This window comes from Kitasatospora sp. NPDC002965, from assembly GCF_040611255.1.
GTDB lineage: Bacteria > Actinomycetota > Actinomycetes > Streptomycetales > Streptomycetaceae > Kitasatospora.
In genome coordinates this window covers 1-56032 of record NZ_JBEXNT010000001.1, presented here as the reverse complement: position 1 = coordinate 56032, position 56032 = coordinate 1, and the positions used below count along the sequence as shown (strand labels likewise).

The window sequence follows — 56032 nt, the reverse complement described above, 5'->3', positions numbered from 1 at the left end:
AAGCCGACGACCGGGAGCTGAAGCCGGACGGCGAGGCGGTGAAGGCCGATGGCGGGACGTCGAAGCCGGACAAGGAGGCCGTGAAAGCCGACGGCCCGGAACTGAAGCCGGACGGCGAGGCGCCGAAGCCCGATGAGGCGTCGTTGACGTCGGACGACCCGTCGTTGAAGGTCGACGACCCGTCGTTGAAGGTCGAGCTGACGAAGGACCCGAAAGACGAGGACACCGCCGAAGGGCCCGCAGCCGAAGGCCCCGGACCCGACGCGGAACCCGGACCCGGACCCGGACCCGGGCATGACGGAGCAGCAGGCACCGGTGAAGAGGTCCCGCCCCCGGGTGAAACCACCGGCAACCCCTGGATCACGTTCTTGAAGGAGGTGCACGACAAGGCGCCGCCCGGCGGGGGAGCGCGGCAGTCCGACCCGGAACCGGAGACGGTCACCGCGGGCAGGGCCGAGCAGAGTCCCGCCGACGCGGCGGGCGCAGGCCTCGACGAGGACGGCATCCCCGACGCGGTGATCGTGGAAGAGACCGAGCCGGCCGTCGCGCCGGTGCCCGCGCCGGGCCCCGTGCCCGTCGCGGGCGTGACCAATCCGGCGTCCGGCGGTGCAGGCCTCAACGAGGCCGGCATCACCGACGCGGTGATCGTGGAAGAGAGGGTGAGCGTGGAGAGCACCGAATCGGCCGTCGCGCCGGTGCCCGCGGCTCAGCCAGGACCGGACACCGAGCAGTCGCTGGTGGTCCGGCCGGACCGCACGCGACGGGCCCGCAAGCGCAAGCGCCAGCAAATGGCGCGCCAGCACCGCACCGACATCACCCTCGACGAGTACCTGCTCCTGATGACCAACATCGCGGTCAACTCGGACCAGGACTACCAGATGGTGCTCAAGGCGGTGCAGGACCTGCAGGACCTCGCGGTAATGCTCCGGGAGATGAGCGGCGACCTGACCGGCAGCCACAACATCGACCGCAAGGTGACCAACCTGCTGGCGGACCTGGCCGACCTCTCGGACATCACCGCGCACGAGGCCAAGGTCCTGTCAAAGGAAGCCGAGACCGCCGCGACGGTGTCCGCCGAGGCAGCCCACGCGGTCGCGAAGATCTACGGCGCGGACCGCGAAGCCATGGACGAGACGGGCCTGGACATGGCCTCCGCCGCCGTGCACCACGACTAGGAGAAGAGAGGAGCCGCACACCCGTGAGCGACCAGACGAGCGACCAGGCGGACAGCCTGCCGGCCGTCCCCGACCCCGGCGGCGCCATCGCCCCCGCCGACAGCGGCGGATTCCAGGACGCCGAGACATCTCTCGCGCCCCGCAAGAAGCCCAGGGCCCGTCGCCGCCGCAACCGCCGGCAGGTCCTGGGCGGCCTCGCCGACGGCGACCACAGCTTCGACGGCGTCCAGCACAAACTGACGGTCGTGATCCAGGCGATGACCGCCGCCGTCGACAACCTGGAGGGCCTGGACCGCCGGGCCCGCGCCACGGCCAAGGAGGCCTCCAACGCGGCCGGTGCCATCGCCAACGCCGAACTCGACGAGACATTCGTCGGGATGACCGAAGAGGTTGCGACCGCCCAGATGGAGGCCGCCAAGGCCGTACGCAAGATGCTCCGCGCCGCGCAGCGGGCCGAGAAGGACGCCTACGCGGTCCGGCGGGCCCACGCCAAGCTCTACGGCGCCCTGCACCGCGTCCGCAGGGGCCGCCGGCACCGCACCCCGAAGCCGGGCTTCTTCCATCGGTAGCCCACCGCACCCACTCCCCCCGAGGGTGGGCACGCCGACGACGGCGTGCCCACCCTGCTCTGTGAAAGGACGTCCCCCCGGTGGCCTTCGCCGTCAAGCTGGAACGCTCCCTGTACGTGGCGGTCGCTCCGTTTCTCGGCGCGGCCGCGAACCTGCCCGACCACCCCGCCGTCGGGGCCGCCGTCGCCTCCGCCGGCGGCATCGGCGTCGTCGCCTCCCTCATCGTGGTGTGCACGGAGAAGGACAGCGCCGGCCGCTGGCTGGTGCGGCTGTCGCCGCTGACCCTGGCTGCCGCCGTCGACTACGCCGCCTACCGCATCCCCGGCTGGGGATGGGACGCGGTGCTGGCCCTCGGCTGGGGGGCGCTGTGCTGCGCGGTCGTACCGATCGCCCGGACCACCGGCCGCTACCGGCGCCGCCGCAAGGTCCTGGCCCCCGCCCCGCAGACGCCGGAGCTCACCGTCGCCCCGGAGGTCGTGCCGGAGCCGGTCGTCGACGATGGCGCGGACCCCTTCACCCAGGGCGTGAGGCTGCTGTGGAAGCGGGCCGGCGATCCGGCCCGGACCCACGTCGTGGTGGCCAAGCCGCACCCGGACAAGCCCCACGACTTCACCATGCTGCTGCGGGCCAACGAGCCGGGACGGCCGATCAGCGGCCTCAACGAGGCCGACGTCGCCGCTGCCTTCGGCGTCCACAAGGACGACGTCCGGTTCATCGAGACCACCCAGATGGCCGGCCGTCAGGCCGGGCCCGGCTGGCAGGAGGTCGAGCTGATCCCCGACGAGCGCCGGCGGCGCCGCACCAAGCCGACCATCGCCGAGTGGTGGGAGGACGGGATCGGCGAGGACGCGATCCCCGGCTCCAAGTACACCAACCGGCGCCGCAACGACGAGCGGGGCGTCACCTACTGGATGGCGCAGCTGCCCGACTCCGCCCGCGAGCCGCGCGTCGATTCTGAGGTGCTGGCCCGAGCGCTGAACGTCCGGCACGAGGACGGCCGGGTGTTCGTCACGTTCGACGGCCGCCACGTCCTGGTGTCGGTGTGGGACGAGTCCCCGCTCGCCAAGTTCTACCCGGCCACCCGCGAACTGCTGACCCCGGACAAGAACGGCTGGTACACCACCGGGGTCCTGGCCAACGGTCAGCCGGCCCGAGGCCGCGTGCACACCGACCGCGGTGCGGCCCACGGCCTGTACGTCGCTCCGTCCGGCGGTGGCAAGACCCAGCTGATGGCGCTGGCGGTGTGCGCGCACGCCAACTGGGGCGCCGTGACATGGCTGGTCACCGAGGCGCCGGACGAGAAGACCGCTGCGCTGGGCGTGCACTGCGACCGGTACGGCGTCGGCGCGCTGTACATGGTGCGCGCGCTGCGGGCCATCGACGCGCTCATGGAGATCCGCGGCACGATGCCGTGGGCCGACGGCAAGATTCACGACTGGGAGGCCGGGAAGCCCGGCTGCCCGTACCGGCCGCTGTCCGTGTTCTGGGACGAGTTCCTGTCTGCGGCCAGGAACGAGGACTACGGCGCGGAGATCATGGACCGGGCCGAGTCCGGCACGGTGAAGGGCCGCAAGTACGGGATCGGCGAGCACGTCGCCGGTCAGAGCATTTTCGTCCAGGACGGGTTCACGCAACTCCTGAAGGGCAACATCCGCGCGAACTCGCCCGCCCCGGTGGTTCTCAATGTCGCGCCGGAGAACGTCACGAGCACGTTCAAGGCGCTCGGGGTCGCCCCCGACGACATCCCGGAGCCGCTGCCGCGCTCGTTCTCCCCGCAGGCGGAGGGCCGGATCGACCGGATCCTCAACGGCGAGGCGGAGCCTCCGGCCGACGACAACACCGGCGGCGCCGGCTGGATCGTCCCGCGCTCCAAGCCGGAGGTGCTGCGCACCCTCTTCATGGACTTCGGCAAGCCCATCGCCCCGCTGTTCCCCGACGAGGTCTTCGGCCTCACTCCCCACGAGATCCGTGAACTCGAAAAGCGCGACCTCTGGTTCGACTGGACCCTGCCGCCCCGCCCGGGCGAGTTCGGCGACGACGACCCGGAGGAGGACGACGCCTGGATCGACGACGAGCCCAAGCCTGCTCGCAAGAGCGGAGCCAAGACGGGCGGCAAGGAGCGTCCGATCCCCGGGCGCAGCAACGTCCGCTCCCCCGACGAGGCCCTGGCCGCGCTCCACACGCTCGGCCGCTGACCCCCGCGGGGCGGGGCCGCGACACCGCGGTCCCGCCCCGGCCACCGCAATTTCCGCCCCGCTTCCGCTCCTGGAGTCCAGCCGTGATCGTCTCCGTCTCCCTCGTCGCCGTCTTCGGTGTCCTCGCCGGCTACCAGCTCTGGCGCCGCCAGATCCCGTACTGGAAGGGCTTGGTCTTCACCGTTTTCGGCTTCTGCCTGGCCCAGACCGCCATGGCGCCGTCGATCGCCGACGCCCTGCGCGCCGTCACCGGCTTCTTCACCAACCTGGCCGCCTGACCGGCATACCCCCGACCAGCCCCGGGGCGCGTCCCGAGATCGGCGCCCCAGGCACCGAAGGGCCCAGGCCAACCGGTCGGCGCCGACAACCGAACACCACGCGCAGGGCGCGCCGGCACCGGTCGGCGCGCCCTGCACCGTCCCCGGAAGGACAACCCCGTGCACACCTACCCGCTCACCACCGACCGGCTCGCCGCCTGGCGGTCCCCGTCGTCCCGGCCGAGCACCGAGACCCTGTTCGACGCCGCCGCGGGTACCGTCGCGATCGGCCGCCACCAGGACGGCGGCGACGCCGTCCTGGAGCTGTACAGCACCGAGGGCGCCACCCACGCCACCATCACCGGCCTTCCCGGCAGCGGGATCGGCACGCTCCTCGGCACGCTCTGGGACGCGGAGCAGGCCGCCGCCCTGGTCGAGCCGTGGGCGGTGGACCCGGGCGGCGCCCACACCGCGCACCGCCCGCTGCTGCGTTGCGCGGATACCGCGGAGCGCGCCGCCGAGCTGCTGGCCGAGGCCCGCGAGCTGGTCCTCTCCCGCGTCCACGGCGGCCTCCTCCAGCCCACCCTCAAGGGATACGAGCCGACGGACGGCCACCCGCTGGTCACCCTCACGGTGGTCGGCCTGGCCGACCTGGTCCAGCAGGACCGGCGGATCGAGCGGGAGCTGGAGGTCATCGCCCGCTGGGCCCGCCGCGGCGGCCTGAGCCTGCGCTCGGTGGACCGCCCCGGCACGGCCGTGCCCGGCCTGCTGGGCCAGATCCTGGCCGGCGGCAGCCGGATCGAGCTCCTCGCCGGAACCGGGAGCAGCGGCCAGGACCAGGTCCTGCCCGGTACCGGGCTGCTGGCCCTGCCGTTCGGCGAGCCGGTCCTGTTCCGGGCCTGGCCGCCGGTGCCCGGCGCGTGAACCCCGCCCCGCCGCACTCCACCCGACCCGCCCGCCACCCAGGACAGGAGCCGCTCATGCGACCCGACCCCACCACTCTGCAGGACAACGACACCGACGGCACGGCCACGGAGCTGACCGACGTCACCCTCACGCTCACCGACGACGTCTCCGACCACCAGGAGCGGCGCGAGCTCACCCAGAAGCAGCTGACCGCCCTGCTGCTCGCCTTCGACGACTGCGAGGACGACCCCGAGGACGCCTACGGACAGGTCGAGGTGTCACTGGAGTACAAGCCGGCCGAGTACGGCGGGCGCCGCTGGAACGAGACCCGCACCTTCGCCCCGCAGGCGGCGGCCGCGGTGCTGGCCGCCTTCGAGGCCGGCCCCCTGGTCTGACCGGACGTCCGGACCGGCCGAACCCCCGCCGCGGGCGGGGCCCGCCGACCGCTCCAACGCAGCGGCCAAGTGCCCCGCCCCACCGACCCCTCACCCCCCTTGACCTGCCCCTGAAGGAGCCCTCCGTGTCCACCAGCAGCAGCCCCGAGAACGGTCAGCTCCTCGACCCGGCCCGCGTCAACCTCCTGGAGCCCGGCTACACGGCCGCGCAGATCGACGGACGGATCGTCGCCATGCGGGTGGGCAGGGACCGCGACGACGACGTCGACTTCGTGCCCGCGATCGTCGACGGCCAGCCCGGGGCCGTACCCGTCCTCGACGTGACCGCCTTCCTCGACGCCGCCGAAGCACGCAACGCCGCCCACCGCGAGGCCATCGACGCGATGACCCCTGCGGCTCCGGTCGCCCCGGTCGCCGACCCCGGTCTCCCGCAGGCCGTACGCCAGTACGTCCTCTACGGCTCGATCGCCTCGCTGGCGGCCGGCGGGGCGATGTGGATGATCGGCGCCGCCGTCGCCGAGGCCGCCCCGCACGCCGACAAGCTCGGCGAGCTCCTGAAGTGGGCCGCGATCCTCGTCGGCGCGGTCGTGCTCGGCGTGGCCGGCCTGCTCGGCAAGCTCCGCTCCGTCACCACCCAGGCGGCCTCCGGCACCGCACCCGCCGCGACGGCCAGCGGCGAGGGAGCCACCGCCACCGGCACCGTGCTGGCCCTCGTGAACCGCACCCACACCACCACCATCGGCCGCCAGTCCGCCGGATGGCGCGGATCGATCACCAACAACAACGGCTGAAGGAGAACTCCGCCATGCGCTTCGTCTACCTGCTCGGCATCTTCGGGCCCGTCCTCCTCGCGACCTTCTTCCTCGCCCGGCACCTGCACTGACCGGCCGCCCGGCTTCGCCCCCGGCCCCGCGCCGCCCGCCCGCACACCAGCGCGGCGGGCGGCGCGCCCCTCGGGGGCGTTGCCGGCCGACCGGCCGACCGGATCCTTATGGAGGAACCCGTGACCACCACCGCTCTCTCCGCCCCCGCCGGGGCCACCCCGGCCGCACAGGGCCCCGACGTCGAGTCCATGACCACCTGCGGCGGCACGGACTGCGGCACCGAGATCGACCCCGGCCCCGCCACCCAGTGCGGCACCAGCACCCGCGACGGCGCCCTGGACGGCTGCGGCCGGCACTTCTGCAGCGACCACCTCTGGCTGGACGGCGTGTTGCCGCCGCAGCCCCAGAACTGCGTGTCCTGCCTGAACCGGCGCGCCCTGCGAACGGCGGCCTGACCATGGCCAGGCAGCACCTGTGGATGTCCCGCTCCGACCGGCGCGCCTGGAACTCCGCCGCCTCCCTGGCCGACCTCGGCCGGCTGACCGCCCTGTGGCTGGAGGGCACGCTCGCCTCCCAGCCCGGGTACGTGCCGAACTTCGGCCCGGACGAGGAGACCACCCAGACCCCCGGGTTGGTGCGGGCCCTGGCCCTGTGCAACCGGGCCGGGTACGTCACCGACTGCTCCCAGCCCGGCCTGTCCGAGCCCGACCTTGACCTGGACTGGTGGACCCAGCGCGAAGCCGTCTCCGGGATCACCGACGACCCGGCCGTCCTCGCCGCCCTGCGCGAGGCCGCCGCCCGGCACGGCCTCCTCTGCATCGAGCACGGCCCCGACACCCCGGTCGGCCCCCGGCCCGAGCACATCCCGGTGACCACGCGCAACGGCGAGGCCCACACCTGGTTCGGCGGCTGGAGTGCGCCGGAGGATGTCCGCTTCCGCTGGAAGGGTGCGGGCGAACAGGCCGTCGCCGCCGCCGAGCGGGCCTGGCAGGTCACCCTGGCCAACCCGGACTCCGGACCGAGCCGCCTCCTGCTCACCGCCCTCGTCGAGGCCTTCGCCGACCCGGCCGTGGCCCGGTGCGTGCGTTGCGGCTGCACCGAGGACGACCCGTGTCCGGGCGGCTGCGCGTGGGTGCCGGAGCTCCTGCTGCTGGAGGACCTGTGCAGCAACTGCGCCGTGGACCACCTCGCCGAGCAGGCCGCCGCCGACGGCCGGGACCACGCCGGCACCGCCGGGCCCGCCCCGGCGGCCGCGTAACCCCCGATCACCGCCGCCACCGGCAGGGGCGGGAGCCGCCCACGCGCCGACCGCCCCGCCGTAACCACCCCGCACTCCGAGGAGATGCCTCCGATGCAGTCCTGGAACACCGACCGCCACCGCATCGCCGACAGCGACCACGCCACCATCGCCTTCACCGGCGGCGACGAGCTCGTCCTCGCCGACTGGCAGACCACCGAGGCCGCCCCTGACCGGGACGGCCGCGTCTACGCCACCCTCCGCGGCTGGATCGCCAACACCGAGGGCAGCGGCACCCACACCGACCCCTACACCCGGCCCGTCCAGGCCGGCCGGGCGCAGCTGGTGCTCGCCGAACTGCGCGGCCGCGAGCCCCTGCGGGACCTGGCCGTCCACGTCGACATCCACCACGCCGGAAAGCCGCACCCGAACACCTGGGACCACCCCGGCTACCTGTGCACCCTCACCTGGCTGGCCCGCCGCGTCGACGCCAACGGGAACCCGGTGCTGGAGACGGAGATCGGTTCCACCCGGTGGACCGATCCCGACAGCGGCCGCGAGTGGGACCTGAGCGCCGCTTACCTGCCCGAGGGCGAGTCGTACAACCCGCTCGGCTTCGTGTGGCGCCACTACGACGGCTGGAGCGGGGGAGTGCCGCAGCTCCTCCCCTTCTACGGCGGCAACCACGGCCCGGCCTACGGCGCCGGCTCTGCCCGCCCGATCACCGACGGCCCGTGGGTCGAGGCCGCCGACGCGCCCGCCATCACGGCCCGGGCCCGCTGAACCGCCCGGCACCTTTGCCCCTGAGCGGGCCCGGCCCTCCCCGGCCGGGCCCGCTTCGCACACCGAACCCGCCACCGACCCGGACCCGGAGCCGACCATGACCACCACCAACCCGTCCTCCGACGAGACCGGCCCGGCCCTGGGGCCCGCCCGGCGCACCCTCAAGGCCGCCACCCGCGACGGCTGGGCCCGGGCGACCGCGCCCGGCACGTTCCTCGCACGCCGCGGCCAGGACGTGCGCTACGCACTCGACCACGGCTGGCGCTCCGGCGCCCGCTGGGTCCGCGTCGCGGCCGGCCTGCTGATCCTTCTTGCCGCGAGCGCCGGGGCCGTCCTCCTCTGCTCCGCACTGCGGCAGTTCCTCGCCGCCAGCGGCGCCGGCACCTGGCTGGCCGTGATCACCCGCACCGTCACCGGGCCCGTGCACCGCTACCTCGCCGAGCACACCGCCGGCCTTCCGCTCAGCGGCGCCGACGCCTACCGGCTGTGGGCGGCCACCGGCCTGACGGCCGCCGTGCTGTCCTTCGCCCTGCGCTCCACCGCGGCCCGGTTCGTCTGGGCCGGCTGGTCGGTCGGCACCCTGGCAGCCGTCTGGCAGGCCAGCCCGGACGGCGGCCGCCCCGTCGCCACCGCGCTCACCGCCGCCGTCCTGGCCGCCGTGTCCGCCCCGGCCCTGCGCGGCTTCGCCGTCTCCCTGCGCCCGCGGACCACCGTCCACGACACCCTCACCGTCGTGCTGACCGCCCAGGTCTGCGCCTGCCGGTGGAACGCCCCGGCCGTGCACCCGGTGGTGCCCGCGCCCCGCACCCGGTCCTGAAATCCCCTGCAGTCCGCGGGGCCCGGCGGACCCGCCCGCCGGGCCCGGCCCACCCTCACCCAGGAGTCACCCGTGAATGCCCTGCTCGCCCGCGCCGCCGACCTCGCCGCCGTGGACTCGCCCTCCGCCCGCACGATCGTGATCGACTTCGACGGGGTCATCCACTTCCCTGTCAAGTCAGCGTGTTGAGGGGGACTGTACGAGCCGGTGCCAGGTACGCCTGATCGCTTAGTGCAGGCAGGGGACGGGCGAGACTGTGCCCGGTTCATGGCCGAGTTGCTGAAGGCTCCAGGGAGTCCGGAGCGGCTCCGGGCCGGTGTCGTCATCAAACGAACGTCTGATGACGACACCGGTACCGAATCAGCTGGCGGCGACGGAGTGGTCGACCACCAACTCCAGCGTCCAGAGAAGGTCGTTGTCGTTCGAGCCGTACTCGGACGACCAGTTCATCGCCACCACGATCGTGAACGGGCGCTCCTTGATCCAGTCGGCGGCGGCGTGCAGCACGTCCGACTCCTCGCTGCCGGTGAAGGCCACCACCTCCAGGGGCGCGGTCCTGCTCAGCCGCTTCACCGGGCCATGGTTCGAGCGCACTCCGTTACGGTCGTTGTTCAACCTGACCACCCGCTCGCCGCCCGCGCCGCTCACGGGCGGGCCGCCGCTTCGGCCGGCGCCGTGCGGTCGTCCAAAACGATCGCCGGCGCCGCCGAGCGGTCACCCCCGGACGGCACCACGTGCCGCAGCGCCTGGGAGATCGCCGCCTCCACCCGCCGGCCGATCGCCTTGTCCAGGTCGGAGCCGACGGGCCCCTGCAACTCCCGGCACTTGTCGAGCACCGCGGCCAGCGTGCTGCCGGAGATCGGCACGGTGATCATCCCGGCGCCCTCGTCGGTGATGTCCTCGGCCGCCGGCGGCCGGAAGGTGCTGTCGTTACGCCCCCGGGGAGTGCTGGTGAACTTCTCCACGAAGTACGCCCAGGTGTCCTTGTGGCACCTCAAGGTGGCCACGCCGATGCCTGCGGCCTTCACCATGTTCAAGCGATGGTCGCCCCATCCCAGGGGATCGACCATCTGCTCGTCGTTCCTGCGGAACCAGTCCAAGATGCCCAAGATGTGCGTCCTCCCGGCACGGTGGTCTCCGGCGCTGAAGAACCGGGAAACCACGTTGTGTGATCCTTCGAGAGCCGATTGTGTCGTCTCAGGCTGGGTCGGTGCGGACGTTCGGGTGATGTCAGAGGGCCCCGCCCAGGAACGGTACCGGTGGCACCATGCGAGCGTGAACGCTTCCGCCGCTGAGATGGCCACCCCAGACGACTACCTATCCGCTTGGCCTCGCGGGCGGAGGTGATCGCGTCATATGCCCCGTGTCCTGTTTTCCGCAGCGTGTTCGCGTGTGGCGTCGGGGACGGTGCGCTTGGCGGACTTCGCGATCACCCCATCCGGACCGGCGTCAGGCCCCGAGGAACGTCCTCCCGGCGCAGCGCCGGGCCGGGCACCCCCTTTGGTGGCTCCTCCGGGCGACGTTCAACCCGTCACCAACGTTGGTGCGCGCCGGTGAAACCGCAGGTCAGATCATTGGTGGGCGCCGTGTCCGAACCGGTATCAGCGGCGGATCCTCCACCAAGGTTTCCACCAATGCTCACGGGCTCCACTGGGGTCACCGGCCGCCGACGTGGTGGCCCGCAGACCTCGGGAGCACCCTGCCCATGACCGTGAACCACGCGCCGGCCACCACCGAGCGCGCCCGGCTCGCCACCCTCGGCGCCGCCCAGAACCTCACCACCGCCGCCGGTGCGGCCGCCGCCGCTCTCGCCGTCCACCGGGCCCTGCGGGGCCGGCGTCCCGCCGACGAGCGGATCACGGCGACGGCACTGGCCGCGATCGGCGCCGCCGTCCTTGCCCAGGAGATCCTGGACACCGCGCTGGCCCCCCTGCGCCGCTCCGCCCCCGACCGGCACCCGCTCCTCGACGCACCGCACACCCCGCCGGCGGCCGGCGAGGAGGCGCAGGGCGGGGCGCGGCTGACGATGCGGGACATCGAGACCGCCGCCCGCGCTGGCGCCGCCTACGAGGCGCGGATCAACGCCGCCGGCATCCTGGGGGCCGACGGCCCGCTGCGCGAGCACGTCCAGTGGTCCGGGGACCCGGACGGGTCGGCCGTCCTCGGTCTGCCGTTCGGCGCGGTCCTGCGCTACCGGCCGGTCCGGTCGGAAGGCGGGGTGCGCACCGTCGTGCCGTGGGAGGAGCGGTTCACGGTCAGCGCCGACGGCGAGGACACCACCGTCCTGACCGGCGCCGACGTGCTCGCCGTGCTGGAGCCCCTGGCCGACGGGCGGCCCGAGGCGGCGGACACGGCCCTGGCTCGTGCCGTCGCCGAGTTGGAGCCCGCCGTGCCGCCGTACGTCAACGCCCGCCCGACCAACCGCCTGGCCTAGGCCCGCCGTCGGCCGCCCGGCGGGGCCCGCACGCCCCGCCGGGCCCGGCCCGATTCCCGCCCGCCCCACTGCCGGACACGGTGGCCTGACCGACCGCCGTGCCACGAGGAGAACCTGATGCACCCGCACATCGTCGCCGGGCTCCTGGAGCGCTCCCGGCACACCTCGCTCAACGCCGAGCTCACCCGCGCCGCCCACGGCAGCGCGCAGCTGCTGCGGGAGCTCACCCGCCAGAGCGTCGAAGCGCTGAACGACCACGGCGCCCGCATCCCGCACCGCCCCACCGGGGCCGAGCTGCGGGCCGTCGCCGCCGCCCACCGCCGGATCGCCCCCGCGCCCGTCACCGACCTCGACGCCCTGGCTGACGCCCTGGAGCGCGCCGCCGACCGGCTCGACACCCACCCGTACGGCCCGGACACCGGCCGGCCCGGCCACGGCATCCTCGCCGCCGTCGAGCACCACACCCCGGACCTGTGCCTGCGCTACGACGCACTGACCGTCATCACCCAGCACCTGCCCGAGCCCGGCATGACCATCACCGCCTGGGAACGCGAGGCCGACCCGGGCCGCGTCCTGGCCGCGGCCATGCTTCGCTCCCTCGCCGCCCGCCGCGTCGCCCCCCGCTACCCGCGGCCGCCCGTCGAGCCCGCCCCGGATGCCCCCGAACCGCTCGACCCGTTCAACGAGGCCGAGGCCTACACCGTCCACCCGGCGCCCGACCACACCCTGATCACGGACCGGCGCGCCCGCATGCGCGCCTACCAGGAGGCCGCCGCCGGCACCACCCACCCCCACCTGGCCCGGATCTACCAGGACCAGGCCGACAGGCTGCGCGCCCGGTAGGAACCGTCCCGGCCGGTACACCGCCGCGGCACTTCCCGCGTCCCACCTTCACCGGAGGCCCAGTGACCACCCACACGATTCCCGTCGAGGCCGTCATCGCCCGGCCCGTCACCGTCGAGACCCCGCCGGACCAGGTCCGGGAGACGCTCTTCCTCCTGGCCCAGGCCGGGTTCCGCCTGGACCTGGTCCTGCCCGACGGCACGGCAGCCAGCTACCACCCCGCCGTCACCGACGCCCGAGTCCGCCCGCTCGCCGCCGGCGGCGCCGCCGTGCTCACCGCCTACGGTGAGCTCCTCCAGCTCCCGCAGCTGCTGCGGCGTTCGCAGGAGGCCTTCCACCTGTGGCAGGCCACCGCGGCCGGGAGCGGCACGGCGCCCGCGGGCACCGGCGACGACCGGGCCACGGCGCGGACGGAGCACGCCTACCTGCTGGCTCACGCGGTGGCGCTGGACGTCGCGTCGCTGCGGGACGGCGCGGACCCCACGTCGGCCGACGCGGTGGAGGCGGCCAACCGGCTGCGCGCCCTGGCCGGCCTGGTACCCGCCGACGGGGGAGAGGCCCTGTCCTGGCTCCGCTACACCTACGCCAGCCGCCTGGCCGGGGCCGTCCGGTCCTGACGCCCCACCGGGCCGTCCGAAGGCCGGGGCAAGTGGCCGGCCCCGCCCCGGCCCGCACCCCGACGATGACAACACCAACAATGCCACCGAAACAGTGGCCAATGCTTGTGTGGCCACTATTTCAGTGGCATGATGAGGGGTGTCAGGCCGCGGACCACCCAGTCCGCGGCCCGCCCCTCGCTACCGGCGCCCACCGCGCCGCAACGCCGCCGCCTGCCCGCAGGCGCCGAGCCCCAGGCCTGCCGGGGCAGAACCGAGAGGTACCCATGACCACCGAGAACAAGCACACCGCCCAGACCCCCGGTCCGCTCCGCGTCGAGATCGAGGTCCTGACGGGCACCGTCACCGTCGCCACCAGCCCCGACGTCGACCGCGCCACCGTCACCGTGCACACCGCGGACGACCACGACGCCTTCGCCGACGCCGTGACCGGCACGAGCTTCCTGGAGCACGGCCGGACCCTGAAGGTGCGGATCCCGAACACCGGCGCCAGCGAGGCGCCCTTCGCGGCCCAGCACACCGGTACGGCCGTCCGCAACTACTTCCGGGGCCACCTCGGAGGCGACCTCTTCCAGGGCGCCACCTTCGTGCAGGCCGGCAGGACCACCGTGCGCAGGGCCACCGGAGCACGGGACATCGTCTTCACCCAGAACGGCACGGACAGCTTCCAAATGCTCGGCAGCGACCAGGGCGCGGTCTTCTCGCAGAGCGGCCTCGGGAACGTGCAGATGGACGACGGCACCCTCTCCATCAACGGCGTGGTCATCGTCCGGAACGGCGTGGTCGTCGTCCCGGAGGGCACCCGGGTCGACAGCACGCCCGGCACCGTCCACGTCGACATCCAGCTGCCGCCCGGCAGCGACGTCATCTTCAGCAGCAGCGGCGAGGCCTCCCTCACTCTCGACGGCGACCTGCGCCGGGTCGAGGCCGTCCTCGCGGACGGGGCGCTGTTCGCCGCCCGGGCGGACATCGGCATCGCGAAGATCAGCACCATCACCGGCGGCATCACCCTCGGGAACACCCGCGACAGCGCGGTCCTGAACACCGACACCGGCGACATCAAGGTCCGCCACTTCGGGGGCGGCGAGCTCAACGCGACCAGCACCAGCGGCGACATCAAGGTCCGTACCCCGGACGGGGTGAACCGCCCCGCGACCGTCACCCTGAACTCCGTCTCGGGCGACATCCACACCCGGGGACTCGCCCGGCACCCCCGGGTGCGGCTCACCGCGAACTCCCGCACCGGCGACGTCCACCACCGCATCTGAGCCACCCCGGGGCGGCCGACTGAGCTGGCCGGCCACGCGGCCGCCCCGAGGCACCGGACCCGATCCAGACGGCCGGGACCCACCACCATGGTCCCCGACTGATCCGGAGAAACCCAATGACCGCCCCCGACGACACCCCCGCCCGCCGCGAGCATCCCGATACCCCGAAGGGACGCCTGGACGCCGCGGCCGAACAACTGGAGCTGGAGATCGCCGCAGCCCAGCGGAAGTACTGGCTCGCGGTTCAGGCCGAGATCGACGCCAGCACCCAGGCCGAGGTCGCGAACACCATGAAGGTGAGCCGCGAGCACCTGCGCCGGAACCTGAAGCGCTGGGCTGGCCCGGCCGACGGCGACATCGCCGGCTGACCCGCCGCCGAACCCGGTGTGGTGCCCGCCCCGGCGGGCACCACACCGCCACCCCGACCAGGCCTCCGGCAGCGAACCCCCTCACAGCTCCCCGCGCAACGGCCGTCGACCGCACCGTCGGTCCAGCCACCGCCCCTTCCGTCCCGGCCGCGCCGACCAGCCGGCCCGCGGCCCGGCGAGCGAGCGGATCCCGCACCACCCGACACCCCTCGAACCGCACCGCGGCCGCGCCGACCGGCAGGCCGCCCCTGCCCACACCCCGCCGAAGGACGCCATGACCATCACCACCATCGTGCGGGCCGCCGAGCTGGCCCGGATCCTCGACCAGACCGCCACCCACCGCCGCACGCCCACCGATTGGAGGCCGGGCTCGGTCACGCTGCTCGACGCCGACCCGACCCGCCTGCACGCCGTCACCACCTCCCGCTACACCCTGGCTGTCGCCAGCGCCGCGCTCCGCGACCTGGACAGCGAGGAGAAGAGCGAGGGGGGCGAGCCCTGGAGCACCACCCTCCAGGGCGACGACGCGGACAGCCTCGCCGCCTGGGCCCGCAACCGCGGCTACGACGAGGACGTGCGCCTGATCGTCGCCCCCGACCGCCTGGACGCCTCCACCCTCACCAGCAGCCTGCGCGTGCCCGTCAGCGCGGCCACGTTCCCCCTGCGCGGCGGCTGGCGGGCGGTCATCGCCGCTCGCATGGAGCCCTCCACCGGCACCGCCCCGAAGCCGATCGCCCTCGACACCGCGACCCTGCGCCGCTGGAAGAACGTCGGCGACTACGTGTGGCTCGGCGTGTCCGAGCACGACGGCAGCCTCCTCGTGCTGGGGGAGGACTTCGTCGGCGTGCAGGCGCCGGTGGCCAAGGGCTGGCAGCAGCCCCTCGCCCACGCCTTGGCGGCGGCCGACGGCCGCTCCGTGGAGGTGCTGCCGCTGCCCGACGGCGACGACGAGTTCTCCACGATCCGCTGGGAGATGCTCCGGCGGACGGTGGTCGCCGACGCGGCGATCAAGGACGCCCGCTACGCCGGGGACGGTGCGCTGGCGGACGCGGTCCTCGCGGCGGCCGGCTCCTCCCACGTCGCCGTACGGGCCCTGCGGGCGCTGGAGAAGATCGACCCCCGACGCGCGCACGAGCTCGCCGCCGCCATCAGCGACGAGCTCGACAGCGGCGAGTTCACCGAGGCCGCCTTCGAGACCGCCGCAGCCCTCAGCCTCGACCCGAGCGCGTGGATCGCCCAGTACAACTCCTCCCGGACCGCCCCCCAGGAGGCCTGACCCCCAGCCGGCCGCGCCCCGGGGCACCGCGCCCCGGGGCTCCCTGAGGAACCACACGACCAGGAGGAATCCTTCATGGACCCCTACACGCCCACCGACGTCACTCCGCCGGAGCTGCTGCCGCAGGCCCTGGAGACGAAGGTCCCCGACTGGGCCGAAGCCGCGCCGACCCCGGACGCCGTGACCGACTGGCCCGCGCGCCAGGCCGCCGCGATGGTGCGGTTCGAGCTGGACGCCCGCGGCTGGCCGCTCAACCCCGCCGGCCGCACCGGCAAGACCGGCCGACGCCTCGGCAAGTGGGGCGAGAACGCGGCGGCCGACGCGATCGCGGTCGCGGGCCACGGTCCGCACCGGCAGGTCCTGCTGATCACCCGGGACGACATCGGCGTCGCCGCGACGCCCGGCGGCATGGTCGAGGACGCGGACAGGACTGCCGAGGACGACCCGGACAAGACCGTTGAGAACGCCCTGCTTCGCGAGCTGCTGGAGGAGACCGGCGAGGACCTGAGGGGCCACCAGCCGGTCATCCTGGCCCGCCAGGTCGTGGACGACTGGCGCAACACCGACCAGGCCTGGGTCGTGTCCGCCTACGGGCTCCTCCAGCTGACCGCCACGGTGCCAGCCGTCGGGGCCGACGACGCGCGCGACGCGGGCTGGTGGCCGTTCGCCTCCCTCGACCAGCTCGAAGCCGCGCTCGCCGCCGACGGACGCACCCTCTACGCCGCGCACCGGCCCCTGCTGCAGGCCGCCCTGGACCACCTCGCCCAGTAGCGGGACACCGCCCGCTCGGGGACCGGCCACCGCGGCCGGTCCCCGATCGGACAGCACAGCCCCGACTCCGGACCCGCAGCCTCCGGCCGGCGATCCGGAGCTCCGACACCCCACACACCGAGAGGACCCTCGCGATGGCGATCCACGAACCCGAGCCCGCTGCCGCACCCATCGCACCCTCCGAGGCCCGGTCCGGGCAGAGCCCGGGCACGTCCCTCGCCGACGCGGCCCTCGCCCTGGCCGACCAGCTGGACGGGCCCACCGGGAACCAGGCCGCCGACCCGCTGCCGTACGTGCCCTTCGGCGCGTCCCCGGGCCCCCGGGACGTCCTGGCCGCCGCGAACCGCGCCGGCCTCTTGACCGTCGCCGCCCAGTTCGGCGCCGCACCCGCCGTCGGCCCCGACGGCCAGACCCGTGTCCGCCGCGCGGCCGTCACCGTCCTCGTCACCGACGCCGACCTGCGCCGGCGCCTGACCGCTGCGGCCCGCGCCGCCGGGCTGACCGTCACCGACTACGGCTTCCCCGCCTTCTCGCCCCGCTACGGCTTCGGCGGCAGCACCGTCTCGCTCTGCGACGGGAAACCCGAGTCCGAGTTCGGCCCCCGTCGGGACCGGTCCGGCCTGCACTACCTCCTGCCCGGCCGCCACCCCGACGCTCTGCGCGAGGCCGCCCGTGCCCGGCAGATCACCCTCGTAGACCCCGAATGGGGCCGCAACGACCGGCTGTGGCCGCTGCTGGCCCGCCTCGCCCCTCACACCGAAAAGGCCCCACGGATGCACCACCAGCACCGCCACGACCCCCGCACCACCCTCGTCACCTACGGCGCGAGCGCCCACCTGGACGACACCCTCCTGGAGGAGCTCACCGACGACGTCGAGGACGCCGTACTCGACAACGTCGAGCAGACGCTGCGCCTGATGGTCCAGCCCGGCGGCACCCTCGATTTCGATCAGGTCCTCCAGGCCCTGCGGTCCCTGCGCCGCCAGCCGCAGGAGACCCCGGAGCCGTCCGCGGCGCCCGCCGACCGGCTGGACGCCTACAACCGGACCGCCCGCGAGGCCATGGCCCTGACGGCCGCTCTGGGCGACTTCCAGGCCGGACTGATCCGCGGCATCGAGCCGGGCATCTCCCGCACCCTCTTCCTCCAGGGCCTCGCCGTGGCGGCCGCCGCCGCCCCGCTCGAAGGCACCGGCTTCCCGCTGCGGGGCACGACGGAGGCCGACCGGTGAGCGCCGACAAGACCCGCCGCACCCTCGCCGCCCTCGGGCTGCCGCAGGACTGCCTCCTTGTCCTGCTCGGCATCTCCGGCGCTGGGAAAACCACCCTGGCCGACAGCCTCTTCCGCCAGGCCGACGTCCTCAGCGCCGATCACCTGCGAGACGTACTCACCGGCGACGCGGGCAACCAGGGCGTCTCCAACACCGCTTGGCGGCAGCTCCACAGCCAGCTCGACAGTCGACTGCGACACAAGGTGCCCACGATCCTCGACGCGGTGAACAGCCAGCAGTGGGTAAGGCTCAACCTCCTCGCCCTCGCCCGGCACCGTCGTACACCGGCTGTCGCCCTGGTCGTCGAGACCGACCTCGAAACCGCCCTCGCCCGCAACGCCGCGCGCGAGCGCCGCGTGCGGCCGGACATCATCACCGCCCAGCACGAGGAGCTCACCCAGTCCCTGCCCGGGCTCGTGGCCGAGGGCTTCGCCGCCGTGCACCACGCCCGCGATCTGCCGATCCTGGATGTCGTCCTGGAGCGCAGCGCCGCACGGGAGGACGCGGACCCGGAGCGCCACATCGAGCGGGTCTTCGGCCGCGACCTGGCCCTGCTGTTCACCTGTCACGACGGTGAGGACGAGGGCGGCTACCGCACCGGCGCCTTCGCCGTCGGCGGCCACGAACTGCCGATCCGGTGGGCCGACGAGGACGACCCCGACGAGGTCGTCCACCAGGTGCGGGTCGCCTGCCCGAACTGCGGGGAACCGGCGTGGATGTTCGCCTACTCGGCGAAGGACCTGCGCGACGCCGCGCGCGGCTCCCTGCCCTACGCGTCCCACTGCCCGAACGGCTGCTTCTGAAGCCCCCTTCGCCGGTGCGGCCCGCCCCCGGGCCGCACCGGCCCCCATGCCCGACCCGACCACCCGGGAGACCCGTTGAGCATCCTCACGACCGGCCCGGCCGCCCCCGACACCGGCCACTCCCACACCCTCCCGGCCGCGCCCGCAGCCGTCCCGGCCCGCATCCAGCGCCTGCGCACCAAGGGCTGGCGCGCCCCTCAGGGCACCGTCTACGTCGGCAGGGGCAGCGTCTGGGGTAACCCGTGGCGCGTCGGCGAGAGCCGCGGCTGGACCGTCCTGCCCGGAGGCTGGATCGACCGCCGCCCGCACGGGCCCCTCACCGCCGAACAGGCCGTCGCCAGCTTCCGAAACTCCCGCACCCACGACATCGAGTTTCTGCGGACCATCCGCGAACGGCTGGCCGGCCGGACCCTGATGTGCTGGTGCCGGATCGGCGCGGCGTGCCACGGGGACTGGCTGCTGGACATCGCGAACAGCACGACGCCCCTGGAGAACCTCGTGGACCGCAGCGCCAAGCCCGACTTCCCGGAGACCTGAACCATGGAAGCCGCCCTCCACCCCGTCCGTGAGGCCCCCGAAGGCCCGGGCGCCCCCGGCTCCGTGGACCCCGGCCGGCCGACCCGGCTCACCGACGCGCAGATCACCGTGCTCCGCGAGCGCGCACGCCGCGAGGCCGGCCCGTTCGTCAACCCGGCGATCATCCACACCACGCGCCACTTCCACAACCGCGACTGGGCCGCGGCCATCACCGGCAGCGGGGAGTTCTCCATCGGCCACTGGCCGACCCTCTACCTGCTCCACATCGCCATGCAGACCGAACCCGAGCCGCCGGTCACCCGCAGCCAGCTCGCCGAACGCGCCGCCGCCGAGGAGCGGACCCGGACGGCGGAGGCGATGCGCGTCCTGCGGGAGCAGCACACCGCCGAGCGGCACCGGACCGAAGCCGAAGCGTGGGCCGCGGCGGTGCGCGGCTGCCTGGTGAAGGTCACCGTGCGGGAGAACCTGCACGCCCGGGTGCGCGGCGGCGCCCGCGAGCGCCTTCGGCACGTCGTGCCGGTCAGCGAGGCCGCCTCGGGGCGGCACCGGCGCCACCTCGCCGGCCGCGCCCTGTGCGAGACCGCCGGCCGCGCCAGGCCTCTCCAGCTGGCCGACGAACCGGCTGCTGAACCGGCGACGTGCAGGCGCTGCCTGGCCTACACCGCCCAGATCCGACCGGCCCGGGCCGCCTGACGGCCCGGCCGGACCGACCCCGAGCACACCCTGCTGCCCGGGGCCGGCTCCGCTCCCTACGCCCCAACCCGTCCGGAAGGACCGTGATGATGTCATCACCCGACCCGCTGACCAGCGCGAACGCGCTGTGGCGGAACCTGGTCGAGCACCGGCCCGCCGTCGCCGCCGCCCTCGCCCTGCAGCTGCGCGAGCTGCCCGACACCTGGGCCCAGCGCGAACTCGGCGTCGTCCGCCCGCACGCCGCGCTGGACCTGCAGCCCGTCAGCCGCGTGCCGATCGAGGTCGCGCCGCACTCCCAGGACTGGGAGGAGTGCGCGGCCTGCGACGAGGCCGCAGGGCTGTGCCGCTACCACACGGGCCTCGCCACCGGCTACGAGGCTCTGCACCGCCCGCTCCGGGAGATCTCCGCGGCCGACCCGGCGGTGACCCTCGTGGATGTCCTGCAGCGCCTGGAGGAGGCGGACGAAGCCGCCGAGAACGGCGTGCTGGCCGCCGCCGTCGCGCGGCTGATCGAGGAGCAGCAGGGTTGACTTCCTCTCCCCTCCTCCAGCGAGGGGGATTCCCCTCAGCCTCGCGGCTGAGCCGCTGCGCGTGTGCGCTGCGGTGGGACTACTTCCTGCTTCACCGACGACTGCCCGCCCGGAGTGCTCCGTTGAGGTCCTACACCGTCTCCACAGGCTGCTGCCGCCAGCCCGGCGGCCAGGATGTTGCGTGCCGCGTTCACGTCCCGGTCGTGGACCGCTCCGCATTCGCACGCCCATTCGCGGACGTTCAGCGGCATCTTGTCGCGGATCACTCCGCAGTCCGAGCACAGCTTAGAGCTGGGGAACCACCGGTCGATGGTCACCAGGTCGCGGCCGTACCACTGGGCCTTGTACTCCAGCATGGTGCGCAGCTCGGTCCACGAGGCATCCGAGATGGCTCGGGACAACCGGCGGTTCTTGAGCATGTTGCGGACCGTCAGATCCTCGATCACGACCACTTGGTTCTCATGGACGAGTCGGGTGGTGAGCTTGTGCAGGAAGTCCCTGCGCCGGTCGGCGATCCGTGCGTGGACGCGGGCGACCTTCCTACGGGCCTTCTCCCTGTTCGCACCACCCTCGACCTTGCGGGACAGCACCCGCTGCGCCTTGGCGAGGCGTTGCCGGTCCTTGCTTCCGTGCTTCGGGTTGGTGATCTTCTCTCCGGTGGAGAGCGTCACCAGGCTGGTGATGCCGGCGTCGATACCCACGGCCGTGTCCAGCTCGGGCAGCGGCTCGATGCCGGGATCGACGCACAGCATCGAGACGTACCAACGGCCGGCCGCGTCCCGGCTGACCGTCACGGTGGAAGGCGACTGTCCGTCGGGCAGCGGACGGGACCACACGATGTCCAGCGGCTCGACCATCTTGGCCAGCGTGATACGACCGTCCCGGTACCGGAACGCGCTGGTGGTGTACTCGGCGCAGTCGCGGGACTTCTTCCTCGACTTGAACCGGGGGTACTTCGCCCGCTTCAGCCAGAAGTTGGAGAACGCCCCCTGCAGGTGCCGCAACGTCTGCTGCAACGGCACGGAGGAGACCTCGCAGAGGAACGCCAGCTCTTCGGTCTTCTTCCATGCCGTCAGCATCGCGGAGGTTGCGTTGTAGTTCACCCGCTCCCGACGCAACGTCCACGCCTCGGACCGAGCCTGCAACGCCATGTTGTAGACCTTCCTCACGCACCCGAACGTGCGAGACAGCTCAGCTGCCTGCGCATCCGTCGGATGGAAGCGGAACTTGAAAGCCCGCTTCACGTGACTGGCCGTCATGGCTCACACACTATCGCCCGTCTTTGTGACCATCTGCGGGTAACTGGCGGACAGCGGTCCGCCGTGACGGCGAACCGCCTCCTCCTCGCCTGCTCCGCAGGAGTTCCATTTCCTCCCCCGGCCAAAGCCGGGGGATATCCACGGAGGTATCCGATGATGACTTCCAATACTCCGGACCCCGCCGCGCCCGCGGTCGGCGATCTACCCCCGCCCGCGTGCCCGGACTGCTCGGCAACCACCCTCCCGCTGTCTGTCGAGGGGGAGCAGCTGTGGGTGTGCCCGTCGTGCGGCCGTCGTACGTACGGCACCGGTGACGAGGACGACGACGCCGACCTGCCGTCGTACACCGAGACCGGCCCCGACGGCGCCGTGTTCGTCCACCACGGCACCGGTGAGGTCGACATCGAGGCGACCGCCGAATGGGCCACGCAGGACCGCGCGGACGAGGACGGCGACGAGGACGAGGACATGGACGGGGAGGGGGGCCCGCACGCCGGGTGCTTCGAGCCGCACCGCACGGCCGACGGCTACGTCGGCTGCGACAGGAGGGAGCTGTGACCGAGTCCTCCGCGCCGACGGGCCGCAGCGCGCCCGAAGGTCCCGTACCCGCACCACGGCCCGGTGGCGACCCGCCGGGTGCAAGCCCGGGCGTGAGCGCGGCGGACGAACTTCCGCGCCTGGACGGGGCGCAGAAGTACGCCGGGGTCGCCCACCGTATCTACCGCGACCGTCGGGCCGCCCCACCTGCGAAGGAACTGCTGCTCGCCGTGGCCTACGCCCTGTTCGTCGCCCCCGGCGTCGAGGAGGGCCGGGTGCTGGGCCGGGCCGCCCAGGTGCTGGGCCGTGACGCGGTCGGACAGCCCCGCTACGACCGCCTGGTCGCCGACGACGCGCCCCGCTACGAGCCGCCCTGCGAGGCCGGCGACTGGGGCCCGAGCCAGGCCCCGGGCTGCGAGGCCCCGCGCATCCGTCCGTACGAGTACCGGCCCCGAAACGCCGCCCCGGCGGCCGACGAGGCGGTCGTGCCGCTGCGGCGCCCGCCCGCACCGGTCCTGCACGTCCCTGCGGGCTACGTGCCGCCGATCGACTTCCGCAACGAGCGCGGGATCTGCGGCGCCGATTCGCACCACCGGGTGCTGGAGCTGGACCCGCGCACCGGCTGGACGATCGCGCACTGGTACTGCAGACGTCACGCCGACCACGCCGAGCGCGTCACCGAGCAACTGCGCGACCAGAACGCCGCCGCACCCCCGCCGATCCCCAACACCGGCGGCCTGCTCCCCGTCTACTTCCGGGCCCCGTGGGAGGGCGTCTACCGGCGCCACGCCCCGGCCACCTGGAAGCCCCCGGCCTACGGTCTGTCGGCCGACGACTGGCCCGACCCGGGCAACCCGCCGCTGGCACGCCCCCGCCGCCTACGGGCCCTGTGAACTCCAGCACCACCCTCGGGCCGGCCACCCCCGGCCCGAGGAGCCGACCGCCCGCTCCCCGCGACGCGGCCGCACGCCTTCCCCAACCGATCCGACCGCCCAGGAGTCCCCGTGACCGTCTTCGCCACCAACCCGCTCACCCCCGACACCGGCGACCGCCAGACCGCCTACTCGGTGCGTGCCCTCGCCGCCGCCCGCCGGCCCATCGGCTTCGTCGTCACCGGTGCCCCGGGCGCAGCGCCCGACGTGGTCCGCTACCACCCGGAGAGCGACCCGGTCACTGAGGCGCTCGCCTGCGCCGCCGTCCGCGACGCCTACCCCGACCTGCCGTCGGTGGGCCGGCTCATGGTCCAGGCCGCCACCGAGTACCACCTGTGGCAGGACGCCCGCCGCGCCCCCGGCGCCGACCCGGCCCTGACCCGCCAGCACCACTGGACCCACCTGCTCCATCACGCGGTGGCCCTGGACCTCGTCGCCCTCCAGTCCCAGGGCGACATCCACAGCGCCGCCCAGTGCGCCCGGGCCGTCAACGAACTGCGCCACCTGAACGGCATCGGTGCGGCCGAGCGGGAGACCGCCCGTGCCTGGCTGCGGACCACCTACCGCACGTGGCAGACCGAAGGCCCCCACCCCTGGAACTGCGAGGGGGGCTGCGCCGGGCAGGGCTTCGTGATGGCCTACATCCACGAGGACGGCGTCGCGGTCCACCAGGAGCCGGACACCTGCGACCGCGGCAACCCGGCCCCGCCCCACCCGCAGGACTGTCCCGCCTGCGGGGGCACCGGATTCACCGACGACGACAACGGCTGGTCCCAGCCCTGCCTCGGCTATCTGGAGACCGAGGACGACACGGTCGCCGCCGCCGACGACCCGTGGAACCGGCCCTGAACGGCGCCCGCCGGGTGCGCGCGGCCAACCGTTGCGGGCACCCGGCGGCGTGCCGGTCCGACCGCCGTCCGCGACCGGATTGCTCTACCGTGACGGGCGAGCGCTCACCAGACGTCGAGGAGAACCCGTGACCGACCCCGGCACTCCCGGGCTGGACCCCGTACTGGAGGCCCTGTTCACCGCGAAGGGCTCCCTCGTACGCTTCACCGCCGGCGAGACGCTCATCCACCAGGGCGGCCTCACCGACAGCGTGCTGGCCCTGCGCACCGGAGCCGTCAAGGTGCTGCGGCACGGCGACAGCGACGACACGGAGATCGTCGTCGCCCTGCGGGAGCCGCCCGAGACCGTCGGCGACCACGAGGCCATCGCCGGCGGCCCCCGGACCGGTTCAGTGGTCGCACTGACCGAGGGAGCCGCCCTGGCCGTCCCCGGCGCCGACTTCCGCGCCCTGGTCGACGCCGACCCGGCGGCGGCCCTGGCCCTCTGCCGGATCGTCTCGAAGCAGCGGCGGGACGCGGACCGGGCCTACGTCGAGCAGCTCTCGTACACCGTCACCCAGCGGGCAGCGGCCCGTCTGCTGGCCCTGATACCCCGTCTGGGCGACACCGACGAGGCGACGGGCGCCGTGAGCCTCCAGCTCAGCCAGCTAAAACTGGCCCAGTGGGTGGGGGCCTCCCGCGAGGCGATCCTCCGAACGCTGCGCCAGCAGGATGCCCTGACCGCCAGCTACGGCGTGATCGTCATCCACGACCTGGAGGCGCTGCGCGCCGCAGCGCCCGCCTGACAGACCCGTAGCGGGTTCCACCGCGTCAGCCCGTCGACCGCCGGCCGTGCCCGGACGGTCGGCGGGCTTTCGTACATCCCGAACCGGCTGCACGGCCGTCGGTCAGTCGGTCTCCAGGAACCGGAGCGTGCGCGCCTCCTTCTCCGTGTCCAGGCCCGCGACGATCTGCGGGGGGTGCCCCTACGTTTCCGGTCGAGCCGGGTGTCCTGCTGCAGGGCTACGTCGGCGGGTGGATCGCGGACGGAGTGATCACGCTGGACGCCTGAGGCATCTCGTGGCCGGTCGCACCGCCCGCCGCAGCGCGCAGGCGGACCTCCAGGGGTCCGATCCTGGCCAGTTCCGGGCACTGGGCGCGGGCCCGGTCCAGGGCAGCGCGGGCCCCGTCGTGGTCTCCGAGTGCCCAGCGTGCCGCAGCCAGCGTGCAGGCTGCGTCGGCACGCCAGTACCGCGAGCCGGCGCGGGTGCTCCAGTGCGCGGCCAACCGCCCCGCTTCCTCCGGCCTGCCGTTGAGGAGTGCGGCGTCCGCGGCCAGCTGGACATGCCGTTCCAGGTACGGCATGTCCGGATCGGTGCCGCCGCTGAACGCGACCAGCGCGAGGGTGACCCGTCGACGGACCTCCTCCGATTCCCTCGTACCCGCTTCACCCGCAGCGACCGCCGAACAGGCCAGCAGCTGGTAGGCGATCAGGTGGCAGCACCGGTCGTCGCTCTCGATCAGCTGCACGGCCACCGAATCCGCCTCCTCGAAGCGCCCCTCCGCGAGCAGGACGCCCACCTCCGTGGCACTCACAGGACGCGGCGAGGGCAGCAGGTCGAGCTGCCGGCGTGCCGCACCGACCCGACCGAGGGCCAGCATCCGGTCGGCCCGCAGTACCTCGGGCCGGCGGGTGTGGGGGAGCAGCCCCGGCCGCAGCGACAGCCCGAGAGCCGCCCACAGCGGCGCCATCGGGCCGAACTGGTAACCCAGATTGCGGACGACCGTCGTGGTCAGCAGCGCGATGCCCAGGCTCCGTGTGAACCAGTTCGGTCCGGCCGCGAGCAGGCCCCCCAGCCCGAGCTGCACGGCGAGCAGTGCCGCCGAGTTCAGCCACAGCCGCCAGCGCAGCCCTGGGACGGGAACCAGGCTGAACGAGATCTGCAGATCGCCGGTGGGCACGAGTCCCACCTCGATTGGCACGCCGCCGACGGCGCCGCTGAACAGCGACCGGCCGCGGCCGTACTGCACGCCCGTCAGCCGCGCGCCGGCGGCTCGTGCGAACAGGAGGGTCCAGGCGTCGGGGAACCACCCAGCGAGGAGGACACCGAGCGCGGCCCCGGCCAGGGCCGTGACCTCCCCGGTCCAGAGGGCGGCCGCGGCCACGGGAACGAGCATGAGGACAGCCAGCCGCCGTGCCGTTCGCGGAGGAAGAGAAAGGATCACCGCGGCAGCATTTCGCCCGGCCAGAGCAGCGTGAAGGGGTTGTGGTCAACCTGTGACCTCCTTCTTCGCTGGCACCCTCGGGCACCCGGCGGCGAACCCGCAGGTGCGGTTGCCACCCGGAGCGACCCCATCCCCTAGCTGGGCGGTTGCTTGGCGATCAAGCTACGCGGCGGGTACAGACGACACATCGATCACGAGGAAGCCTGATGCGGTCCCTGCGGTGAGCAGGCCGTGGACCGCTGCCACAGCATGGACCCTGTCGGCCAGGGGAAGCACGCGTCCTGCTCGCGTGCGGGGGTTCCAGATGTGCACCGTCCTGGCGGTGCCGGCCAATGCGAGGCGGGGGTGCCGTCCGGGGCGGTGAACACCACCACCGCCAACACCCCGGACAGCCCAACGGGGTTCCACCGCATCAGCCCGTCGACTGCCGGCCTTGGCCGTACGGTCGACGGGCTTTCGCGTTCCGGACCCGCTGCGCGTGCCGGGGCGGGCGGTCAGTCGCTCTCCAGGAACCGGCGCGTGCGCGCTTCCTTCTCCGCGTTCAGGGCCGCGACGATCTGCGGGTGCTGTGCGTCGAAGGCGTCCAGCCGCGCGAGGGCCTGCGCGAGCCGCGCCTCGTTGGCCGGCTGCTGCTCGCGGTAGTAGGGGCCCAGCTCACCGCTGTCCGCGGCGCGCTCCCGCTGCGCGTCGTCAGCGGCGGCAATCGCGTTGGCCGCCTCCTTCAGGCCCGCCCGCTCCCCGGCCCGGGCCCTTCCTCCGGGAGTCCGCAGGATCGCCGTCGCGGCGGCCTCCGCCGCCTGCAGCTCCTCCTGGTCCCGGCGCCAGCCGGCGAGCCGCTGCCCATCGGGGGAGGCCGCGAAGGCCTCCTCGGCCTTGACGCCCAGCGCCGTCAGCCGCTCGGCCTCGGCGGCGGTGAACCACAGCCGGAGCGTATCGGCGATGAGGTGCGTGTGGCCCTCGGGCCGCTGCGTCTCGGGGACGCCGTACTCGCGGGCCTCCTGGAGCCAGCCGCCGGCGACCGTCCGGCCGTCGTCGTCCACGGCGGTGTAGGTGACGGCTCCGTAGGCGGTGATCACGGGCCGGACGTGGACGGTGCGCCCGTCGGCGAGCTGCTTGACGAGGGCTTCCATGGGATCTCCCGGGTGGGTGAAGGCATTGGAGGACGGCCCCCGCGCGGAGCGGGGGCCGTGCTTGGTCGAGACCCTCACCCCAGCAGCCGTGCCGGGCTCCGGCCCACCGGTGCCGTGGGCGTGCCACCCCGGGGCGCAGCGTCCCGGGGATCGCGGTGGTCGCCACCGCGGCCGCCATGGTACGACGCCTGGCGGACACCGGGCGCACCTGCCGGACGTGGCCCGCGCCGCCCGCTACTCACAGGCCGGGCGGTCTCCGCCACCACCAGGCCGAAGGTCAACTTCCCTTGCTCGCCCGGGATTGGACACCAAGCCGAAGTGGAAACGGGAAACGACGGGTTGCCCTTTCCCGGTGCTGCCCGGGTGCGATGAAATGGGTGTCTTCCCACCCACTCCCGCCGGCATCCGGCGGTCGAAGCGAGCCCCCATGTCCGAAAGGTTGTGCACAATCATGAGCATTCTCGCCGAGCGTGACCGCCTTCTGTTGAACCCGGAGGGCACCGAGGCCCGCTACGGGAAGGAGTGGACCGTGGTACGCGGCACCGTCGTGAGCTTCGGCTACGGCCACCGCCCGAGGTCGGGGGACCGCCTGGACTTCTGCGTCCCCGCCGAGTGCCGACACGTCCCGCGGGCCGACACGACCCTCGACGCCACCGTCCAGTACTACAACCCGCACCGCGACCCCCGGATGCGGCACCTGACCGGTCTGGACGACCTGGTGCTGGAGCAGGTGCTGAACACCCCTGGCGCCGTCGGCAGCATCGACCGCACCGTGTCGCTCGCCGTCGATCTGCTCGACGACGTCGCCAACCGGAAGTTCCGCCAGGTCCGGCTCGCCGTCGGCTGCGTCGGGGGTCGCCACCGCTCGGTGGCGATGGCGGAGGAGATCGCGCACCGCCTGTGGACCCGGCACCGGATCACCTTCGACGTCGCCCACCTGGACGTCGGGAAGGAGCTCCTCCCGCCCCGGGACCACGGCCTGCGCGCCTGACGGTGACCGAGCCCCTGAGCGGGCCCTGCCCGGGGGCCGGGAAGGACTGCCGCCACTGCCGGAGCGGCGCCCCCGACGGTCCGGCGATCTCCGGGACCGCCCGGTGCATCTTCTGCGCCATTGTGTCCGGCACGGCTGCGGCCCGCATCGTGTGCCGTTGGCCGGACGCCCTGGCCCTGCACCCTCTCGGCCCGGTGACCCCCGGCCATCTCCTCGTGATCCCCCTGCTCCACGTTCCGGATGTCACGACCGATCCCGAGGTCAGCGCGGCGGTCATGCGCCGGGTCGCTGAGATCGCAACACCGCCGTGCAACATCATCACCAGCGCTGGCGCCATCGCTACCCAGAGCGTCTTCCACGCGCACATTCACATCCTCCCGCGCTCCGCCGGCGACGGACTATTGCTGCCCTGGAGCACCGCGGCAGCCACCGGAGGAGGGCGGCGCCCCACCGGCGGAGGCGCGTCCCAGCCTGATGGCGGGTCAACTTCTATGTCCGGAGCAGTTGTTGCAGCTCAGAGGCCATAGCGAGCATGGATGAAATCTCGTACAGTAATTGTACGAGATTTCATCCATGCCAGAGGAGGGCGACATGGCCCTGCGCTACGTCTACGGAACCACCGCGCAGCACGGCTGCCGCATCGTCATCGACCTGCTCCCGACCGAGGCCCGCGCTATCGGCCGCCCCGACGCCGACGAACTGACCGAGTTCCTCAACACGGCACTGTGGGCACTCACCCTGCTGCGCACCGGCAAGGATCGGCGCGCCGGCCGCGACAACGAGCCGATGACGGTCCAGCCCGTGACCGTCGAGAACTGGCACCTGGCGATCAGCCTCCTGGAATCGGCCCGGACCACCCTCCTGGCCGGCATCACCGCCGCCGCTATCCGCCAACACCGCCTGGCCGGCGGCAGCGTCGGGAACCTGGCCCGGGCCATGGACGCCCCCCGCTCCACCGCCCAGGCCCGCCAGGCCAAAGTGGTCACCGCCGCGGTCGGCGAGTGGGAGGCCTGGGCCACCAGCTTCCCGCACGACAGCCCGCCCTTCACCGACATCTGGCCCTACACCGTCGACCTGGACGCAGAAGAATCCCGGGCCGTCGGGATCGACGCCAGCATGATGGCCGACTGGATGGACACCGTCCTGTGGGGACTGGCCCTGCTGCGCACCGGCTACAGCCACCGGAATGGCCTGCGCCGGGCCGCTGTGGGGTCCTGGGAGGACCTCATCAACGACCTTGTGCACCGGCTGGAGCCGCGTATCAAGGGCATCATCGACGCCGCCGTGCGGACCCACGCGAGCATGCCCGGGGGAACCGTCGCCGACCTGGCCCTCGCCATGGGCGTTCCGACCAAGACCGCCCAGTCGCGCCGCGACAAAATCCTCAAGGAGTTCCCGGGCGGCTGGGAGCGGTGGGCCATCGGCGCCCTGGGCGAGGCCACCGACGACGACGGCGCCAACCCCGCGCTGAACGTCCCGCTGCCCGAGCACCGCACCGAGGTCTTCGAGATCGCCGCCCGCGACGGACGCGTCGGGACCACCTGCAACTGCGGTTGGACCTCCCCGGAACGCACCGTCGACCGCGTCGAGGCCGAGCGCTGGGGCGAGGCCCACCGCCAGGAGCAGGCCGTCAAGGACACCACCATCGTGCGCCGCCCCCGGCGCCCGGCCGCGGCGCAGGAGACCGAGCCCGTGGTCGAGCCGGCGCACAAGACGGACGTCTACGACTACGGGAAGGACGGTCTGGTCATCTGCCGCTGCACCTGCGGCGAATGGGAAGGGACCCCGACCTCGAACATCGTCGGCGCGGCACTCGAAGGCAAGAAGCATGGAGAAAGCGCGAATTCCTGACCGGCTGTGCACCGACTTCCTGGGGCGGCCGCTGTCCGGCCAAGACATCGCGGCCGCCCCGGGCTCCACACCCGATCAGAGCTGAAACCGGAACAGGAGCACCGCCATGCTGCACCGGCCTCCCCCCGCTGTCACCCAGTGGGACACCGCCGTCCGCGGGGTCCTCGTCTTCACCGCGCTGGAAGCCATCTCCGAAGGGGTTCACGACATCGCCGACCAATGGGTTAACGCGGCAGAGGCCGTGTCCACCTTCCTCGGCGTCTCGCTTTCGAGAGGCATTCGCCGAGCGCGGTCCGCCCGAGATTCCGTTCGAGTGTCTCGGTCGGCGGGCGTCGACGTTGCGCCTCGGAATGCACTCTCGGGAGTGACGGCATGACGACGTCGATCGATCAGATCGCTACCTTGGCGACGTTCGGTTCCATCTGGGCTGTGCTGGCCGTTAGCCACAACGTTGCGGACCACGTACTCGGCCGGAGCGATCACCAGGCCGCGAACAAGGATGCGCCGAGCGCCGAGGACGTGTCCGCCGGGGCGAGTCCGCGCCGGGGTTGGATGGCCCGCCTGGCCCACGTCGGCCGGTACCACCTCGTCATGGCCGCGCTTCTCGCCCTGGTCTGGTTGTTCATCCCGCTCCCGCTGTCCGTGACGGGGCTGGTCGCCGGCTTTACGTGGTCGGCGGCCAGCCATGCCGTGCTGGACCGGCGTTGGCCAGTGCGCCGGCTGCTGCAGCACACCGGCTCGCCGAGCTTCGCCGACCTTCGGGCGGCTGGGCTCAACGGGATGTACCTGGCCGATCTTCTCTGCACCAACGTCAGGTCAGGTCAGCTCAACGAATCGGTGGACGCGAAAGGACGTGAGGCGGTCGGGTTCGATGCTCGCCGAGTCCACTCGGCAGCTGCCGACGCCGAGTTCGAGAACAGTGCTGTCCGTGAGTGTCCCGACCTCGGTGCCGAAGTAGGCGGCGTCGAACATGACGAGCTCGCCCGTGGTTTTCAGTACGGGTCCTTCTTCCCACTCGGCGGTGGGAAGGCCGGCCAGGACGATGTCAGCGACGCCTTCCTCGCTTTCTGCGTAGCACCAGCGGACGAGGATTCGGTGCTCGGGAAGGTAGGCGGTGGAGAGCGGTTCATTCCCGAGGACGAGCGCCTCGGCGTCGCCGGGGAGAGCGAGGACACCGACCAGTTCCACCACTTCGCAGGCACGGTCGTAGTCGCCCTCCGTCCCCGACCAGTGCGACAGAGCATCGCGTGGAACCACGATGAACGGGCCGCCCTCTGTCTCCAGCCACGTCAAGGACATGCCGCCTCCAGCTTTAAGACCTCCGTTCCGTCGCGACAGAGTATGCGCCGGGTCGGACACCGCAGCCTCGCGTCCGTGGTGGTCGGGGGTGCGCGGTGACCAGCATCGAAGAGCTGACCACGCTGGCGACGTTCGGCTCGACCTGGGCCGTACTGGCAGTCGGTCACAACGTGGCCGACCACGTCTTCGGCCAGAGTGACCACCAGGCCGCGAATAAGGGGGCACCGACGGCCGAGGACGTGGCCGCCGGGGTGAGCCCGCGGCGGGGATGGGCCGCGTGCCTGGCCCACGTCGGCCAGTACCACCTGGTCCTCGCCGCGCTTCTCGCCCTGGTGTGGATGTTCATCCCGCTGCGGCTGTCGATGACCGGCTTGGCCGCCGGGTTCGCCTGGTCGGCGGTCACCCATGCCGTCTTGGACCGGCGATGGCCGGTGCGCTGGCTGCTGCAGCGCACCGGCTCGCCGGCCTTCGCCGAGCGGCGGACGGCCGGGCTCAATGGAATGTATTTGGCAGATCAGGCCCTGCACTCCGGAGCACTGCTCGTCTCGGCGCTGCTGATCACACGTCTGTGACCTGGGGTTCTTGATGAGGAATCATCGGGAGGCCAAGCGAGACTGGGCCCTGACGCTGGAAGCGTCGCGCCTGCCCCCGCTTGCTCCGCAGGAAGGTGGGGTCGAGTCCTTCGATCTCACCCTGCCAGCCCTCGGCGGTAGCCCGATCGCGGCGTGCGAGGAAATCTTGCTCCTGTTCATCGAGCCGCGGGATCATCTTCGGGTTGGCCGAGGGCATCGGGCAGCGGATGCAGGCTTCTCTGAAAACTGTGGACGGTCCCCGGTCAGCCGGCTGTCGGCCGCCCGGAGGGCTGCTCGCTACGCCCGGCCAGGGCGGGTACCGGGTACTGGCCCCACCTCCACGGCACATGCCGGCTGTGCCCCGGTGGTAGCCGCAGGCGCGGCAGCGGGAGGGCGCGAGCCGCTGCGGTCTGAAGGCGTGCACCGGGTCGAGCCACTGGCCCTCTGTCTGGAAGTGATCGGACCGGTGCCGCCCGCACCCCCGGTACGCGCAGATCCAGTAGCCCGAGGCGGGATCGGGTCCCTCACGGAACCAATGGTCGAGGATCAGGGGGAGGCGGGAGCTCATGACCCGAAAGCGTACGACGCACACCGAGGCGCACCCGCAGCGCCTCACCGTCAACTCCACTGATGCTCAGGGGGGTTGCTACGGTCACGGCTGCACAGCCTTGTCCGGAACGGCCGCGCCGATTGAGCACACTATGAGTTCATTGGTGCGATGTTTTGCGAGAATAGAATGAGGCGTTTTTGGAGCGCTTTAGTGATACCGTTCCAGATAGGAGGTATGTGATGTCCGAGATTTTCGAGGCGGTGGACGCGCTGCTGGCCAAGGCCCGCGACGGCGGCGACCTGCCGGAGCCGGCCGAGCGGGAGCGACTGCGCAAGGCCGCCGGCCTGACCCTGGTCGAGGTGGCCGCAGCCCTGGACACCCGCCGGGAGACCTTCGCGAAGTGGGAGTCCGGTACTGCGCAGCCGCGGGCGCCCAGGCGCGGCGCGTACGCGTTCCTACTCGCGGGACTGGCCGACATCCACGGCACCCAGGGCCCGGACGGCTGGCTCACCCGTGCCCGCCGCGCCCGCCCCCTTGACACCGACACCACCACCGAGGGGAAGTGACCCGCTGATGGACCGCAAGACGTACACCGCCGAACTCGCCGCCCTGCGCGAGCTGCGTGCCGAGATCACGACCGCCGAGAAGGCCGTAGCCACCGCGCAGAACAAGCTGGACAAGCTCACCGCCCAGCGTGCGCGCCGGGTGTCCGGGCTCACGGCGCACGAGGGTGCGAAGGCCGACGCCATCGCGAAGGCGGCCGGTCTGCAGGTCGTCGACGTCGTCCGGATCGCCCCGCTGCTGGACCCGACCCCGCCCGCCATCCGTGCCGCCCAGGCCGAGGCCCAGGCTGTGCCCGCCGAGGCGCCGAAGGGCGTGCCGGCGTCCGAGCTGGCCACCGCGGTCGCCCCGGCACTGACCCGCCCCGCCGCAGTCGTCGAGCAACCGGCCCCGGCCCCGGCCGTCGAGGCGCCGGCCGAGACCGAGGAGCAGCCCGCCCCGGCTGCGCCCGTCACCGCTGCGCCGGTCGTCCCGACGGCTCCGGTGGCTCCGGCCGCAGCGGTGGTTCGCTCGGCCGCCGCATCCGGTCCGCGCGAGCTGCCCACCCTCCCCGAGGGCCCGGCCGGCGCCCGGTTCGAAGCCGTGACCACCGGCCTGGTCTCTAAGCGGCCGCCCTACGTCCAGCACGCCCGCAACACGGTCTTCCTCGACGCGGCGACCGGCGACCTCACCGTGCGCGACCGCGTGGTGCGCCTCGACCTCGGCGCCCGCACCCCCGGGGAGATCCTCGACGCTGCCCTGCACGCCGCCCCCGGCACCGAACGGATCTACATCACCGCCGGTGCCCCCTGGCACGACGGCGCCGAGCGCTACAGCACGCTCAAGGACGCCGTCGCCGCCTGGCTGAACGCTCCGTCCGAGCGGTGGACCACCGCGGTCGGCTCGGGACGGGACAAGCTGGCCGGGCACTTCGTCCACCAGCGCCAGCCCGTCGGCCGCTACGCCCCCGCCGCCGCGCCGGACAGCGGCACCACCGAGATCCGTTCCATTGGGGAGTGGTTCGACCCGGACGGCGCCGATGTCGTCACCTGCCGCCAGGCGTTCACCCTGCTGTGGCAGGCGCTGCGCCGTCACTGGGCCGACGCCGTGCTCTTGGGCTCCCCGTCGCAGACCGGCCGGGACCTGTGGTCGCGCACCATCCCGACGACCGGCAAGTGGGCCGGTGGCTATCCGGTCCTCAGCGAGGAACTGCGGGGCCTGCTGCACGCCACCGGCGGCCAGGGCCGTACCGAGCTGATCCTGCCCCCGCGCGTGCCGGAGCAGCTGCCCGCGCTGGTCGAGTACGACCGCACGTTCGCCTACGCGAAGCACTTGTGGAAGAGCCCGGTGGGCACGCCGCGCCGGATCACTGCGGCCGCGTTCGCGGCGATGACCGAGCAGGAGCAGGTGAAGGCGCTGATGTCCTGCTCGCACTGGAACATCAAGGTGACCGTCCCGGCGGGCTGGAACCACGTCGGCCTGCTCCCGGCCCCGGTGACCGGTGACCGCGCATGGGTCTACCCGTCGGAGCCTGGTGCGACGTTCACCACGTGGGCGGGCGGGGCGGAGGTCCACCTCGCGCTGTCGAACCACATCGCGCCGTGGCGGATCGAGATCCTCGGTGGCCTGCTCTTCGAGGACGGCAAGCCGCTCGATGAGTGGGGCAAGCGCCTCAAGGCCGCCTGGGCGGACCTGACCAACCTCTCCCGCATCCACGCTGACGAGCGCCAGCGCGCCGCCGCCTACCTCGCCAGCCGCGCCGTCCGCTCGGTGCTGCTGTTCGGCCTCGGCGGGTTCGCGCAGCGCCCCCGCCTGGTATCCGGCACCACTCCGGTCGGCGAGGCACTCCCGGCCGGGGTGGAGATCCTCGGCCAGGACGACCAGGTGGTCACCTGGCAGCGGCAGGCCGGCTTCCGCCGCGACCCCTACGCGCACCCCGAGTGGGCCGCCTACGTGTGGTCCGGGGCCAGGGCGGCGCTGCTGGACGTGAAGTACCGCGAGGGCAAGGAGGTCGTCGGCTACGCCGGCGCCCTGCATGCGAAGCCCGGCAGCGTCGTGTACTTCGGCACCGACGGCATGGGCCTGACCGAGCGCCAGCCCTGGCCCTACCGGGGGGAGCCCGGCGACTACCTCCTCAAGGGGCACCTGACCGGCCCGGTCGAGCACCCGAAGTCCCAGGAGGAGTACCTGAAGCTGCGCGGCCTGGGCCGCGCTGAACTGGCCGCCGGAGGTGAGCGGTGAGTCCTGCCGACCCGAACCGGCCGAACGAGGCCGCCCGCCTCACCCAGGAACTCGTCGACCAGGGTTACACCAAGCGCCAGGTCGCCGGGATGCTCGGCCGTGACGCCTCCCTGGTCTCGCAGTTCTTCACCAAGGGCAAGGGCGCCAGCATGGTCGCCGCGCTGCGCCAGGTCGTGCGCGCGGTGCGCGGGGGCGAGCGTGACCCCGAGGCACTGTCGGCCGTCGCGCGGGAGAACGTGCAGCGGCGCCGTACGAGGACCGGGCAGAAGGCGCGGGTGCGGGGCAAGGACGTGATCGGCAAGCCGGGCGGGAGCATGGCCGGCCGGGCCGGGAGGCAGGCGATCAGGTCCGGCGCAGCGCACCTGGCCGGCGTCATCCACACCGCGGCGCAGGCTGACGGCCGGGTCGCCCTGACCGTGCGCATGCTGTCCCGCTACTTCACCCTGCCGGCCGGCTCCCGGGAGGACTCGCCCGGCGTCCGACGCGGCGTGGTCCCGCGTGCGGACGGCACCCAGGAGCGCAGCTACGGCTCCTCCGCCACCGGCGGCTTCCTTGCCACCGAGTGGTCCCGACGGGTCGCGGCCTCGCACGGCGACGTCGTCCATGCCGTGAAGACCTGGCTGGTGGAGACCGGCCGCGCCACCGAGGACGCCGAGATCGTCTACCTGGAGATCCGCACCTGGACACCCACCGGCCACCAGGCCACCGAAGTCCTGCGACTGAGCGCTTCAGATGCGGGTTAGTGCTTGAGTTGGCGGGGCTGAGCGCCTGCTTAAGCGGGCGGGTGCGACTGTTCTAGATAGGCGACACCTGGCCGCGACGGTTGACACCGAGGTCTGCAGGCGGGCTGTTTCAGACGCCAACGTAGTTGCAGGTGATTACCAGAGCCAGCGAGCGAGGAACTCGGCCCAGATGTAGCCGATGTAGCCGTCGAAGGCGTGAGGGTCGATCTTCTTGAGCTCGTCCGCGAGCAGGCCCAGTTCGGCGAGAGCCTCCTCCTCTTGGTCGTCCGGATCGCTGAGGATGTCCGACTGGCTGACGCGCAGACCGTAGTGGTGCAGGCTCTGCAACCACAAGTGGATGGAGGAGTTGGCGAACCATGCCTCGCCCCGGGGCAAGACGTAGTAGACCGTCCCCGTCTCGGGTTCGACGCCGAAGGACCACTGCAGACCGGGCGGGAGATTGCCATGGTGGTTCTGGGTAAGCCGGTAGAGCGAACCGCGGGACGTCGTTTGGAGTGCGGGCTCTGCTTCGGTCTGCAGGGAGACGTACTCGATCAACTGGTCGACAATGGGGATTCCGACGTCGATCAGCAGCGTCTTCTGGTCCTCGGGGATCTGCCACCCCGCCACGCGGCCGGGCTCGGCTTTCGTCACATTCGCTACTCCGGCCCAGGTTGTGAGCTCGTCGTACGTCGTCATCACGGACACCTTCCTGGATCTGGGTAGGAGCGTGCGGACGTTACCAAATGGGGCTGACAGGTCAGCGGCTCCGCTGAGGAGCACGCGTCAGGACCAGGAAGTCCGGGGTGTGCTCGCGCCGTTGTCCGTCCCCGTTGCCGAAGGTGAGCCGCAGCGGCTGCGGAAGGATCTCGCGCACCTCGCCGACGAAGTCCAGGGCCGTGGGGACGGGCCACGCCGTCGAGGACACCACCCTCCAGTGCCTTCAGGTCCGCGGGAGGGTCGCGGCGCCGCCGACCCCCCGCGGCCGCCGCTGACTCTGTTGCACTGTCCCAGGAGGCACCCCGATGCGCAGGAAGTTCGACTTCAACGTCGAGACCCGCACCACCACCTGCCGGACCTGCTGGCGCTCCGGCTCGGACACGGCCACCGAGGAGGAGGCCAAGGTCTGGCACGCCGGCCACCACTGCCCGCCCCCGGCCCCGGAGGGCGACGCGAAAATCCTCCCGATACGCCCCGGGCAGCCGCGATAAGCCGATGATCACACTAAGTGTCATCCTTGCCGCTCAGGGTTGCGCCCTCGTGGACCGGCTTGCCATAATTAGCAAGCCAGTTGCTATCCATGGCAAGGAGAATGAGCCGTGCTCCCCGTGCTTCCCTCGCATCTGCCCTACGTCGAAGGCCTCGTCCACAGCACCTCCACGGTCCAGGAGATCCCGGCTTTCCACCTCGGGCTGACACCCCTGCAGACGTTCTGCCAGGTCCCCGTCCTCAAGAACCTCGACGGTCACCTGCCCGCCGACGCCGACCCCGCCGACGCCCGCCCCGGCCTGTGCACCCACTGCCTCGACGCCCTGGAGGAGTACCGCCGGCTGACCTCCACCACCAAGCGGGCCGTACTGACCTGGAACGAGGCCCTCAACCCCGGCGGACGCCGCACGGCAGAGCTCGTACGTGCAGCCCTCAACGCCCGCGAACACCTCTTCCTGATCAACCACCGGCTGCACACCGCCCCCGAGGACCAGCGCGCCGACACCCTGCTCGCCCTGCTCGGCCACGTCTCCGACGCTCAGAAGGAGTTCGACGCTTTGGCCGACGAACTCGTCCTCGCCCTGCGCGACGTCTGCACCCCCGCCCCCTCCTGGGCTCGCATGGGCCAGCGCCTCGGCGTCACGGACAGCGCGGTCCGCAACCGCTACGCCCGCGGCTCCTTCGCCCACCCCGAACGCCTCCAGCTGTGCACCATCGGCGGCACCGGCTGCGGCGAGCTCCGCCCGGCCACCCGACCCGGCGGCGTCGACCCCTGGAAGCACCACGACCTCGACCACGAAGGCAACCCCGAGCTGCCGCAGGGCGACGACGACAACGACAATCCCCGGACCCATTCCGTCGACAGCGTCCGGATCCTGGGCGAGGGCGTCGACATCGGGGCCGTCGACGCGCCCCCCTTCACCAGCCCCAGGAACACCCCCGGCGACGAGAACAACGGCTGACCCGTACGGAAGAGGAACCCTGACCGTGGACACGTCCTCCACCACCGCGCAGACCCCCGAGCGAGAGCTGGGCGAGTCGGCCCGCGCGCTGCCGAAGCCGGCCCGCCGCCGCGGCGCCCCGCAGATCACCGTCACCAGGCTGCGGGACTACCAGAAGAGACTCGCCACCGCCGCGTGCCGGGAGGTGAAGAACGGCGGCCGCGCCACGGTCGAGATGACCTGCGGCTCCGGCAAGACCGCCGTGTCGGCCGAGTGCGCCCGCCGACTCGCCCGCTACGGCCGTGTCCTCGTCCTCGTGCCCACCATCGAACTGCTGGAGCAGACGGCCAATGCCTGGAGCACCCGCTTCGGCCGCCGCGGCCTGGCCGTCGCGGCGTGCTCGCGCGACGAGGCCCTGGAACGCGCCGAGGCCGGCGGCCACATCGAGGCCGAGGTCACCACCGACGCCGCCCGCCTCGCCGACCTCCTCGCCTCCGTCCGCGGAAGCGGCGGCAACGAGGCGCTGATCGTCTCGGACAAGCCCGACCAGCCGATGACCGTCTACGCGACCTACGCCTCCCTGGAACGCCTCGTCCGCGCTCACAGGGACTTCGGCCTGCCCGCCTGGGACCTGGTCGTCATCGACGAGGCCCACCGCACCGCGGGCGCCGTCGACAAGCCGTGGGCGGCCATCCACGAGGACGACAAGGTCCCGGCCCTGCGCCGCCTCTACTTCACCGCCACCCCCCGCATCGCCGCCCCGCGCTCCGGCTCCGACGACCTGAACGACCTGGTCGTCGGCACGGCGGCGCCCGCCCTGTACTCCATGGACGACCAGCGGGTCTTCGGCAAGCCCATCACCCCCTACACCTACGTCCAGGCCCAGGACGAGGGCTGGGTCGCGGACTACCGGGTGCTGGTGCCGGTCGTCACCGACGAGGACCTGGCGAACCTGCTGATGCTGCCGGCCGTCGCGGACCTGCGTTCCCAGCGGACCAACGAGGACCTGCAGCGCCTCGCCCTCCAGGTCGCCGTGCTGCGCGCGGTCGCCGACCTCGGGCTGCGGCGCGTCATCACCTTCCACTCGCGCATCAGTTCCGCCCGGAAGTTCTCCGGCACCCTCCTGGAGACCGCGGACCTGCTCGTCGACAAGGCGCGCCAGGCCGCCGGTGACCCGCTCGCCGACTGGGCCCGGCCCGAGCGGCTGTGGACCGCGGCCATCGCCGGCAACGACCGCCTCAAGGACCGCCGTGCGGCGTTCAGCCGCTTTTCCGCCCACACCGGCGAGGACGGCGAGGAGTGCGGCATCCTCTGCAACGCGAGGCTCCTGGGCGAGGGCATCGACATCGAGGCCGTCGACGCGGTCGTCTTCGCGGACCCCAAGTCGAGCGAGATCGACATCGTGCAGGCCTTCGGCCGGGCCGTGCGGCAGAAGCCGCAGCAGGGCAAGATCGCCTACATCATCGTGCCCGTCTACCTGCCCACGCCGGACGCCGAGACCGACGGCAGCGAGGCGGACGACCTCGCCACCTCCGACCCCGCCGACGTCATCGAGGCCGGCGCGGCTGTCCAGGCCGAGGCCGAGGATGCGATCACCGCCAGCCCGTTCAGGCCGATCCTTCAGGTGCTGCGCGCCCTGGCCTCCGTGGACTCCCGGGTGGTCGGCCGTATCACCGAACTGCGTACCCGCCGTGCCGGTACGAGCGGCCCGCGCACCCTGCCGAAGGCCGGAGCCAACCCGCAGGCCGCCACCGACGGCGCTGACGGCGACCTCCTGGACGAGGCGCTGGAGGAATCGCCGGTCAGCTGGCTGCGGATCGACGCCGGAGACCACGAAGACGAGATCCTGCGCGCCCTGAAGCTGCGTGCGTTCTCGCCCCGTGCCCAGGAGTGGGAGCGCCTGTACAGGATCGCCGCAGCCTTCCACACCGAGCACGGCCACCTGGACGTCACCGACAAGGAGAAGCACCGCGAGCTCATCATCTGGCTCGACCAGCAGCGCTACCTCAACGCCTCCGGCACCATGGCCCCCGCCCGGAAGACGGAGCTCAACGAGATCGGCATGATCTGGTCCAAGCACGCCAACGCCTGGGAACGCGGCCTCGCCTACGCCCTCGTCTTCCACCGCCAGGAAGGACACCTGGCGATCCCGAGCACCCACACCATCGACGGCTACAAGGTGGGCGCCTGGATGGGACGCCAGCGGCTCAACCCGGACGCACTCACCGCCGACCAGCGCGCCCGCCTGGACAAGCTGGACCCGCTGTGGCGCCAGGACCTGGACTGGAACCGCTCGGCCCGCCGCTACGCCGCCTACCTCGCCGCCGGCGGGACCGTCGAAGGCCCCGTCAACCGCGACGGCCTCGGCAACGACCCGAAGTTCCGCCCCGGAAAATGGCAGGCCAAGCAGGTCGCCGCAGCGAAGGACGGCACGCTCGACGCCCAGCAGATCGCCGTCCTGCGGTTCCTCGGCATCCTGCCGTCCAACGCCGGCACGGCGCCGATCAACCCGCTCGCCCTCGCGCCCGCGACCGCCGGGCGCACCGGAAACGAGGACGAGGCCGGGGGAGCGGGGGAGTGAACCGGGACCTCAACGCCAGCGACTCCGAGGCGTGGCGGGCCATGGCCCGGGAAGTGCTCCGGGCCTTCGACCTCGACATGACCCCGCCCCGCGGCATGGGCGCCGAGCAGCGGAGCAAGGCCATGGCGGCGCACATCGAGCGCGGCCGTGAACTCCTGGACGAGATCATCGACCGGCACGTCGCCGCCGCGCGCACCGCCGTGGGCCGGGCCTGGCGCCGCCGCAGGGCGCAGCGCGGCGTCTACGCGGCGGCCTTCGACGAGGCCGCCGCGTACGCCCGGGCGGTCCGGGACGGCCGGGACAGGAACCTCCCAACCCCGGTCCTGTTCAGCCGGGGCGGACTGCCGCTCCTCGACCGCCACACCCACGACCGCACCGCGCTCTCGGAGCCGATGCGGTGACCGGGAAGGAATCCGACGCGGAGCAGCGCCGGGCCTTCGCCGAGCGCATCCGCTCGGCGCGCCGCGCCGCCGGGCACCCCCAGAGCCGGATCGCCGCCGCCCTGGGCGTGCCCCGGTCCGCTGTCAGCGACATCGAACACGCGCGGCGCGGCGTGAACGCGGTCGAACTGCGCCGGCTCGCCGCCGAGCTGGGCGTCACCGCGGACTGGCTCGTCGGCACCGACGACCCCGGCCCCTTCACCAGACTCCACCTGGCTGACCGGCGCTCCGTCGAGCTGTACGCCGACTACCTGCGCTGGCGCCGCACAGCGACGACCTGACTTCCCCACCGACCGCCCAGGGCGCACCACCCGCGCGATCGGACAACGCCATGACCTACGAACCGTCCAAGGAGATTCCAGTGGACAGCCCGTACCCGACCCAATCCGACATCCTGGCAGCCGCTGCGTTCCTCAGTGATCGTTCCCTCAGCCTCGCCAGGGACTCGGACTTCCGCTCCGAGGCCTACCGCGTACCCACCGCAATGGAGTTTCTCGTCCAGCAACTGGTGGCTGACCTTCTGACCGACCTGGCTACCCACTCCGGCAAGCCCCTTCCCGAAGACGCCGTGCGGCGCTGGAACTGCCTGGCCGACGCCCTCGGCCCCTGGGAGGACCAGCCGGGCTACGACAAGGTGCGCTTGCGCCGGATCCCTTCCCGACCCGACGCCGGGAATACCCGAACCTGACCCTTCAGCGCCTGCTTCACCTCAAAAAAGGCCCGCTTCTGCTGCAGGCCGACCCGCCGCTCAGCCAGGCCGACGTTTGTGCGCACAGCGCCGGCCACACCCGCCACCACCCAAGGGGGACGCCGATGACCGATACCGCCGACCCGCCTTCCACCCACTCCGCCTGGCCGACCGTGTGGGGCGAGGGCCTGCACAGCCGCACCGCCCTGCTGTTCTGGCTCGTCCTCAGGGCCCAGAGCGACCACGACGCGCAGGCCCTCGTCGCCGCGTTCGAAGCCGACATCCTGGACATCGCCCACCACCTCAACGACGTGATGCTGGGCATGGACCGGGGCCACGGCGAGGACTACGCCCGCGGCTGGAACGCGGCGAACAAGGCCCTGTACGACAAGCTGGGACCGCGCATCGACGAACTCCGCGACCAGATCCGCGACTGGCAGCAGGGCCGCGGTACCCGCCTGGCCAACCAGACGCCCCACACCTGGACCCGGGACGGCATCACCGCCGGCGAACTGCTGCACACCGCCCTGCCCCTGTACGCCGAACTCGCCGGAGTACGGCCCTTCGACCTGGAGCTGACCACCACCATCGCGGACACGCTGGCCACAGCGATCGCCGACGACGCCACCACCTACACCGCCCGGCTGCGCGCCTTCACGGCCGCCCACCGCCGCCGGATCGAGGTGCTGCTGGCCGACTACGGCCCCGGCAGCAGCCACGACCGGCCCGGCGGCCGGTTCCAGCTCGCCCGGCAGCCGGAGCTCCTGCCCGTGCTGGAGCGGCTGCACACCGAACCGCTGAGCCTGCTCGGGGCGGTCGAGGACGTCCTGCCCGCCACCCTGCTGCTGGACCTGGCCGCAGCCTGGGGCATCTACCTGCCCGAGCGTCCCTGACCCTGCCCGCACCCTCACCCCGGAGCGCACCGTGACGACACAGCCGTCCGTCGTACCCACCGCGCTGAACGCCACCGCCCAGCCCCGCCCGCTGCTGCTGTTCGACATCGACGGCGTCCTGTCGCCCTACGGCTACGGCGACGCCGCGAACCTCCCCGGCTACACCACCCACCCGGTCAGCCCCCAGGCCTGGAAGGACTACCCGGCCTACCCCAAGCCCAAGTACCACTGGCTACACCTCAATCCCGAGATCGGCGCCCGCCTGGAGGCCCTGCCGATGGACCTCACCATGGTCGGCCCCTGGCAGCCGGAGGAGCTCGAAGAGCTGCTCCCGGCAGCCGGTCTGACCCGTCTGCCCGGATGTATCCCTGTGCAGGACCGGTCGTTGTTCGCCCGCCCGGACGACCCGGGCAGGTCCCCGTGGGACCCGGCGGACACGATCCGCGACCGGAGCAGGGACGTGATCGCCGCCACCCGCCTGGAGCGCGCCGGCGCCGACCTGCCGTTCGCGTGGCTCGCGGCCGGCTTCCCCGTGAACCTGCAGCGCGACCTGTCCCGTGACCACGGTGCGCCGGTGCTCCTCCACGTGGTGGACCCGCGCACCGGACTCACCGAGGCCGACTTCGCCGCACTCACCCAGTGGGCCGCCGAGGTGGCCGCCCGCCCGCCGGCTCCGGAGCTGAAGCTGCTCCGGTGCCGTGATTGCGGGGAACGCTCGTCCATCGTGGTCGACGGCCGTCGCGAGGACCGGACCCACGAGATGTGCGGGAGTTGCTGCGAGTGCTACTGCCCCGACCCGCAGTCGGACGGCGGCGACCGCTTCCAGCCCTGCGGTGACCTGGAGCGCGAGCGCTGCCGGGACTGTGGCTGGTGCGCGACCTGCGGCTGCGGCTGCTGAAGCCGAATCGGCGAGGCCTCCCGGGAGCCGGGAGGCCCCGCCGCTGAATTCTTGGAGCCTGCGCACCCTACCGTCGCTTCAGGGCCCGCCCGGACCGGCCGGGGTGATGGTGACCAGACCCCTGCCCTCGGCGATCGAGAGCAGGACGTCGCGTGCCGCCTGTGCGTCGCCCAGAGCGCGGTGGGGACCGTAGAGCTTGTAGTCCCGGTGGACCTCCCACACCGACCGGGCGTTCATCAGGCACCACCAGGAGGCCTTCTCCGCGAGGCGGCCCGGGCGGCGGCCGACCGCGCGGGTGTGGTCGGCGATCACGCCCAGGTCGAAGCTGCTGTTGTAGGCGAGCAGCCGCCTGCCGCGGGTGATCCGGCGCAGCTTCGGCAGGATCTCCTCCCAGGTGGGGCAATCGGCGACCATCGCGTCGGTGATGCCGTGGATGTGGGTGGCGTGGTTCGGTGTCTGCGGGTTGATCAGCTGGTTCAGCCGGGTCTTGCCGGTGTGGGCGTCGATCACCGCGATCTCGCACACCCGTGCGTCGTAGAGGCGGGTGGTCTCGGTGTCGATCACCAGCCCGGCGCCCGGAGCCGACACCTCCCGGGCGGTCAGCAGCGTCTTCAGCCGGACGTCCTTCAAGCACAGTCCTCGGGCGAGGGTCTCCAGCTCGGCGCTGCCGTCGGCGGCGGCGAGGAGCAACTGCCGGGTCAGCAGCAGTTCGTCCTGCGGCGAGCAGGCGATGCTCCAGGTGTCCTGCACGTTGTCGTGGAGCAGGTGCACCGGCACCTGGTGCTGCTCGGCCACCATGGTCGCAAGGCGGCGGGCGAGCTCGGCCCGGCTGGGCTTCTTCTTGGCGTGGGCGCGCAGGGCGGAGGTCCGGCCCGGCGGGACGGCCCGCACGGCCTCCCAGTCCACCCCGCCGCGTTCACGCAGCGCGAGGACGTCGGCGGTCCGGTAGAGCCTGACCTCCACGGTGCGTACCGTGCCCGCCCGCTTGGACCACGAGCCCGCCGGCTCCAACCAGCCGGCAGCCAGGACGTACGGAAAGTCCCGGGTGTAGCTGATGTCGAGAAGGTCCGCCGCGCGTTCCCCGGGGATCAGGCGCCGCCCCTCCACCAGTTCGGCGAGTTCGGTGTCCGCCGCCAGCGCTTCGACTGCGGCGACGGCCCATCGGCCGAGGTGCCCGGACACCGTGCCGCGCTGCTCGGCGGCCCACGTGAACTCGTTCTCGGTCTCCGCCCAGGGGCAGGCCTTCGCTGCGCCGGCGGTGGACAGCGAGGCCTCGATCCAGGCGGTGCGCTCGCCGACGACGGCGGCAAGGGCGGCCGTGTCCGTCCACTGTTCGGCCTCCAGCGCACCGTAGGTGGGGTGCCCCTCGAAGGTGCCGAGGCGCCGGAGCAGACCCTGGTCGGCCAGGACCGGCACGTCCTCGGGAGCGACGGCCGCCACACCGGTCACCTGGCGCAGCGTCTCGGCGATCCTGCGGGCGCCGAGCGGGCGCAAGGCGTCGAGGCGGGGCAGCAGCTCGGGCAGTTCGGTGCACAGTTGGTGGACGACGGCCGCCGACCAGCGGCCGCGCTCCGTGTCGGCGACCGGGATGATCCCGGCGTTGCGTCCGAGGTCCCAGAGGTAGCGGTTGATTCCGGCGGCGTCGGCTGCCTGGTAGGGGCCGTGGTCGGCGCGTTCGTGCGCGGGGGCGGTCTGGGCGGGGGCGGTCATGTTCGGTGGTCCTCCCGTTCGGCGGCGTGACACACAGCACACATTCAGAACATTTGACCTATTAAGCATCAAATGCCTACGAACACAGGCTAATTGAGTCCGCCGACAGTGCGAGGCAACCACGGAACGCGGCCACGCGGGTGGCGGCGGCGGCCCCTAAAGTGGGCACTTGGCACACCAGGGATTCGGGGAGGCGCAGTGAGCCGCCGCAGGATCGATGACGGACGCCACGGCATCCGGCACCGGGAGGACGTCGGCGCGTCCGTCCTCGCTGGCGAGCAGCGCACCGAGACCGTTTGCGAGTGCGGCCTCGTCACCGGCGACTTCGCCGGCCACCTCGCCCACGCCCACGCCGTCGAGCACATCCCGGGCCCGGCCTGGTTCCCCGTCGGCGCGCGACTTACCGCCATGCTCCTCGGCGGCGTCGCACTGCTCCTCGGACTGATGGCCTTCGCCGACTCCGCGCTCTCCGGAACCGCGCGCACCGTCGTCCTCGGGCTTTCGCCCGTGACCGTCTTCGCCCTGATGATGGGCGCCGCCCGCGCGCTGCGCCGCTTCATCGCTCCCCTCGCGCCGGCCGACCGACAGTAGGCTCGCGCGCGCCCCCGCCCCCCGACCGCCCCTGGTCCGATTCCTGTGCGCCGTACGCTGTGCCGGTGAGGAACACCAAGGACTTCAAGGAAGCCGTCGCCGGGACACTGGCGGAGCTCGCTCGCCGTGGCGTGACCGTGCGGCCCGGGGCCGTCGCGGACGTCATCGAGACCAACATGACCACGGTCGCAGCCCGGCTGGGCATCCAGCAGCGCTCCGCCTGGCGCTACTTCGACGCAGCCGCACTGGCCGAGACCATCGCGCAGCAGAACAAGGAGTTCGAGGAGGCCAGCGCGAACAGCGGAGTTGGCGTGGCTCCGATGCCGCCGGTGAACAACCCCGAGCTCGCCATCATCCTGGGCGGCGTACCGGATTCCCTCGCGCAGACCGGCGGCGACCTGTACGCGGTGATCGTCAACGTGGCGGTCAATGCGTGGATGGCCGGCCACATCCACGGCGAGGACGGGTGCGAGGGGTGCGAGGGCAGCCGCGGCCCCTCCGGCCACGACTGGAACGACCGGATGAAGCAGATCATCGCCATGTCGCCGGACATCACCCAGTGGTTCGACCGGGACCGGTGGAACGCCGCACTCCACGACAGCGGCTTCAGCGTCGAACGACGCTGACCGAGCCCGCGAAACGGCGGCGTGCAGGGCCTTCCCCTGCTCCGACTCGCCCCAGTACGGGTAGCCGGTGACGGCGCGGTCAGCTTCTCCTTGGCGTAGAAGATGTCGGTGCGGGCGTCGGCGTTGTCCGGGTAGGCGAGGTAGGCTCCCGTACGGAGCGGGAACGGGTGGCGGTCATGCTGCTCCTGTACTGGTCGGGACGCGGCGGACACTTTGCTCAGCAGCCCTGGTACAGCAGCAGAAGATCGAGCACCGGTGCGTCCGGGGCCGGCTGGTAGGGACCGGCGTAGTGGTAGCCGAGTCGGCGGTAGAGGCGCTGTTCGGGACGGTCTTCGCCGGGCATCGCAAGCAGGGAGGCCCAGTCGGTGGCGAGGGCGTCGACGAGCGCGTGGTGGATGGTGCTGCCGACGCCCCTGCCCTGCCAGGCGGGCAGGACCGCGAGCTCGCACAGTCCCGCGAGCGTGTCGACGGTTGTGACCGGGCTACTGATGGTGGACAGCAGGGTGAGGCCGAACCAGTAGGCGGGGGAGCAGCGGAAGCCGTAGCCGAAGCCGATCGGCGCCCCTTCGCCTGCGGGGTGGGCGGTGACCAGGGTGAAGTGGTCGTGTCGGGTGTGGCCGGTGATCTGGCGGCGCAGCGCGTCGGGGGTGAAGCCGGCGTCGGCGACGTCGTCGTGGCCGGTGTGAGCGGCGGTCCAGATGTCGGTGAGGGTGTCGAGCATGGCGGTGGTGGCCTGCGGGCCGTGGGTGCGGAGGGTGAGGTCGGTGGGGGTGTTCATGTGCTGCTCCCGGAGGCCGGCAGGGCGGTGCGGTAGGCGTCGAGGGCGTCGTGTGTGGTGGGGCCCGGGTGAGTGGCGAGCTGGAGGGCGACCTGTTGCAGGGAGCATTCGAGCCGGGCGGAGCGGATGCTGCGCAGGTGGCCGAGGGCGTTGAGGGCTGCCTCGGTTGCGGCGTCGAGGTCGGGGCTGGGTCCGCGTAGTCGGTGCAGGGCGATGTCGGCGGTGTACAGGGCCCGGTTTCTGGCGTGGCCGGTGCCGAAGTGCATGACGGCCTGCTCGGCGCCGTTTCCGGCTCGGCCGTGCTGTCCGAGGTCGGAGCGGCACAGCGACTCCAGGCCGGCCAGTTCGGCGGGGACGTAGAACTCCAGCCATGGCGGGTAGGCGTCGCGGGGGTCGGCGGCGTAGTGGTGGTGGGCCCGGACCAGGGCGCTCTCGGTCTGGGAGCGGTCGCGCTGCAGGGCCCAGCCGCGGGCCTCGCGCATCGCCAGCAGGGACAGCCAGCGGGGGGAGCCCTCGGTGGCGACGGCCCGTTGGGCGACCTGGGCTGCCGCGACCGCGCACGGTCTTGCGGTCCAGTCCAAGGTGGCGGGCGATGGCGCTGATCGTCCAGCCCTTCCCCAGTAGCCGGTGGACGTCCGCGTAGCGGTGGCGGGTCCGCTCGACCACCTGGGTGCGGGGCAGCTCCAGTGGCGGCAACAGCACCATCGGGGGCTCGGGCGAATCCTCCTCCTCGGCCCGTTTCCGCAGGCAGGAGCGGTGCTGGTGGCAGGTCTTCTCCACCGCTGCGGAGAGGTTCTGCAGCAGGTGCCACCTATCAGCGTCTTCGGTGGCGTCCGGGGCCGCCTGCTTGACCGCCTTGGTGTAGGCCGAGGCCCTGTCCCGGCAGATGATCCTCCGCACCGGGATGCGCCGTGAGCCATGCGGCGAACGTCTCGGACGTCCGGTCGGGCAGAACGTCCACTACCCGCCCGGTCTCGACGTCGACCAGGATTGTCCCGTACCGGCGACCTCGCCGGAAGGCGAACTCGTCCACGCCGAGCACCCGTGGAGCCCGCTCCGGCACTGGCGGGGCCTCCAGCAGTTCCAGCAGGGGGGTCCGGCCGGCCGCCAGGTGGAGCTTGCGGCAGAGCCGTGCGCCGGCCCGGCCGCCCAGCTCGACGGCAACCGCGCGCAGCACTTCCTTCAACCCGAGACTGGACCTTCGATGACGTTCTGTCAGCCGGTCGACCTGCTCGACGAACGTCGTCCGTCCGCACGACCGGCGGTCGCAGAAGAACCGGAGAACCCTGAGTCGGACGGCCAACTTGCTTCCGCCCAGCGGCTGTTCGGCCAGAGTCCGCCGGTACGTCGAATGGACCCGGGCCGCCTTCCGTCCGCATGACGGGCAGCGACCGGGCGGTCCACACGCGACCGCGTCGGCGAAGAGCACCTCCTCGGTCGCGGTCACACCCTCCAACCGCACAGCGATCCCGGGAAACGGAACATCCTCGACCGAGCAGACCCCCATGAACGAGAGCTGCCCAGGGCGAACGTTCCTGCATTCACGCCCCGACCTGGGGATTCACGCAGATCCGGGCAGAGCCCTCTTGGTGGAGCTCGTGAACGACAACCGCCACTACAACAGCAAGCGGCCACCAACCGAGCACCACGGCATCCAGCACGGCAATCATGGGGGAGATCCTGCCATGAGACCCAGACGGGCTTCTCGGCCCGTGGCCGGTGCGGGCGGTCGTTCGAAGCAGCAGCAGCCGGTAGCGGGTGCACCCGTGGTGCCGTCCTGGGCCGGATGCACGCCAAGCCGCAGAGCGCCACCGTGGACCCGCGCCGGGGACCGTTCCATATCAAACCCACGCCGTACCCGGCCCCGCTGGCTCGGCGCCGACTCCCCCCACCGCGGTGAGAACCTTCTGTTCAGCCCACCAGCTGACCGTCCCCCGCCGAGGCGAGGAGCGACAATCAGCTGGTGACCGCTTGAACATGGCTTGCTGGCCCCCTCCGCGCCGCTACGGTTTCCGGCACCCGGACGCGGGCCGTCCGACGGTCCACCTGTCCCGGGAGAGTCGTACGAAGGCGCGGTGCGCCCCCATCTCCCGTCGCAGCCGGGCCGCCGACACCGGAACGGCGACTTGGCCGGCCAGGGCATCGCGCAACTCCATGGCGGTCAGCGGCCGGCCGTACCGGGCGAGGCAGCGCGCGGCCGACTGTTCCACGGACGGGAACGCGGTCGCCTCCACCACGGTCAGCGTCCCGCTCAGGTCCGCGTGCTCCTGCCGCGCGTCGGCCACCAGCTGCAGCACCGACTCCGCGACCTCCCAGAGCCCGGACAGTACCGGCCGCCAGCCCGCCGCCAGCCGACCGGTGTGCCACAGGTACCAGAGCGCTCCGGCCACCGCGGCCGCCGTCAGCCCGGGCCGCCGGGACGCGACATCCACGAGCGCGCCGACGCCCGCCACGGTGGCTTCCAGAACACAGCCGGCCAGGAGCACCGCGTTCGCCCCGTTCGCCTCCAGACCCGCCGTCCGCAGCAGCGTCTGCGCCACCGCCAGCGAATCCATCACCGCCAGCCCGAACCGCTCGAACACCCGGTCGCGGGTGAACAGCACACTGGGGCCCAGGAACTCCGCCAACGCCATCGTCGGAGCGTCGTCCGGATCCCCCTGCTGCGCCTTGGGCAGGCCGGGGATCCGGCGCAGGATGTGCCGTGTGCCCGGTGCGAGGTGGTCGCGGATCTCCAGGTCGACCACCCGCACCAGCGGCAGGATGCTCTTCCGAAGCGCGTGCCCTGCCGCGTCGGTCGGCACCCCGAAGGTCTGGGCCATCCTGGGCAGGTGCTCGTCGAGCTCCTCCAGGACATGCGGGGCCACGTATGAAGTCGCGCGCCGGGTGTCCGCGAGGGCGGCCAGCGGGTGGTGGGGGCGGTTGTGCTTGGCCTGGCTGCACGCCTCGATCAGGAGGGCATTCGTGTCCAGCACCGCCAGCAGCATCCGCCCGGGCAGCACCGTGGGGTCGATGGCCGTCGGGTGCTGCGGCAGCCTCCCGGGCGCAACGGCCGGGCGGGGAAGTTCGAGGACCATGGCGCCCAGTCTGGCGGTAACCCTCGGGACAAGATAGGACTTTCCGATGCCCGAGCAAGCCGCTCTGCACGCACGCCGATCCGGTCCGTTCCTCGGCCGGCGGGTCAGCCGGTCCCCGCTCCGTCCGCGGTTGGTGGCCCCGTTCGTCACCCGACCCCCCCAGCGGGAGGCGATGATGGCGACGTGGGTGTCCAGGACCGCGTCGATGGCGGCGATCGTGTGCGGCGCCTGTTCAGCGATCACCCGCAGGAGTTCTTCGTGCGCGCGGACGGCCGGGTGTTCATCGGTGCGCGGATCCTGTTCGTCCAGCCCTGGTTCACGTCGCAGTCACGAGGCCACCTCGCTGCTCACGACGTAGCCGTGGTCGGTCTTCGCGATGAGATTCTTCTTCCGCAGCCCCGCCAGCGCCTTCTTGACCCACACGGCACTCGTGTCCGGGTTGAGCGAGGATGTGAGGAGCATCAACAGCACCTCCCGCTCGTCCGACGACATACGCGCCATCGCCGGCAGCGCAGCCGCCGAGATGCGAATCGGTCCGTCGGCGCTCCGGGGAACAACGGTGCCGTCGCTCATGGGAAGTCCCCTTCTGGTTAGGCCAGGCCCGCGTTCGGACCCGGCCTGTTGATTACGGCCATCGGAGCGCCGCGCCAGGCAAGTTCGCGCGGCTGGTGATCAGGTCGCTGCCGCGGAGTCTGTGGTGGAGGTCGAAGCCGCTGTCGAGCATAGCTAGGACGTCGAGGTGGCGATCGGGGGGCACGGTGGCGACGACCTGGCCGTCGATATGGATGCCGATGCTCGCGCTGCCGCTGCTGGGTCGCACCAGGGTGGCAGGTGCATCGCCGATCGGCAGCAGGACGCGGATCTGAACAGTAACGGTGGTGCCGGCCACCAGGTCGTTGACGAGGTTGGAGGGGGTGCGGACGTAGTCGAGGAGGTCGTCGATCTCGTAGGTCGTCGCGCTGTAGGACGTGGCCCAGCCGTCGACGTCCTGGGATGAGAGCCATCCGCGGAGGTCCGCGGGGTGGATTCCGTGGGTGGCGGCGTCGCTGCCGATGGCGTGGGCCAGGCGGCGGGAGGTGATGCCGGAGGTGAGCAGGGTCAGGGCCTGCTCGGTGTCGACGCCGTGCCGCAGGTGCCAGGCCGTCTGGGGGTTGAGCAGCGGCGTTCCCGGTTCGTGCGAGCTGGCTTCGTTCACCAGGTTGATCAGGGCTCCGAGGGTCCAGGACAGGACGTGCTCGAAAGTGCTGCTGATGCAGCGGACAGCCTGTTCCAGCGCCCACTCGGCCGGGATACCGGGCATCCAGGCACGGGCGAGGCGGGGGATGCTCTCCCCGGTCACCCAGCTGCGCACCGCCGCGGTGACGGGGACCTCGACAGGTGATCCCGCGCGCTCGCGGGTGGTGAAGTGCCAGGCCCGGGCGGCTTCGGGAAGGTTGAGGAGCTGCCCGAAGATGTCGTGCTCGGCCAGGAAGTCCAGGGTTCTTTCCAGCGACCACTCCGGTGTCGCGGTGAGCCATGCGGTCGCCGGGTCGGCGGGAGGTTCCTGCGCGTGCTGCTCCGCCAAGGCGCGGGAGAGGTCGCGGGCCAGGCCGTCGAGCAGCCGCGCGGAGTGCAGGCTCGTTCCCGTGGTGGTCCAGCGTCGGGCGCTGTCGGCGTTGGTGCGGTCGTACACCTCGACGACCTTCATGGCGAGGAGGTGCCAGCGCACCGCGACGGCCATGCCGCCATCTTGGTCCATGGCCAGCAGGCGCCACACCGGGGCCAGCCGACCCTGTTCTCCCGACAGGGCCGGGGTCGCGGACTCGGCCTCAAGGAGGAACCACACGAACGCGGCGAAGTCCGCGCTGATGCTGTCGGCGAGGGCGAAGACGGCGTCCGCGTCGTCGCGCAACCGCTCCTCGGCGGCCGCCAGGTCGGCGAGCGCCTCCTCGGTGAGCAGGGCGGAGGCGACGGTGAGCTGGTCGGTGTCGGGGGTGAGGGTGTCGAAGTCGGCGGAGGTCGGCGGGTAGGGGCGGGTCAGCAGGATCCAGCCCTCGCTCTCCCGTCCGGCCCGCCCGGCGCGTCCGACGGCGTTGAGGAGCTCGGCCGCGAGCAGTTGGCGCTGGCCCTCGTAGTGGCGCTGGTCGCCGTCCACGCCGCTGTGGATGATGACGGTGCGCACGGGGAGGTTGACGCCGTCGGTGAGGGTGCTGGTGCTGGCGATGGCCAGCAGCTCGTTCTCGCGCAGGGCGGTTTCGACGGCCTGGAGCACGTCGTCGGGCAGGTCGCCGTGGTGGTAGGCGACGCCGTTGCGGGTGCAGCGAACCAGCGGGTGCTCGGCGCCCAGCGTGTCGGCGAGGTACTCGGTGAGCGCGGCGGCCTCGGGGCGTTCGTCCAGGTGCTCGGCGATGGCCAGGGCGGTGTCGCGGGCGGCCCGCTTGGTGTCGACGACCATGAGGACGCTGCCGGCCTTCGTGAGAGCGGCGGCCCCGGCGGCGAACACCCTGTAGTTCGCGATCCCTCCGGACAGCTTGGTCCGGGCGTTCCACTCCCACGAGTTGACGGCGGCGAACGTGCGCTCCCCGAGCCGGCCGGTGATGAGATGGGCGACCTGGGAGCCGGCGGTGGGCCGCAGGTCCAGGCGCATCGCCACCGGCACGGTGGCCTTGGTCGTCGAGGGCTGCTTCTTGCTGGCGCGCCGGGGCGAGAGTTCGGCCTGGTCCTTGAGCAACGACGGGTAGATCAGGCCATGGAGGCGACGCGGTCCGCGCCAGGTGTCGGTGAAGACCACCTCCTGCGGGGGCCGGTCAGGCTCCAGCCACGACGCCAGCTGGGCCCGATTGCCGACCGCCGCAGACAGCAGTACCAGCCGCACCTCGTACGTGCTCGCAGCCAGGAACGCCAGCAGGCTCTCCAGCACGAAGCCGCGCCGACCCTGCGCGAGGTGGTGGGCCTCGTCAACGACGATCAGCCCGACATCGGCCAACGTCGCCTCGGGGTTGTTGCGGATCATGTGCATGAGCCGCTCCGGAGTCACGATCTCCACATCGTCCGTCAGCGCCCCGTGACCGAAGTCGATCCGGTCGACGGGGAAGTCCGGCCGCTCGGCCGCCAGCCGGTACCCCAGGCCGCGCAGCCGCCCCCGCAGCGCCGCCCTCATCTCCCGCCCCAGGCTACGCATCGGCGAGACGTACAGCACCCGCCCCTCCCGCTGGGCCAGGTGGGAGCAGATCACCAGCTGCGCCATCAGCGTCTTGCCCGCGCTGGTGGGCACGCTGATCAGGCTGCGCGCGGTCGCGGGGTCGACCGGGTTGCCGCGCTCCAGCCGCAGCAGCTCGCGCTGCGGCGGCCACAGGGTCATCACCGGCGGGCTCGACAGGGCGAAGGTCCGTGCCACCGCGCCCGGCGTACCGGCCGGCAGCAGCCGGTAGAGGCTGCTGTCGGCGAGCTCCCCGCTCAGCTCCAGCAGGTGGGCGGCCACCCACGGCGCCAGTCGGTCGCCCTGCCCCACCCGCTGCTCGACGACCGAGACCAGGAGCTCGCGGGCAGCCCGCAGATCCTCGGCCTCCCCGAGGACCAGGTGCAGCTGCAGGTGGTGAACCGCTTCGACGACCGCCTCCGCGGGACCGAACATCGTGCCCGCCAGGGACGTACGGTCTCGCCCCAGCAGCGCCCCGAGTTCGGCGAACTGGCGCCGCCACGTCCGCAGCGCGCCGACCAGCGCGGGCCGGTCCAGACCGAGGAACGCGACACCGGCCTCCACCGCGAGCGTCCCGATGTGCGTAGGAAGGCCGGCCTCGGTGTCCACCAGGTGGGCGACGCGGCGGTAGACGGCAGTCGCGTTCGGGTCCTGCTCGCAGCGCCGGTAGCCGGCCTGGGCGGCGAAGGCGATCTGCAGCCGGTCCGCTGGCGAGCGACGTTCGTCCGCGAGCGCCAGGTCGAGAACGTGCGCGCTGACCGCAAACGCGTGCCGGATCCGCGCCCGGTCGAAGCCCGGAGCCTCGGGGTTCAGGGCGGCCAGCCCGTGCAGCAGCCACGCCGTGCCCACCGTCTCGTCCGCCACCTCGTACTCGGTGCGGAACGCCGCGATCTCCAGCTTGGTGATCGTCTCCAGCAGGGCCTCAGGACTCGGCAGGACACCGTCGGGCCGGTACACACCGAGCGCCGCCGCCAGCACCGCCGGATCTAGAGTGCGCTCCACACGTACCCCCTCACAGCCTGGGCGAAGTCGTCAAGGTCGTCGACCGCCACCACCAGACCCTGCATCGCCCCGGGATGGGTGTGGGTGGGGAAGTGCTTGTGCGCCAACTGGAACGCCCTCCCCTGCGGGATGTTCACGGCGTTCGTCGCCACGCTCACCCCACCGCCGCTCGACGGATGCCCCTCCACCCAGTGCCCCACCAGCCCGCTCACGAACTCTCCGATGTCGGGGTCGAGGAGCCTCCCGCCCCACGACATCTGCGCGAGATAGCGCGAACCGTGCTCGGTCAGCTGCTTCCACGCCCCCGTGATCGTCGGGGTCAGATTCGGCTTAGCACCGGTGTACTTCTTCATCTCCCACAGGCGAAAGACCAGCTCCGGCCCGCCCTCCGCGACCCGGTGGATGATCAGCCCGTCGCCACCGCTGTCGCGCACCTCCATCCCCGGCGCCGACAAGAACTCCACGCTGCGCCCGGCCGGCGGCGGGAGGTCCCGCGTCGTCAGGTACCAGAGCCACTCACCCACGTAGCCGGGCAGGCCGTGGCCCTCGCCGCTGATCGCCGAGGGGGTGCCGAACACGTTGAAGGCGAAGGCGTACACCAGGGTCGAGTCGGTCCCGGTCAGCTTGGTGCCGGCGAGGGTGGCCTCCCGCCAGAGGCTGTAGACCTGGTGCTCGACTCCGGTGCGGGAGGCCATGATCTCGTCGGCGACGATCCAGGCAGCGGCCGCGCGTTTTTCCTCCGCCAGCCCTACGGCGCGGACCAGGCTCCACGGGCATTTCTGCTCAGCTCCGCAGTCCTGCTGCTGAACGAGGTCAGCCAGCCGACCACCGGCCGATCCGGCGTGGAGCAGGGCCTCCGCCGCGGGTATCGACGTCATCGCCGACCGCCCGCCACTGGCGGGGGACAGCTCGCCCGGGCGTCCGACCCCGCCCTCGGGGCCCACTCAACGTTCACCGCGACACCCTATCCCGGACACTGCTGCCCCGCTCAGTCTCACGGCCGCGGCGCCGCAGCGAGCGCCTTTCGGTCGCGGTCCGCGCGCAGGGCCTCGAACACGGCGGACCGGGCCTTCCACTCCGCTGGCGGTTCGGGCTCCACCACGGCGGTGCCGTCCCACCGTGGCCCGGGGACGTACAGCGCGTCCAGCTTGTTGCGCAGGCTCCGCTCGTCGTCCTCGCC

The 56032-nt window shown here is 72.5% G+C and carries 62 protein-coding genes (1 of these 62 cut by a window edge); 45 read left to right on the top strand and 17 right to left on the bottom strand.

Annotation, left to right across the window (positions count from 1 at the left end):
- The 12 genes from ABZY91_RS00310 to ABZY91_RS00255 form a co-directional block, all read left to right on the top strand.
- Positions 1–1175: the 3' portion of a hypothetical protein gene (locus ABZY91_RS00310; RefSeq protein ID WP_355398599.1), read on the top strand. 1288 nt of this gene lie to the left of the window's left edge; only the last 1175 of its 2463 coding nucleotides appear in the window; its start codon lies beyond the left edge, outside the window; it ends in the stop codon at positions 1173–1175.
- Positions 1176–1198: 23 nt separating this feature from the next.
- Positions 1199–1744: a conjugal transfer protein TraB gene (locus ABZY91_RS00305; protein WP_355398597.1), complete on the top strand. Its 546-nt coding sequence runs from the start codon at positions 1199–1201 to the stop codon at positions 1742–1744.
- An 80-nt stretch (positions 1745–1824) separates the two neighbouring features.
- Positions 1825–3939: a chromosome segregation protein ParM gene (locus ABZY91_RS00300; protein WP_355398595.1), complete on the top strand. Its 2115-nt coding sequence runs from the start codon at positions 1825–1827 to the stop codon at positions 3937–3939.
- A gap of 83 nt (positions 3940–4022) precedes the next feature.
- Positions 4023–4217 (top strand): hypothetical protein, encoded by a 195-nt coding sequence (locus tag ABZY91_RS00295; RefSeq protein ID WP_355398593.1) that lies wholly within the window; start codon positions 4023–4025, stop codon positions 4215–4217.
- 159 nt (positions 4218–4376) lie between these two features.
- A complete protein-coding gene (locus ABZY91_RS00290) occupies positions 4377–5120 on the top strand; it encodes a hypothetical protein (protein WP_355398591.1) in 744 nt (247 codons plus the stop codon).
- Between the two features lie 56 nt (positions 5121–5176).
- Positions 5177–5497 carry a hypothetical protein gene (locus ABZY91_RS00285; RefSeq protein WP_355398589.1) on the top strand — a complete coding sequence of 107 codons (321 nt, stop codon included), beginning with the start codon at positions 5177–5179 and terminating at the stop codon, positions 5495–5497.
- 125 nt (positions 5498–5622) lie between these two features.
- On the top strand, positions 5623–6288 hold the full coding sequence (locus ABZY91_RS00280; RefSeq protein WP_355398587.1) for a hypothetical protein: 666 nt from the start codon (positions 5623–5625) through the stop codon (positions 6286–6288).
- Positions 6255–6380, top strand: a complete 126-nt coding sequence (locus ABZY91_RS00275) for a hypothetical protein (RefSeq protein ID WP_355398585.1) — start codon at positions 6255–6257, stop codon at positions 6378–6380. Before ABZY91_RS00280 ends, ABZY91_RS00275 begins: the two co-directional genes overlap by 34 nt.
- A gap of 120 nt (positions 6381–6500) precedes the next feature.
- Positions 6501–6776 (top strand): hypothetical protein, encoded by a 276-nt coding sequence (locus tag ABZY91_RS00270; RefSeq protein WP_355398583.1) that lies wholly within the window; start codon positions 6501–6503, stop codon positions 6774–6776.
- Between the two features lie 2 nt (positions 6777–6778).
- Positions 6779–7579, top strand: a complete 801-nt coding sequence (locus ABZY91_RS00265) for a hypothetical protein (RefSeq protein WP_355398581.1) — start codon at positions 6779–6781, stop codon at positions 7577–7579.
- Positions 7580–7672: 93 nt separating this feature from the next.
- A complete protein-coding gene (locus tag ABZY91_RS00260) occupies positions 7673–8341 on the top strand; it encodes a hypothetical protein (protein WP_355398579.1) in 669 nt (222 codons plus the stop codon).
- Between the two features lie 97 nt (positions 8342–8438).
- A complete protein-coding gene (locus ABZY91_RS00255; protein ID WP_355398577.1) occupies positions 8439–9158 on the top strand; it encodes a hypothetical protein in 720 nt (239 codons plus the stop codon).
- A gap of 360 nt (positions 9159–9518) precedes the next feature.
- Here the strand turns inward: ABZY91_RS00255 and ABZY91_RS00250 are convergent, their stop codons facing one another.
- On the bottom strand, positions 9519–9752 hold the full coding sequence (locus tag ABZY91_RS00250; protein WP_355398575.1) for a hypothetical protein: 234 nt from the start codon (positions 9750–9752) through the stop codon (positions 9519–9521).
- Between the two features lie 50 nt (positions 9753–9802).
- Positions 9803–10258 carry a hypothetical protein gene (locus ABZY91_RS00245; protein WP_355398573.1) on the bottom strand — a complete coding sequence of 152 codons (456 nt, stop codon included), beginning with the start codon at positions 10256–10258 and terminating at the stop codon, positions 9803–9805.
- 605 nt (positions 10259–10863) lie between these two features.
- On the opposite strand from ABZY91_RS00245, the gene ABZY91_RS00240 reads away from it, so the two are divergent.
- From ABZY91_RS00240 to ABZY91_RS00185, 12 genes are all read left to right on the top strand, one after another.
- Positions 10864–11592: a hypothetical protein gene (locus ABZY91_RS00240; RefSeq protein WP_355398570.1), complete on the top strand. Its 729-nt coding sequence runs from the start codon at positions 10864–10866 to the stop codon at positions 11590–11592.
- A 117-nt stretch (positions 11593–11709) separates the two neighbouring features.
- Complete coding sequence (locus tag ABZY91_RS00235) at positions 11710–12435, top strand: hypothetical protein (protein ID WP_355398568.1); 726 nt, start codon at positions 11710–11712, stop codon at positions 12433–12435.
- 62 nt (positions 12436–12497) lie between these two features.
- Complete coding sequence (locus ABZY91_RS00230) at positions 12498–13052, top strand: hypothetical protein (RefSeq protein WP_355398566.1); 555 nt, start codon at positions 12498–12500, stop codon at positions 13050–13052.
- A 266-nt stretch (positions 13053–13318) separates the two neighbouring features.
- Positions 13319–14320, top strand: a complete 1002-nt coding sequence (locus tag ABZY91_RS00225; protein WP_355398564.1) for a DUF4097 family beta strand repeat-containing protein — start codon at positions 13319–13321, stop codon at positions 14318–14320.
- A gap of 116 nt (positions 14321–14436) precedes the next feature.
- Positions 14437–14688 carry a hypothetical protein gene (locus tag ABZY91_RS00220; RefSeq protein ID WP_355398562.1) on the top strand — a complete coding sequence of 84 codons (252 nt, stop codon included), beginning with the start codon at positions 14437–14439 and terminating at the stop codon, positions 14686–14688.
- Positions 14689–14962: 274 nt separating this feature from the next.
- The gene (locus tag ABZY91_RS00215) at positions 14963–15964 is read left to right on the top strand and encodes a hypothetical protein (RefSeq protein WP_355398560.1); all 1002 of its coding nucleotides are present in this window, start codon (positions 14963–14965) and stop codon (positions 15962–15964) included.
- Positions 15965–16039: 75 nt separating this feature from the next.
- Entirely contained in the window at positions 16040–16735 is a 696-nt protein-coding gene (locus ABZY91_RS00210; protein ID WP_355398558.1) for an NUDIX domain-containing protein, read from the top strand.
- A 134-nt stretch (positions 16736–16869) separates the two neighbouring features.
- On the top strand, positions 16870–17964 hold the full coding sequence (locus tag ABZY91_RS00205) for a hypothetical protein (protein WP_355398556.1): 1095 nt from the start codon (positions 16870–16872) through the stop codon (positions 17962–17964).
- A complete protein-coding gene (locus ABZY91_RS00200) occupies positions 17961–18806 on the top strand; it encodes an AAA family ATPase (protein WP_355398554.1) in 846 nt (281 codons plus the stop codon). The genes ABZY91_RS00205 and ABZY91_RS00200 overlap by 4 nt, the downstream gene beginning before the upstream one ends.
- A gap of 75 nt (positions 18807–18881) precedes the next feature.
- A complete protein-coding gene (locus tag ABZY91_RS00195) occupies positions 18882–19343 on the top strand; it encodes a DUF4326 domain-containing protein (RefSeq protein ID WP_355398552.1) in 462 nt (153 codons plus the stop codon).
- A 3-nt stretch (positions 19344–19346) separates the two neighbouring features.
- Positions 19347–20036 carry a hypothetical protein gene (locus ABZY91_RS00190; RefSeq protein ID WP_355398550.1) on the top strand — a complete coding sequence of 230 codons (690 nt, stop codon included), beginning with the start codon at positions 19347–19349 and terminating at the stop codon, positions 20034–20036.
- 86 nt (positions 20037–20122) lie between these two features.
- Positions 20123–20566, top strand: coding sequence for a hypothetical protein (locus tag ABZY91_RS00185; protein WP_355398548.1), 444 nt, complete (start codon positions 20123–20125; stop codon positions 20564–20566).
- A gap of 35 nt (positions 20567–20601) precedes the next feature.
- Here the strand turns inward: ABZY91_RS00185 and ABZY91_RS00180 are convergent, their stop codons facing one another.
- Positions 20602–21825 carry an RNA-guided endonuclease TnpB family protein gene (locus ABZY91_RS00180; RefSeq protein WP_355398546.1) on the bottom strand — a complete coding sequence of 408 codons (1224 nt, stop codon included), beginning with the start codon at positions 21823–21825 and terminating at the stop codon, positions 20602–20604.
- A gap of 153 nt (positions 21826–21978) precedes the next feature.
- On the opposite strand from ABZY91_RS00180, the gene ABZY91_RS00175 reads away from it, so the two are divergent.
- The 4 genes from ABZY91_RS00175 to ABZY91_RS00160 all read left to right on the top strand — a co-directional run bounded on the left by ABZY91_RS00175 (position 21979) and on the right by ABZY91_RS00160 (position 24927).
- On the top strand, positions 21979–22383 hold the full coding sequence (locus ABZY91_RS00175) for a hypothetical protein (protein ID WP_355398544.1): 405 nt from the start codon (positions 21979–21981) through the stop codon (positions 22381–22383).
- A 92-nt stretch (positions 22384–22475) separates the two neighbouring features.
- Positions 22476–23255, top strand: coding sequence for a hypothetical protein (locus ABZY91_RS00170; protein WP_355398542.1), 780 nt, complete (start codon positions 22476–22478; stop codon positions 23253–23255).
- Between the two features lie 111 nt (positions 23256–23366).
- Positions 23367–24143, top strand: coding sequence for a hypothetical protein (locus ABZY91_RS00165; RefSeq protein ID WP_355398540.1), 777 nt, complete (start codon positions 23367–23369; stop codon positions 24141–24143).
- 127 nt (positions 24144–24270) lie between these two features.
- Positions 24271–24927, top strand: coding sequence for a Crp/Fnr family transcriptional regulator (locus ABZY91_RS00160; protein ID WP_355398538.1), 657 nt, complete (start codon positions 24271–24273; stop codon positions 24925–24927).
- A 217-nt stretch (positions 24928–25144) separates the two neighbouring features.
- Here the strand turns inward: ABZY91_RS00160 and ABZY91_RS00155 are convergent, their stop codons facing one another.
- Together ABZY91_RS00155 and ABZY91_RS00150 are read right to left on the bottom strand one after the other, a co-directional pair.
- Positions 25145–26299: a hypothetical protein gene (locus ABZY91_RS00155; protein ID WP_355398536.1), complete on the bottom strand. Its 1155-nt coding sequence runs from the start codon at positions 26297–26299 to the stop codon at positions 25145–25147.
- A gap of 542 nt (positions 26300–26841) precedes the next feature.
- Positions 26842–27477, bottom strand: a complete 636-nt coding sequence (locus tag ABZY91_RS00150; RefSeq protein ID WP_355398534.1) for a hypothetical protein — start codon at positions 27475–27477, stop codon at positions 26842–26844.
- 451 nt (positions 27478–27928) lie between these two features.
- Between ABZY91_RS00150 and ABZY91_RS00145 the strand changes: the two genes are divergently transcribed.
- Genes ABZY91_RS00145 through ABZY91_RS00135 form a run of 3 tightly spaced genes read left to right on the top strand, consistent with a single transcriptional unit; the run spans position 27929 to position 30319 of the window.
- On the top strand, positions 27929–28468 hold the full coding sequence (locus ABZY91_RS00145; RefSeq protein ID WP_355398532.1) for an RNase adapter RapZ: 540 nt from the start codon (positions 27929–27931) through the stop codon (positions 28466–28468).
- Complete coding sequence (locus ABZY91_RS00140) at positions 28378–28995, top strand: HIT family protein (RefSeq protein WP_355398530.1); 618 nt, start codon at positions 28378–28380, stop codon at positions 28993–28995. The genes ABZY91_RS00145 and ABZY91_RS00140 overlap by 91 nt, the downstream gene beginning before the upstream one ends.
- A 46-nt stretch (positions 28996–29041) precedes the next feature.
- Positions 29042–30319 carry a hypothetical protein gene (locus ABZY91_RS00135; protein WP_355398528.1) on the top strand — a complete coding sequence of 426 codons (1278 nt, stop codon included), beginning with the start codon at positions 29042–29044 and terminating at the stop codon, positions 30317–30319.
- An 816-nt stretch (positions 30320–31135) separates the two neighbouring features.
- On the opposite strand, the gene ABZY91_RS00130 is transcribed toward ABZY91_RS00135, so the two are convergent.
- Complete coding sequence (locus ABZY91_RS00130; RefSeq protein WP_355398526.1) at positions 31136–31618, bottom strand: Imm21 family immunity protein; 483 nt, start codon at positions 31616–31618, stop codon at positions 31136–31138.
- A 95-nt stretch (positions 31619–31713) separates the two neighbouring features.
- Here ABZY91_RS00130 and ABZY91_RS00125 point away from each other — a divergent pair, with 95 nt between their 5' ends.
- The 4 genes from ABZY91_RS00125 (at position 31714) to ABZY91_RS00110 (ending at position 36264) form a co-directional block, all read left to right on the top strand.
- Positions 31714–32190, top strand: a complete 477-nt coding sequence (locus ABZY91_RS00125; RefSeq protein ID WP_355398524.1) for a hypothetical protein — start codon at positions 31714–31716, stop codon at positions 32188–32190.
- Between the two features lie 789 nt (positions 32191–32979).
- The gene (locus ABZY91_RS00120; RefSeq protein WP_355398522.1) at positions 32980–33306 is read left to right on the top strand and encodes a helix-turn-helix transcriptional regulator; all 327 of its coding nucleotides are present in this window, start codon (positions 32980–32982) and stop codon (positions 33304–33306) included.
- 7 nt (positions 33307–33313) lie between these two features.
- On the top strand, positions 33314–35521 hold the full coding sequence (locus tag ABZY91_RS00115) for a hypothetical protein (protein ID WP_355398520.1): 2208 nt from the start codon (positions 33314–33316) through the stop codon (positions 35519–35521).
- Positions 35518–36264: a helix-turn-helix domain containing protein gene (locus ABZY91_RS00110; RefSeq protein ID WP_355398518.1), complete on the top strand. Its 747-nt coding sequence runs from the start codon at positions 35518–35520 to the stop codon at positions 36262–36264. Before ABZY91_RS00115 ends, ABZY91_RS00110 begins: the two co-directional genes overlap by 4 nt.
- Before the next feature lie 135 nt (positions 36265–36399).
- On the opposite strand, the gene ABZY91_RS00105 is transcribed toward ABZY91_RS00110, so the two are convergent.
- Both ABZY91_RS00105 and ABZY91_RS00100 read right to left on the bottom strand, forming a co-directional pair.
- Positions 36400–36942 (bottom strand): SUKH-4 family immunity protein, encoded by a 543-nt coding sequence (locus tag ABZY91_RS00105; protein ID WP_355398516.1) that lies wholly within the window; start codon positions 36940–36942, stop codon positions 36400–36402.
- Between the two features lie 61 nt (positions 36943–37003).
- Entirely contained in the window at positions 37004–37171 is a 168-nt protein-coding gene (locus tag ABZY91_RS00100) for a hypothetical protein (RefSeq protein WP_355398514.1), read from the bottom strand.
- 97 nt (positions 37172–37268) lie between these two features.
- Here ABZY91_RS00100 and ABZY91_RS00095 point away from each other — a divergent pair, with 97 nt between their 5' ends.
- The 8 genes from ABZY91_RS00095 to ABZY91_RS00060 all read left to right on the top strand — a co-directional run bounded on the left by ABZY91_RS00095 (position 37269) and on the right by ABZY91_RS00060 (position 43893).
- Positions 37269–37454, top strand: coding sequence for a hypothetical protein (locus ABZY91_RS00095; protein ID WP_355398512.1), 186 nt, complete (start codon positions 37269–37271; stop codon positions 37452–37454).
- Between the two features lie 108 nt (positions 37455–37562).
- Positions 37563–38414 carry a hypothetical protein gene (locus ABZY91_RS00090; RefSeq protein WP_355398510.1) on the top strand — a complete coding sequence of 284 codons (852 nt, stop codon included), beginning with the start codon at positions 37563–37565 and terminating at the stop codon, positions 38412–38414.
- 25 nt (positions 38415–38439) lie between these two features.
- Entirely contained in the window at positions 38440–40974 is a 2535-nt protein-coding gene (locus ABZY91_RS00085) for a Helicase associated domain protein (RefSeq protein ID WP_355398508.1), read from the top strand.
- Positions 40971–41375, top strand: a complete 405-nt coding sequence (locus ABZY91_RS00080; protein WP_355398506.1) for a hypothetical protein — start codon at positions 40971–40973, stop codon at positions 41373–41375. Before ABZY91_RS00085 ends, ABZY91_RS00080 begins: the two co-directional genes overlap by 4 nt.
- Positions 41372–41695: a helix-turn-helix transcriptional regulator gene (locus tag ABZY91_RS00075; protein ID WP_355398504.1), complete on the top strand. Its 324-nt coding sequence runs from the start codon at positions 41372–41374 to the stop codon at positions 41693–41695. The genes ABZY91_RS00080 and ABZY91_RS00075 overlap by 4 nt, the downstream gene beginning before the upstream one ends.
- A gap of 50 nt (positions 41696–41745) precedes the next feature.
- A complete protein-coding gene (locus ABZY91_RS00070) occupies positions 41746–42102 on the top strand; it encodes a hypothetical protein (protein ID WP_355398502.1) in 357 nt (118 codons plus the stop codon).
- 125 nt (positions 42103–42227) lie between these two features.
- A complete protein-coding gene (locus tag ABZY91_RS00065) occupies positions 42228–42995 on the top strand; it encodes a hypothetical protein (RefSeq protein WP_355398500.1) in 768 nt (255 codons plus the stop codon).
- A 31-nt stretch (positions 42996–43026) separates the two neighbouring features.
- Positions 43027–43893, top strand: coding sequence for a hypothetical protein (locus ABZY91_RS00060; RefSeq protein WP_355398498.1), 867 nt, complete (start codon positions 43027–43029; stop codon positions 43891–43893).
- A gap of 78 nt (positions 43894–43971) precedes the next feature.
- On the opposite strand, the gene ABZY91_RS00055 is transcribed toward ABZY91_RS00060, so the two are convergent.
- Positions 43972–45603: a 3'-5' exonuclease gene (locus tag ABZY91_RS00055; protein WP_355398496.1), complete on the bottom strand. Its 1632-nt coding sequence runs from the start codon at positions 45601–45603 to the stop codon at positions 43972–43974.
- A gap of 198 nt (positions 45604–45801) precedes the next feature.
- Between ABZY91_RS00055 and ABZY91_RS00050 the strand changes: the two genes are divergently transcribed.
- Complete coding sequence (locus ABZY91_RS00050) at positions 45802–46194, top strand: hypothetical protein (protein ID WP_355398494.1); 393 nt, start codon at positions 45802–45804, stop codon at positions 46192–46194.
- A 65-nt stretch (positions 46195–46259) separates the two neighbouring features.
- On the top strand, positions 46260–46820 hold the full coding sequence (locus tag ABZY91_RS00045) for a hypothetical protein (protein ID WP_355398492.1): 561 nt from the start codon (positions 46260–46262) through the stop codon (positions 46818–46820).
- Between the two features lie 217 nt (positions 46821–47037).
- Here ABZY91_RS00045 and ABZY91_RS00040 read toward each other — a convergent pair whose 3' ends face one another.
- The 8 genes from ABZY91_RS00040 to ABZY91_RS00005 all read right to left on the bottom strand — a co-directional run.
- Positions 47038–47598, bottom strand: a complete 561-nt coding sequence (locus ABZY91_RS00040) for a GNAT family N-acetyltransferase (protein ID WP_355398856.1) — start codon at positions 47596–47598, stop codon at positions 47038–47040.
- Complete coding sequence (locus ABZY91_RS00035; RefSeq protein ID WP_355398866.1) at positions 47595–48179, bottom strand: hypothetical protein; 585 nt, start codon at positions 48177–48179, stop codon at positions 47595–47597. The genes ABZY91_RS00040 and ABZY91_RS00035 overlap by 4 nt, the downstream gene beginning before the upstream one ends.
- 233 nt (positions 48180–48412) lie before the next feature.
- Positions 48413–49105: a transposase gene (locus ABZY91_RS00030; protein ID WP_355398490.1), complete on the bottom strand. Its 693-nt coding sequence runs from the start codon at positions 49103–49105 to the stop codon at positions 48413–48415.
- A 496-nt stretch (positions 49106–49601) separates the two neighbouring features.
- On the bottom strand, positions 49602–50672 hold the full coding sequence (locus ABZY91_RS00025) for a hypothetical protein (RefSeq protein WP_355398488.1): 1071 nt from the start codon (positions 50670–50672) through the stop codon (positions 49602–49604).
- A 327-nt stretch (positions 50673–50999) separates the two neighbouring features.
- Entirely contained in the window at positions 51000–51245 is a 246-nt protein-coding gene (locus tag ABZY91_RS00020) for a hypothetical protein (RefSeq protein WP_355398486.1), read from the bottom strand.
- 52 nt (positions 51246–51297) lie between these two features.
- Positions 51298–54852 carry a DEAD/DEAH box helicase gene (locus tag ABZY91_RS00015; RefSeq protein WP_355398484.1) on the bottom strand — a complete coding sequence of 1185 codons (3555 nt, stop codon included), beginning with the start codon at positions 54850–54852 and terminating at the stop codon, positions 51298–51300.
- Complete coding sequence (locus ABZY91_RS00010) at positions 54837–55730, bottom strand: hypothetical protein (RefSeq protein ID WP_355398482.1); 894 nt, start codon at positions 55728–55730, stop codon at positions 54837–54839. The genes ABZY91_RS00015 and ABZY91_RS00010 overlap by 16 nt, the downstream gene beginning before the upstream one ends.
- A 116-nt stretch (positions 55731–55846) precedes the next feature.
- Positions 55847–56032 (bottom strand): hypothetical protein (locus tag ABZY91_RS00005; RefSeq protein WP_355398480.1); only part of this gene is annotated, 186 nt, incomplete at its 5' end.

Excerpts from the sequence above, each read along its gene's own strand:
- ABZY91_RS00285 (WP_355398589.1), top strand. The coding sequence starts at position 5,177 with ATGCGACCCGACCCCACCACTCTGCAGGACAACGACACCGACGGCACG.
- ABZY91_RS00275 (WP_355398585.1), top strand. The coding sequence starts at position 6,255 with ATGGCGCGGATCGATCACCAACAACAACGGCTGAAGGAGAACTCCGCC.
- ABZY91_RS00265 (WP_355398581.1), top strand. The coding sequence starts at position 6,779 with ATGGCCAGGCAGCACCTGTGGATGTCCCGCTCCGACCGGCGCGCCTGG.
- ABZY91_RS00260 (WP_355398579.1), top strand. The coding sequence starts at position 7,673 with ATGCAGTCCTGGAACACCGACCGCCACCGCATCGCCGACAGCGACCAC.
- ABZY91_RS00255 (WP_355398577.1), top strand. The coding sequence starts at position 8,439 with ATGACCACCACCAACCCGTCCTCCGACGAGACCGGCCCGGCCCTGGGG.
- ABZY91_RS00240 (WP_355398570.1), top strand. The coding sequence starts at position 10,864 with ATGACCGTGAACCACGCGCCGGCCACCACCGAGCGCGCCCGGCTCGCC.
- ABZY91_RS00235 (WP_355398568.1), top strand. The coding sequence starts at position 11,710 with ATGCACCCGCACATCGTCGCCGGGCTCCTGGAGCGCTCCCGGCACACC.
- ABZY91_RS00225 (WP_355398564.1), top strand. The coding sequence starts at position 13,319 with ATGACCACCGAGAACAAGCACACCGCCCAGACCCCCGGTCCGCTCCGC.
- ABZY91_RS00220 (WP_355398562.1), top strand. The coding sequence starts at position 14,437 with ATGACCGCCCCCGACGACACCCCCGCCCGCCGCGAGCATCCCGATACC.
- ABZY91_RS00215 (WP_355398560.1), top strand. The coding sequence starts at position 14,963 with ATGACCATCACCACCATCGTGCGGGCCGCCGAGCTGGCCCGGATCCTC.
- ABZY91_RS00210 (WP_355398558.1), top strand. The coding sequence starts at position 16,040 with ATGGACCCCTACACGCCCACCGACGTCACTCCGCCGGAGCTGCTGCCG.
- ABZY91_RS00205 (WP_355398556.1), top strand. The coding sequence starts at position 16,870 with ATGGCGATCCACGAACCCGAGCCCGCTGCCGCACCCATCGCACCCTCC.
- ABZY91_RS00190 (WP_355398550.1), top strand. The coding sequence starts at position 19,347 with ATGGAAGCCGCCCTCCACCCCGTCCGTGAGGCCCCCGAAGGCCCGGGC.
- ABZY91_RS00185 (WP_355398548.1), top strand. The coding sequence starts at position 20,123 with ATGATGTCATCACCCGACCCGCTGACCAGCGCGAACGCGCTGTGGCGG.
- ABZY91_RS00180 (WP_355398546.1), bottom strand. The coding sequence starts at position 21,825 with ATGACGGCCAGTCACGTGAAGCGGGCTTTCAAGTTCCGCTTCCATCCG.
- ABZY91_RS00175 (WP_355398544.1), top strand. The coding sequence starts at position 21,979 with ATGATGACTTCCAATACTCCGGACCCCGCCGCGCCCGCGGTCGGCGAT.
- ABZY91_RS00155 (WP_355398536.1), bottom strand. The coding sequence starts at position 26,299 with ATGCTCGTTCCCGTGGCCGCGGCCGCCCTCTGGACCGGGGAGGTCACG.
- ABZY91_RS00150 (WP_355398534.1), bottom strand. The coding sequence starts at position 27,477 with ATGGAAGCCCTCGTCAAGCAGCTCGCCGACGGGCGCACCGTCCACGTC.
- ABZY91_RS00145 (WP_355398532.1), top strand. The coding sequence starts at position 27,929 with ATGAGCATTCTCGCCGAGCGTGACCGCCTTCTGTTGAACCCGGAGGGC.
- ABZY91_RS00135 (WP_355398528.1), top strand. The coding sequence starts at position 29,042 with ATGCCAGAGGAGGGCGACATGGCCCTGCGCTACGTCTACGGAACCACC.
- ABZY91_RS00130 (WP_355398526.1), bottom strand. The coding sequence starts at position 31,618 with ATGTCCTTGACGTGGCTGGAGACAGAGGGCGGCCCGTTCATCGTGGTT.
- ABZY91_RS00120 (WP_355398522.1), top strand. The coding sequence starts at position 32,980 with ATGTCCGAGATTTTCGAGGCGGTGGACGCGCTGCTGGCCAAGGCCCGC.
- ABZY91_RS00115 (WP_355398520.1), top strand. The coding sequence starts at position 33,314 with ATGGACCGCAAGACGTACACCGCCGAACTCGCCGCCCTGCGCGAGCTG.
- ABZY91_RS00105 (WP_355398516.1), bottom strand. The coding sequence starts at position 36,942 with ATGACGACGTACGACGAGCTCACAACCTGGGCCGGAGTAGCGAATGTG.
- ABZY91_RS00095 (WP_355398512.1), top strand. The coding sequence starts at position 37,269 with ATGCGCAGGAAGTTCGACTTCAACGTCGAGACCCGCACCACCACCTGC.
- ABZY91_RS00070 (WP_355398502.1), top strand. The coding sequence starts at position 41,746 with ATGACCTACGAACCGTCCAAGGAGATTCCAGTGGACAGCCCGTACCCG.
- ABZY91_RS00065 (WP_355398500.1), top strand. The coding sequence starts at position 42,228 with ATGACCGATACCGCCGACCCGCCTTCCACCCACTCCGCCTGGCCGACC.
- ABZY91_RS00055 (WP_355398496.1), bottom strand. The coding sequence starts at position 45,603 with ATGACCGCCCCCGCCCAGACCGCCCCCGCGCACGAACGCGCCGACCAC.
- ABZY91_RS00040 (WP_355398856.1), bottom strand. The coding sequence starts at position 47,598 with ATGAACACCCCCACCGACCTCACCCTCCGCACCCACGGCCCGCAGGCC.
- ABZY91_RS00030 (WP_355398490.1), bottom strand. The coding sequence starts at position 49,105 with ATGGGGGTCTGCTCGGTCGAGGATGTTCCGTTTCCCGGGATCGCTGTG.
- ABZY91_RS00025 (WP_355398488.1), bottom strand. The coding sequence starts at position 50,672 with ATGGTCCTCGAACTTCCCCGCCCGGCCGTTGCGCCCGGGAGGCTGCCG.
- ABZY91_RS00020 (WP_355398486.1), bottom strand. The coding sequence starts at position 51,245 with ATGAGCGACGGCACCGTTGTTCCCCGGAGCGCCGACGGACCGATTCGC.
- ABZY91_RS00010 (WP_355398482.1), bottom strand. The coding sequence starts at position 55,730 with ATGACGTCGATACCCGCGGCGGAGGCCCTGCTCCACGCCGGATCGGCC.